General features: G+C 50.6%; 41 protein-coding genes (2 of these 41 only partly in view). 11 read left to right on the forward strand and 30 right to left on the reverse strand.

Translation table 11 applies throughout. The features are described from left to right. The 3 genes from FCN78_RS15140 to FCN78_RS15150 all read left to right on the forward strand — a co-directional run. A protein-coding gene (locus FCN78_RS15140; protein WP_069360835.1) for a 2OG-Fe dioxygenase family protein crosses the window boundary here: on the forward strand, positions 1-71 show its 3' end. 565 nt of this gene lie to the left of the window's left edge; 71 of the gene's 636 nt are visible here — the last part of the coding sequence; the start codon falls outside the window, past its left edge; the stop codon is at positions 69-71. Positions 72-73: 2 nt separating this feature from the next. Continuing rightward, positions 74-1,321 carry a cysteine desulfurase-like protein gene (locus tag FCN78_RS15145; protein WP_077658895.1) on the forward strand — a complete coding sequence of 416 codons (1,248 nt, stop codon included), beginning with the start codon at positions 74-76 and terminating at the stop codon, positions 1,319-1,321. Between the two features lie 225 nt (positions 1,322-1,546). Then, the gene (locus FCN78_RS15150; protein ID WP_069360833.1) at positions 1,547-2,014 is read left to right on the forward strand and encodes an ASCH domain-containing protein; all 468 of its coding nucleotides are present in this window, start codon (positions 1,547-1,549) and stop codon (positions 2,012-2,014) included. Positions 2,015-2,065: 51 nt separating this feature from the next. Here the strand turns inward: FCN78_RS15150 and FCN78_RS15155 are convergent, their stop codons facing one another. Continuing rightward, positions 2,066-2,350: a hypothetical protein gene (locus FCN78_RS15155; RefSeq protein WP_077599713.1), complete on the reverse strand. Its 285-nt coding sequence runs from the start codon at positions 2,348-2,350 to the stop codon at positions 2,066-2,068. A 160-nt stretch (positions 2,351-2,510) separates the two neighbouring features. Between FCN78_RS15155 and FCN78_RS15160 the strand changes: the two genes are divergently transcribed. Next, on the forward strand, positions 2,511-3,896 hold the full coding sequence (locus tag FCN78_RS15160; protein ID WP_100297971.1) for a class II fumarate hydratase: 1,386 nt from the start codon (positions 2,511-2,513) through the stop codon (positions 3,894-3,896). A gap of 6 nt (positions 3,897-3,902) precedes the next feature. Here FCN78_RS15160 and FCN78_RS15165 read toward each other — a convergent pair whose 3' ends face one another. The 5 genes from FCN78_RS15165 to FCN78_RS15185 all read right to left on the reverse strand — a co-directional run bounded on the left by FCN78_RS15165 (position 3,903) and on the right by FCN78_RS15185 (position 8,400). Beyond that, positions 3,903-5,315 (reverse strand): GGDEF domain-containing protein, encoded by a 1,413-nt coding sequence (locus FCN78_RS15165; protein ID WP_077658894.1) that lies wholly within the window; start codon positions 5,313-5,315, stop codon positions 3,903-3,905. 119 nt (positions 5,316-5,434) lie between these two features. Then, entirely contained in the window at positions 5,435-5,878 is a 444-nt protein-coding gene (gene msrB, locus FCN78_RS15170; protein WP_069360829.1) for a peptide-methionine (R)-S-oxide reductase MsrB, read from the reverse strand. A 107-nt stretch (positions 5,879-5,985) separates the two neighbouring features. After that, on the reverse strand, positions 5,986-7,053 hold the full coding sequence (locus tag FCN78_RS15175) for a succinylglutamate desuccinylase/aspartoacylase family protein (protein WP_077520346.1): 1,068 nt from the start codon (positions 7,051-7,053) through the stop codon (positions 5,986-5,988). Beyond that, complete coding sequence (gene rimK / locus FCN78_RS15180; protein WP_069360827.1) at positions 7,040-7,945, reverse strand: 30S ribosomal protein S6--L-glutamate ligase; 906 nt, start codon at positions 7,943-7,945, stop codon at positions 7,040-7,042. Before rimK ends, FCN78_RS15175 begins: the two co-directional genes overlap by 14 nt. A 14-nt stretch (positions 7,946-7,959) precedes the next feature. Beyond that, positions 7,960-8,400 carry an ATP-dependent zinc protease family protein gene (locus FCN78_RS15185; RefSeq protein ID WP_077658893.1) on the reverse strand — a complete coding sequence of 147 codons (441 nt, stop codon included), beginning with the start codon at positions 8,398-8,400 and terminating at the stop codon, positions 7,960-7,962. 214 nt (positions 8,401-8,614) lie between these two features. On the opposite strand from FCN78_RS15185, the gene FCN78_RS15190 reads away from it, so the two are divergent. Then, positions 8,615-9,955 carry a magnesium transporter gene (locus tag FCN78_RS15190; protein WP_077599710.1) on the forward strand — a complete coding sequence of 447 codons (1,341 nt, stop codon included), beginning with the start codon at positions 8,615-8,617 and terminating at the stop codon, positions 9,953-9,955. A gap of 78 nt (positions 9,956-10,033) precedes the next feature. Here the strand turns inward: FCN78_RS15190 and FCN78_RS15195 are convergent, their stop codons facing one another. The 6 genes from FCN78_RS15195 to FCN78_RS15285 all read right to left on the reverse strand — a co-directional run bounded on the left by FCN78_RS15195 (position 10,034) and on the right by FCN78_RS15285 (position 31,555). Beyond that, entirely contained in the window at positions 10,034-10,945 is a 912-nt protein-coding gene (locus FCN78_RS15195) for a mechanosensitive ion channel family protein (RefSeq protein WP_235607550.1), read from the reverse strand. 110 nt (positions 10,946-11,055) lie between these two features. After that, positions 11,056-26,928: a VCBS domain-containing protein gene (locus tag FCN78_RS16070; RefSeq protein ID WP_167483335.1), complete on the reverse strand. Its 15,873-nt coding sequence runs from the start codon at positions 26,926-26,928 to the stop codon at positions 11,056-11,058. A 262-nt stretch (positions 26,929-27,190) separates the two neighbouring features. Beyond that, entirely contained in the window at positions 27,191-29,062 is a 1,872-nt protein-coding gene (locus FCN78_RS15270; RefSeq protein WP_235607609.1) for a PhoX family protein, read from the reverse strand. A 187-nt stretch (positions 29,063-29,249) separates the two neighbouring features. Then, positions 29,250-30,101, reverse strand: coding sequence for a lipase family protein (locus FCN78_RS15275; RefSeq protein WP_077649769.1), 852 nt, complete (start codon positions 30,099-30,101; stop codon positions 29,250-29,252). Positions 30,102-30,222: 121 nt separating this feature from the next. Beyond that, positions 30,223-30,723, reverse strand: a complete 501-nt coding sequence (locus FCN78_RS15280) for a hypothetical protein (protein WP_069362839.1) — start codon at positions 30,721-30,723, stop codon at positions 30,223-30,225. Positions 30,724-30,820: 97 nt separating this feature from the next. After that, complete coding sequence (locus tag FCN78_RS15285; protein ID WP_077459024.1) at positions 30,821-31,555, reverse strand: type 2 periplasmic-binding domain-containing protein; 735 nt, start codon at positions 31,553-31,555, stop codon at positions 30,821-30,823. A gap of 235 nt (positions 31,556-31,790) precedes the next feature. Here FCN78_RS15285 and FCN78_RS15290 point away from each other — a divergent pair, with 235 nt between their 5' ends. After that, positions 31,791-32,381 carry a TetR/AcrR family transcriptional regulator gene (locus FCN78_RS15290; protein WP_069362841.1) on the forward strand — a complete coding sequence of 197 codons (591 nt, stop codon included), beginning with the start codon at positions 31,791-31,793 and terminating at the stop codon, positions 32,379-32,381. Positions 32,382-32,415: 34 nt separating this feature from the next. Here FCN78_RS15290 and FCN78_RS15295 read toward each other — a convergent pair whose 3' ends face one another. The 11 genes from FCN78_RS15295 to cspE all read right to left on the reverse strand — a co-directional run bounded on the left by FCN78_RS15295 (position 32,416) and on the right by cspE (position 44,924). Then, positions 32,416-33,135: a YebC/PmpR family DNA-binding transcriptional regulator gene (locus tag FCN78_RS15295; protein WP_069362842.1), complete on the reverse strand. Its 720-nt coding sequence runs from the start codon at positions 33,133-33,135 to the stop codon at positions 32,416-32,418. 134 nt (positions 33,136-33,269) lie between these two features. Next, on the reverse strand, positions 33,270-35,498 hold the full coding sequence (locus FCN78_RS15300) for a methyl-accepting chemotaxis protein (RefSeq protein ID WP_077659729.1): 2,229 nt from the start codon (positions 35,496-35,498) through the stop codon (positions 33,270-33,272). A 146-nt stretch (positions 35,499-35,644) separates the two neighbouring features. Further along, the gene (locus FCN78_RS15305) at positions 35,645-37,174 is read right to left on the reverse strand and encodes a bifunctional GNAT family N-acetyltransferase/carbon-nitrogen hydrolase family protein (protein ID WP_077521730.1); all 1,530 of its coding nucleotides are present in this window, start codon (positions 37,172-37,174) and stop codon (positions 35,645-35,647) included. A gap of 32 nt (positions 37,175-37,206) precedes the next feature. After that, entirely contained in the window at positions 37,207-38,469 is a 1,263-nt protein-coding gene (locus tag FCN78_RS15310; protein WP_077659730.1) for a GGDEF domain-containing protein, read from the reverse strand. Positions 38,470-38,627: 158 nt separating this feature from the next. Continuing rightward, positions 38,628-39,260, reverse strand: coding sequence for a LysE family translocator (locus FCN78_RS15315; protein ID WP_077459639.1), 633 nt, complete (start codon positions 39,258-39,260; stop codon positions 38,628-38,630). Between the two features lie 183 nt (positions 39,261-39,443). Beyond that, entirely contained in the window at positions 39,444-40,871 is a 1,428-nt protein-coding gene (locus FCN78_RS15320) for an aspartate kinase (RefSeq protein ID WP_077659731.1), read from the reverse strand. A gap of 77 nt (positions 40,872-40,948) precedes the next feature. After that, the gene (locus FCN78_RS15325) at positions 40,949-41,338 is read right to left on the reverse strand and encodes an ectoine synthase (protein ID WP_046075984.1); all 390 of its coding nucleotides are present in this window, start codon (positions 41,336-41,338) and stop codon (positions 40,949-40,951) included. Positions 41,339-41,388: 50 nt separating this feature from the next. Continuing rightward, positions 41,389-42,666 (reverse strand): diaminobutyrate--2-oxoglutarate transaminase, encoded by a 1,278-nt coding sequence (gene ectB, locus FCN78_RS15330; RefSeq protein WP_077659732.1) that lies wholly within the window; start codon positions 42,664-42,666, stop codon positions 41,389-41,391. An 11-nt stretch (positions 42,667-42,677) separates the two neighbouring features. Beyond that, on the reverse strand, positions 42,678-43,235 hold the full coding sequence (gene ectA / locus FCN78_RS15335) for a diaminobutyrate acetyltransferase (RefSeq protein ID WP_077459636.1): 558 nt from the start codon (positions 43,233-43,235) through the stop codon (positions 42,678-42,680). A 302-nt stretch (positions 43,236-43,537) separates the two neighbouring features. Further along, entirely contained in the window at positions 43,538-44,533 is a 996-nt protein-coding gene (locus tag FCN78_RS15340) for a bacteriohemerythrin (protein ID WP_077659733.1), read from the reverse strand. 184 nt (positions 44,534-44,717) lie between these two features. After that, positions 44,718-44,924: a transcription antiterminator/RNA stability regulator CspE gene (gene cspE, locus FCN78_RS15345; protein ID WP_025744354.1), complete on the reverse strand. Its 207-nt coding sequence runs from the start codon at positions 44,922-44,924 to the stop codon at positions 44,718-44,720. 581 nt (positions 44,925-45,505) lie between these two features. Between cspE and FCN78_RS15350 the strand changes: the two genes are divergently transcribed. Then, positions 45,506-46,456 (forward strand): SPFH domain-containing protein, encoded by a 951-nt coding sequence (locus FCN78_RS15350; protein ID WP_046075979.1) that lies wholly within the window; start codon positions 45,506-45,508, stop codon positions 46,454-46,456. Positions 46,457-46,471: 15 nt separating this feature from the next. Then, positions 46,472-46,942: an NfeD family protein gene (locus FCN78_RS15355; RefSeq protein WP_369801971.1), complete on the forward strand. Its 471-nt coding sequence runs from the start codon at positions 46,472-46,474 to the stop codon at positions 46,940-46,942. 306 nt (positions 46,943-47,248) lie between these two features. Here the strand turns inward: FCN78_RS15355 and FCN78_RS15905 are convergent, their stop codons facing one another. Beyond that, a complete protein-coding gene (locus FCN78_RS15905) occupies positions 47,249-47,422 on the reverse strand; it encodes a hypothetical protein (RefSeq protein WP_167483336.1) in 174 nt (57 codons plus the stop codon). 259 nt (positions 47,423-47,681) lie between these two features. Here FCN78_RS15905 and metC point away from each other — a divergent pair, with 259 nt between their 5' ends. Next, positions 47,682-48,875, forward strand: a complete 1,194-nt coding sequence (gene metC / locus FCN78_RS15360; protein ID WP_077659734.1) for a cystathionine beta-lyase — start codon at positions 47,682-47,684, stop codon at positions 48,873-48,875. Positions 48,876-48,941: 66 nt separating this feature from the next. Here the strand turns inward: metC and FCN78_RS15365 are convergent, their stop codons facing one another. The 5 genes from FCN78_RS15365 to FCN78_RS15385 form a co-directional block, all read right to left on the reverse strand. Continuing rightward, entirely contained in the window at positions 48,942-50,540 is a 1,599-nt protein-coding gene (locus FCN78_RS15365; protein WP_069362852.1) for a methyl-accepting chemotaxis protein, read from the reverse strand. A gap of 241 nt (positions 50,541-50,781) precedes the next feature. Then, positions 50,782-52,020, reverse strand: a complete 1,239-nt coding sequence (locus FCN78_RS15370) for a quaternary amine ABC transporter ATP-binding protein (RefSeq protein ID WP_077484922.1) — start codon at positions 52,018-52,020, stop codon at positions 50,782-50,784. Continuing rightward, positions 52,013-52,909 (reverse strand): ABC transporter permease, encoded by an 897-nt coding sequence (locus FCN78_RS15375; protein WP_069362854.1) that lies wholly within the window; start codon positions 52,907-52,909, stop codon positions 52,013-52,015. The genes FCN78_RS15370 and FCN78_RS15375 overlap by 8 nt, the downstream gene beginning before the upstream one ends. A 67-nt stretch (positions 52,910-52,976) precedes the next feature. Continuing rightward, positions 52,977-53,972 (reverse strand): ABC transporter substrate-binding protein, encoded by a 996-nt coding sequence (locus tag FCN78_RS15380; protein ID WP_069362855.1) that lies wholly within the window; start codon positions 53,970-53,972, stop codon positions 52,977-52,979. 166 nt (positions 53,973-54,138) lie between these two features. Next, positions 54,139-54,678 (reverse strand): isochorismatase family protein, encoded by a 540-nt coding sequence (locus tag FCN78_RS15385; protein ID WP_077659735.1) that lies wholly within the window; start codon positions 54,676-54,678, stop codon positions 54,139-54,141. Positions 54,679-54,837: 159 nt separating this feature from the next. On the opposite strand from FCN78_RS15385, the gene FCN78_RS15390 reads away from it, so the two are divergent. Then, the gene (locus FCN78_RS15390; protein WP_077459271.1) at positions 54,838-55,707 is read left to right on the forward strand and encodes a DMT family transporter; all 870 of its coding nucleotides are present in this window, start codon (positions 54,838-54,840) and stop codon (positions 55,705-55,707) included. Positions 55,708-55,730: 23 nt separating this feature from the next. Here the strand turns inward: FCN78_RS15390 and FCN78_RS15395 are convergent, their stop codons facing one another. Next, positions 55,731-56,714, reverse strand: a complete 984-nt coding sequence (locus FCN78_RS15395) for a lipid A deacylase LpxR family protein (RefSeq protein ID WP_077521742.1) — start codon at positions 56,712-56,714, stop codon at positions 55,731-55,733. A gap of 138 nt (positions 56,715-56,852) precedes the next feature. Here FCN78_RS15395 and FCN78_RS15400 point away from each other — a divergent pair, with 138 nt between their 5' ends. Further along, positions 56,853-57,671 carry the 5' portion of a sulfurtransferase gene (locus tag FCN78_RS15400; protein ID WP_077659736.1) on the forward strand. 12 nt of this gene lie beyond the right edge of the window, so only the first 819 of its 831 coding nucleotides appear in the window; its start codon is at positions 56,853-56,855; the stop codon falls past the right edge of the window.

Consider the following 57,671-nt stretch of genomic DNA (forward strand, 5'->3'; position numbering starts at 1 on the left):
CAATTACGCCCGTGGATAACCAGAAACCGGGCACGATGGATGTATTTGTACTCACAGCAACAAGGAAGTAACGATGACACCAGCAGGCTTTTCACCTCATGCTGTTCGGGGACACTTTCCCGCGCTTGCGCAATTGATTAACGGTCAACCCGTTGCATTTTTTGATGGTCCGGGCGGCGCGCAAGTGCCGAGTGCGGTGCTTGATGCCATGGTGGATTATCTAGGGCACTACAACGCCAACCTTGGTGGCCAGTTTTTCTCTGGTCGTTATACCACCGAACTGATGCAGCGGGCACGTGACGTCGCGGCCGCCTTTGTGAATGCCTCATCGTCAGAAAGCATGGTATTCGGGCCTAATATGACCACCTTGACTTTCTCGTTGAGCCGCGCAATCAGTCGCGAATGGCAGGCGGGGGACGAGGTGATTGTCTCCGCGTTAGACCACTATTCAAACGTGTCTAGCTGGCAGCAAGCGGCGCACGATAAGGGTGCGACGGTGAAACAAGTACGTGTTGACGAGTCGACGTATTCTATCGATATGGCACATCTTGCCAGCCTAATGACCGATAAAACCAAGTTGGTTGCGGTGACACTCGCCTCAAACACCACAGGCAGTTTGGTCGATGTGGCAAAAGTGGTCGAGATGGCGAAAAAAGTGGGCGCCAAAGTGTATGTCGATGCGGTGCATTACGCGCCCCATCACTTGGTGGATGTACAAGCGCTCGGATGCGACTTTCTTGCCTGTTCGGCGTATAAGTTTTTTGGGCCCCATGTTGGTTTTGTGTATGTCGCGCCTGAGTGGGTACAGACATTAAAACCGTACAAAGTAGAACCTGCCACTAATCAAGGCCCTGGCCGGTTCGAAACGGGCACGCAAAGCTTTGAAGCCATTGCGGGCTTTATCGCCGCGGTTGAGTATCTTGCACAATGGGGCGATCCAACGTCTTCACTACGAGAAAGACTAGCGGCAAGCTTTGCGCAGTATCAAGCACATGAGCGGGCCCTGTCTGCTCATTTTATTCAGTTGATGCGCGCTTATCCCAAAGTACGTATCTATGGCATTACTGACGATCATCTGCTCGATAAACGTACCCCTACCTTTGCGATACGTATAGAGGGAGTTGAGCCAGCTGAGGTTGCGCAAGCACTCGGCGCGCAAAATTTTTGTGTCTGGAACGGCCACTTTTATGCGCAAGGCTTGTGTGAACAGCTTGATGTTTTAGACAAGGGCGGTGTGATCCGCATCGGTATGATGCATTACAACACGGTTGATGAAATTGATCGGCTACACCAAGCCTTATTGCCATTTATTAGCGATTAAGGTGAATGATTCTCTCAAGCGGCCAAAAGGGCCGCTTTTTTTGGGTTTAAATTGGCTTTGATTGATGTTTAAGTGTAATTTATTCACAAAGCAACTTAGAAACGTTAGCCAGCGCATAGGCGAATGCGCGTCTGCACGTTATGATCACCGTTGTTAGTGTTGTCCAAGAAACTGTTCATAAAGAAATCATTTAAAAAGAAACCAATAAGAATCAAGGCGAGACCCATGACTGAAGAACAAAACGCCTTTTGGCATCAATATCTTGCGACCCTTCCCTCGGACCAACGGCCAGCCGATGAGTACGTGGTGGTGGACACCTTAAGCCATCATACGGTGAGAGCGAATGAAGTCGCGACCTTGGTGAGCTTGAATAAAAAGAAAGCGCACTGCCGGTTGCGCAGCTCTTTGGAAGAGAAAAATGCGGTGGCCCCGCAGAAAGGTCAATACAAAATCGTGCTAAATGGTCACCAACGGCCCGTTTGTATTGTGAAAACCACTAAAGTGAGTTATTGCCCATTTAACCAAGTCAGCGCCGAATTTGCGGCACGAGAAGGGGAGGGCGATGGTTCTTACCAGTGTTGGCACGAAGCGCATTGGGGATACTTCTCCCAATACGCCAAAACACACGGCCTGCATTTTGATGAGCACTCGGATGTGGTGCTTGAAGAGTTTGAGAAAGTCTATCCACTCTAAAAATTAAAGCCGCGCTGAGCGGCTTTTAGGGTAATTGCTTAACTGAAGGCGTTACTCACCGATATCCAAATTAATTTCATCGGCCCATGGCATGTCTGGCAGGGTATCCAAGTTGGCTTCATAGCGGGACAGGGTAAATTGTCCGTTGTGATTGCTGACGTCGTAGATCTCAACCATTAATGCACAGGCAATGTACTCGATAGCTTCATCGCGTGAATAGCCGGTCATACGTAGGCGCATCAAGGTTTCTGCTACCTTTTTAGGCTCTTGGTCGGCAATCTGGTTCTCAACCACTTCTATCAAGTTAGCGATACTGGTACTGGTTTCGTCTTGCATGATGTTGCTCGTTATGGGTGACAATGACGCCATACTAGGAGATGCACGACGAAGAGGCACGGATTTTTTATCAACAGATGCAGTGACTGACTTCATTTAGCTACTTTAATGTGTTAATGATAACCATTATCGAAATGGCATGGCGACATAAAAGGATATGATCATGGCGAAAACACGTATTGAAACAGACAGTATGGGTGACGTTGAAGTGCCTGAGCAGGCTTTGTATCAGGCACAAACGCAACGTGCGGTGAATAACTTTGCGGTCAGTGATCAGACCATGCCCGAAGACTTTATTCGCGCACTGGCGATGGTGAAATACGGTGCGGCACAAGCAAATGAGTCACTGGGGTTGTTAGAGCGTAAGATTGCCGACGCCATTTGTGAGAGCGCACAAGAAATCATGGCGGGTAATCACTTGGATCAGTTTCCTGTTGATGTGTTTCAAACCGGGTCGGGCACCAGTTCGAATATGAATATGAACGAGGTACTTGCTACCTTAGCCTCAGAAAAATCCGGTGAGATGGTTAGCCCCAACGATCATGTCAACATGAGCCAAAGCAGCAATGACGCCGTGCCAACGGCCATTCAGATCAGTACCACGTTAGGCTGCGAGCAAAAACTGCTGCCTGCTCTGGCTCATTTGCGTGATGCCTTGCATGAAAAGAAACAGTCCGTTGGCGATATTGTCAAAACCGGGCGTACCCATTTAATGGACGCCATGCCAGTTACCATGGCGCAAGAACTGGATGCCTGGTCGCAGCAAATTGAACATGCCATGGTACAAATTACCCAAAGTTTGTCGCCGGTACGCGCGTTGGCGCAGGGAGGGACAGCGGTCGGCACAGGGATCAATGCTCACCCATTGTTTGCTGAGCGTTTTGCCGAAGCGGTAGCCGCGCTGAGCAAGACGGGTTTTACGGCCAGTGAGAACCCATTCTTTGCCATTGGCAGCCAAGATGCGCTGGTGGCCCTTCATGGTCAATTAAAAACCACCGCGGTGGCAACCATGAAACTAAGCAATGATTTGCGCTGGATGAACTCGGGGCCACTTGCGGGACTCGGTGAGATCGAGCTGGAAGGGTTGCAACCAGGATCGTCAATTATGCCAGGCAAGGTCAACCCCGTTATTCCCGAGTCGGCGGCGATGGTGTCTGCGCAGGTGATGGGCAATGACACCACGGTGACGGTGGCGGGTCAGTCGGGGAATTTTGAGCTGAACGTGATGCTGCCAGTGATTGCCGCGAATGTGTTGCAAAGTATCAACTTGCTCGCTGGCGCAAGCCGACTGCTTGCCGATAAAGCGATTCGCAGCTTTAAAGTGAGAGAAGATAACCTGCAAGCTGCGTTGTCTCGTAACCCTATCTTGGTCACCGCCCTCAACCCTGTTGTTGGGTACTTGAAAGCGGCTGAAATCGCTAAAAAAGCGTATCAACAAGGACGCCCGATTCTCGACGTTGCCGAAGAAGAGACCGATCTGGGTCGAGAGAAGCTTTCGCAGCTGCTTGATCCAACCAAGCTCACTAAAGGCGGCATCGCCGAGTAATGCGCTTCACGGGTCCTCCTTGGGCGCAACCACCACACGATTGCGCCCAAGGCTTTTGGCGGTATATAGGTGATCATCAGCGCGATCAAATACCTGCTCAGGATGGCTATCGTTTGGGCAGCTTTCGGATAAGCCACAGCTGACTGTATAGGTGAGCGATTGGTTATCAAACTGTGAGGTATTCGTCGCAATACGTTGGCGAATACGCTCGGCCACGTAGTACGCATCGTGGCTGTCAGTATTGCGAAAGATAATCACAAATTCTTCCCCTCCATATCGAGCCACCAAGTCGGTTTGGCGAACGGCGCGTGTTATCTCAGCAGCAACATCTTGCAAGACGCGATCGCCGGCGGAGTGACCGTATGTATCGTTAAATTGCTTAAAGTTATCGACATCGATGACGGCGACCGTATAGGTGTATCGCGCTCGCCGAGATCGTTCGTACTCAATCGCTAATTCAGGCAATAGGCCGTAGCGATTAACGGTGCCAGTCAGTGGATCCAGGCTGGCTTTTCGTTGCCAGCTGTCTCTTGCCGCAACGGCATTTTTATATTCCATCACTTGGATAGAAATACTGATGCTGGCCAGTACGGTGGTGAAGATAAAAATAAGCAGTGCTAACACGCCGTCATAGAGGTCAGGGATCGCGAATGCCCCCATATCGAATGGTACCCTTAAGATAGACACGATGATTAAGCCGCAAAGGCCAACCAGTAGCGTACGCCAATGGCCGGAGAACGCGATATAAATCAGCAAAGCAAGCTCAATATAAATAGCGCCTGGAAACACGGAAAAGCTGATGAGTGTCAGTGCCATAATGGCAGCGACGTAGGCTACGTTTTGCCAACGGAGTGTTGGCCAGTCACACCCCTGCCTTTGCCAAGCCGTGTACAAGCTTACCCAGAGTAGCGTTGATGTGGTGTAAGTCATGGTAAATTCAATGGTTAAGAATTGTAGGCGCCCATGAACTAACTGCTCATCGATATAAAGAGGAATGGCGACAATGGCCATCATTGCTATCGCGGGTAACAGGCATCCGACGAGCACAAATCGAAAAAGAGCCCGCACGGTATCCAGGCAATGTGGATAGTATTTCTGCCATAGCCAAGCGGATAATGCGGAGGTGAGGGTCAGAAATATACCAAAAAACAGACCAGTAGCGAGATGCAGCGATTCGATCCGCGTAACCGCCGCCAGGCCATGACCCAACGAACCGGCCAAGATAAGAGGGAGCAGTAAACCCAGCCCTAGATGCCGGAACAATACCACGGCTAGGCCACTGGAAATATTGAGTAAGGTGACCGTATTGATATCGAGTATCGCGGATAAATAACGCATATCCAGCCAGACGATCGCCCCGTAAATGAGGCTCCACAACAATATGTGGCGAGCGGCAGGTAAAGAACTCCCCAGTAGCATGTCACCTCTGCGTCGTGCGATGCAATAGGATGGAAAAGTGGTTGATAGTGGCAGTTCGCTTATGGCTAAGTGTAGCAGAGCCGCGGTTAGACTCTGCTTTTTTAGTGGGGAAGGTACGGTTAATCGAGCTTTTTCAACGCGACGGCGTTCATACAAAAGCGTAAGCCAGATGGCTCGGGGCCATCTGGGAATACATGGCCAAGGTGAGCGTCACAGGTGGCACAGGTGGTTTCAATTCGCGTCATTCCGTGGCTGCCATCTTTATGATAGGCGATGGCATCATCTTGCGCAGGTTGCGTAAACGACGGCCAGCCTGTCCCCGAATCAAACTTTTCATGCGCATCAAACAGCAAGGTGCCGCAGCATGTACATCCATAACGCCCTGGTTCAAAGAGCGTGCACATCCCTGAGCTAAACGCGCGCTCTGTGCCTTTTTGGCGGGTAACACGAAAGGTCTCTTCACTGAGCTGTGCTTGCCACTCTTGGTCTGTTTTCTCAACCCGCGACGGCGGCGTGAGATTACCGTTTTCACTGCGAGCGACGATGTCTTGCCATGTCAGCATGATGTCGTTCCTCTTATTGAACGGGCGGCTGCCCGTGCTACAAAACGCGTAGTGTTATGAATCTTATGGCTCGATGCAAGTAGTACGGTTTGTTTCTCGTGACGCGATCATGTTGATAGGGTGCCAATTCCCCATTTTAGCTCATCATCTTGGTCGTCTTTGACTTGATCTCGATAACCTTCCAAGTGTTGTTCAATCAAATCATCAGACTGTGAGAAAAAAGCAATATGGAAGATAGCGTCACCTTCATTGACCACGGGCAGTGTTTGCTGCCCAATGAGGATGCCGCTCTGGGGAGCGATGACCTCGACCTCTTGACTGCCTGCTGGATCAGAAATGATACCGATGACTTGTTGCTTGGAGACCATCTCACCCAGGGCAATATGGCTGCGGAATATGCCATCTGCATCGGCACGTACCCAACGGCTTGTTCTGGCTGTGACAGGTTTGTACGGTAATTTCCGCCGCGATTGACGCAGCATGCCTAAGTGGCGCATCACGCGTATGATCCCCCTAACACCTGCGTTAATGGCGTAAGGCTCAAAGCGTAGTGCTTCGCCGGCCTCATAGGTGATCACCGGAATGCCAATCGCTTCTGCCTCTGCGCGTAAGGATCCGTCTCTTAATGCGGCGTCGACAACCACAGGGGCGGAAAATGCAGTCGCCATCGCCGCCGCCTCTTGATTCTCCAGGTTGACTCTGATCTGCGGTAGATTGGTGCGGTGGATGGCGGCGGTATGGAGATCGATCACGTGGGTGCATTGACTGATCACTTCATTAAAAAGCTGATACGCCATGCGCCCGGCAATAGAGCCACGTTCTGAACCTGGAAAAGAGCGATTCAAGTCTCGCCTATCTGGTAGATAGCGAGATTTATGAATAAACCCAAACACGTTCACAACGGGAATCGCAATTATGGTTCCGCGCAATTTTTTTGTATCGGTTCTGGCCATGATTTGGCGAACAATTTCGATACCATTGAGCTCATCGCCGTGAATCGCCGCACATATTAACAGTGTGGGGCCCGATAATTTGCCGTTAAGGACCTCGATACTCACGTTGAGCGGTGCGTGGGTATAAAGCTTGGCGATTTCCAGCTCTAGGCTGAGACGATCACCTGGGTTAACGGTCTCGCCACCGATTTCGATGGCCTTGTTTTTTTTAGCCCTTCCCACGAGTGCGTGTCCTTTTTGAGTAAGCGTTCTTTTCGATATATTCCACGACCATGCCAGCAACATCTTTTCCGGTCGCGTTTTCAATGCCTTCTAGCCCTGGAGAGGAGTTAACTTCCATGACAAGCGGGCCACGTTCTGAGCGCAGCAGATCAACCCCGGCGACATTGAGACCCATAGCTTTGGCCGCTGCGATGGCTGTGCGTCGCTCTGCGGGTGTGATCCGAACCAAGGATGCTGAGCCTCCGCGGTGTAAATTAGAGCGAAACTCGCCTGGCTGGGCTTGACGTTTCATTGCCGCAATCACCTTGTCACCAATCACAAAGCAGCGAATATCAGCACCGCTGGATTCTTTAATGTACTCCTGCACCAAAATATCGGCTTTTAAGCCCATAAAGGCTTCAATCACACTTTCAGCTGCTTTTTTGGTTTCGGCGAGGACGACACCAATGCCTTGGGTGCCTTCCAGCAGCTTGACGACCACAGGGACACCGCCCACCATTTCCAGCAAATCACCCACATCACCCGGCTTGCTGGCAAACCCAGTATGCGGCATACCTATGCCTTTGCGCGACAGCAATTGCATTGACCTTAGCTTGTCTCTAGAGCGGGTGATGGCCACGGACTCATTAACAGGAAAAACCCCCATCATTTCAAACTGGCGCAATACGGCACAGCCATAAAAGGTGACTGAGGAGCCGATACGCGGAATGATGGCGTCAAACCCCTCTAACTCCTCGCCAGCGAGATGAATCGACGGTTGTGTCGAGTTAATGCTCATATAACAGCGTAGTGCGTCAATAATTTTATACTCATGGCCACGTTGTTCGCACGCTTCAATCAGGCGCCGAGTGGAATAGAGGTTTTTATTCCGGGAAAGGATACCGATTTTCATTGTGGTTAGGGCTCTTATTTGCCAAGCAGAAATGAATGCATAGGATCGACAATGACGTTTCCCGTCATTGCGGTACGACCTAACAGCATACGAAAGCGCATGTTATCGCGTGCGGTGAGTGTCATCTCTATGGGATAACACAGTTCACCGGCTTTAAGTGTGGTCTGAATCACATAGCGAAGTTGCTCATGCCCGCCAGAGTCGCGCACGACACGACGCGCAAGCACGGGCGCTTCTGCTTGAATCACATGCTTGTCATCGCCTTGGTGAGGATGGATCCAAAAACGAACCCAGGTGACGTCTCCTTTCTCAAACTCTTCGATTTTGAAGGTATGTAAGCATGAAGTCCGCGCGCCCGTATCAATTTTGGCTTTTATACGCGCAATATTGAGGTCGGGGAGGCTAATCCACTCACGCCAACCTACACACACTTTTTCCGTTGATTGAACCGGCATTGTTATCATTACTCGTTAGTGCTCTGCCTTGCTTTCACCATAGAAGTGATAGCGGTTATTCGTGGTAAGAATCTGAAAAATCGGCGATGATATGTGATAACCATCGCACACTGGAAACGGCACTATCATCGCATATAGGAGACAGCTGAGGGCCCCTGCCGGGGGCGGTTCGCTGGACTGCTGTGCACATGATGACCGTTGAGAAGGAAATACCATGCAAACGAGTGATAGACAAGAAGTGATTGACGATTTGCTATCAAAAGTCGATCAAGATGCGCCCGAGACGATACAAGAGATAGAGCAAGCACACGGTGTGGATAGCCTCGCTCTGTTGTTGGAAGCCTTGCCCGTCAACGATCGTGTGGGCTTTTGGGAACAACTCTCTCCCTCGTTACAACTGCCAGTGTTGGCGGAAATGCGTGATGACGCCGGTGAGGCGGTGATCCGTGCCGTTGATGAGGCACAACTCCATACGCTTTTTGCTGATCTCGACGCGGACACCTTGTTGGAGTTGCAAGATGTGTTGACCGAACCGCTGCTAGAAGAAGCGCTCGGTCGTATGGACTCGGAGCAAAAGCAACGCTATGCCTCGGCACAACAGTATGCGGATAACCAAGTGGGGCATTGGTGTGATCATCAACCCTTAGTGGTGCCCGCCAAAACAAAAGTCAATGTGGTACTGCGTTTACTGCGCCGTGTGATGCCCAAATATTGTGATCATGTCTTCGTTGTCGACAGTCGAGGCATCTGGGTCGGGGCTGTCCCTATTCATAAGCTGTTCGGCGCGGACGGGGTGCTAAAAATCAGTGAGCTGGTCCGTGAACAGTTCCCCAGCTTGAACGCACGTGATGATATTTATACCAGCGCTGACACAGTCGCGAGCAGTGAAGAAATCGCACTGCCCGTGCTGGATGACGGTAATATGTTGATTGGACGACTTGATTTGGGCACGGCTTATGAGATGCAAGCGGAACGGGCAGAAGCGCAAATTATGGCCACAGCGGGCTTGGATGAAGATGAAGATTTATTCTCCCCGGTAATGAAAAGTGCGCGCAACCGTGCGTTATGGCTTGGGGTGAACCTGATGACAGCCTTTCTCGCGTCATGGTTTATCGGTCTATTTGAAGCAACGTTGCAGCAGGTTGTCGCGCTGGCGGTACTCATGCCCGTGGTCGCATCCATGGGGGGGATCGCCGGTAGTCAAACCTTGACGCTGATCGTGCGAGGCCTCGCGCTCGGGCAAATCTCTAAAGCTAACCTAAAGCCTCTTTTGAGCAAGGAATTTAAAGTGGGGCTGCTTAATGGTGTGCTTTGGGCGCTTGTGATTGGTGCCATTGCGGGTTACTGGTTTGAAAGCTGGGGACTTGGTGCGGTTATCGGTGCTGCGATTGTCGCCAATATCATCAGTGCGGCATTGGCGGGGATTTTTGTGCCAGTGTTATTAGAGAAGCTGAAGATTGATCCGGCACTGTCAGGCTCAGTGATTTTAACCACAGTGACGGACATCGTCGGCTTTGTCGCTTTCTTGGGCTTAGGGACGTTGTTTTTACTGTGAGTTTTACTTGGACGTGATGCGTTGTCACTCAGTTGATCGCTTGATAGCGCGCGTGATCCTCACGAGCGCTTTATTCTCTCAAGCGGGTGTTGAAGGCGCGGTCGTTTCGGCCGCTGTGAACTCGGTTTGTTCGCTCAGTTTGCCGTCTGCTGCGGGGAGCAGCTTTTCGCAATACAGCGTCATAATGTCTTCCCGTATTAATTGTTCGAGTTCGGCGGCGCGTTCGGTCGGACAGAACAGGCGGACGTGGACATGTTGCTCGCCAGTATCGGTATGAGACAAATAGACATGAGGCTCAGGCCCAGGCAAATCCACCCCCGCATGACGTTCAATCACATGGTTATAACGTCGAGCGATATCGAGAAAATCCTCGCTATGATCGTCGATGCGTGCCAGCAGCGCCGGAATATGGGGATATAAATTTATATCGCCCCGGATCACCAAGTGAAAATGGTGATAGACATAGCGCTTCATAAAGTTCAGGTTTTTCACTGTGGTAGAGAAAAACAGACTATTCGGTAAGGTCGCTGTTTTACCGGTATAGCAATAGTGACCATGGTGGGTATCAATCTCTTGAATTTTGGTGGCCATTAAGTTGTGCTCGATCACTTCGCCACGAGAGTTACCGACCTCAATCCAATCACCGATACGAAATGACCGTGAGCTGGCGCGTTGAATTGAGCCGGTAAAGCATAGGATGATCTCTTTGGAGGCCACCACCACCGCGACTGCAATGGCGGTGAGCGACAGGGCAAACTCGCTAATTTCTGTGTTCCAAAATAAGAACAAAAACAGTAAAAGCAGGCTAAATGCCCCGTTTTTTGTACGTGAGATCCACTTGCGTTGATCTTCACTGAGGAAGTTACTGTCGCCGCGAATATGACGTAAAATCATTCGGCGGATCACGCTAACAAAAACGATAACACCAATGGTGGTCAATAGTTTGTTTTCGACCAACAGTTGGGCGATATTTTTCAACTCAGATAACAAAATCACTCCCATCATGCTTCTGGCAAGTTTTGGCGCTATTCTGCCCCTTTGTTAAGCAAAATAGAACATAAACTTACTCCCACGCATCAGATATACGCGTCAGGTGTCGATTAGTCTGTCATCAGTTTGTTTTGTTGGATCATGGCATCTATCACGGAAGCGCTTAGCTCTTGGCTGCTGAGGCCACTCATATCAATTTCGTATGCGCTAGCCATGTCTGCCACACTGAGGTTTTCAAACACCACGTGCTGGTCGATTTGATTATCGCCCGCAGAGGCGATGTATAAAGTGGCTTCACCCTGGTCGTTGTCCTCAAGCGTCAAATAGTCTTCAAGGCTCTCTCCGGCTTGGTCTTCATCAATCAGCAGCTCGGAGAGAGCCAGTGTATCTTTTTGCACATCAAATTCAGTAATGCGATCAACTGCTTCTGCGCCGACCGACCCTTGATCGCCGCTTAAAAACGCGAAGGTATCAGAGCCAAGCCCTCCGGTCAGTGTATCGTCACCTTTCCCGCCAATTAGCAGATCATCGCCAAGGCCGCCATCAAGCGTGTCGTCGCCGTGGTTCCCGAGTAAACTATCATCGCCCGCGTTGCCAATCAGGGTATCGTCACCTGCACCGGCCGCGAGAACTTCACTTTGATAAGTACCTTCCAGCGTTTGCTCATCAATCGCAATAATATCGACCAGTGCACTATCTATATAACTGCCATTAGAGGAGGTGTATTCAAATTGATGTTCAGGCTCTGGCAACACCGCATTAGCGCTATCCAGGGTGAGATAAATATCGTAGCTTTCGGTCGTATTTAATATATTATTGGACACGACCTCAAAATAGTAAGTGCCTTGCTGACCGGCCGTAAAGCTATTACTGCCCGTATCTGGGTTGAGAGTGTCCAATAGCTGTTGGTTTTCGTCATACACTCTTACGCTCAGATTATTCGTCCAATTGTCATCATCAAAGAGTAAGCTTTCGTTTTGGTAGAGATCCATTTTTGTCATGTCACTGTCGGTACCGTTTTGTACCGTCCCCGTCAGGGCGGCATTGGCACCGAAGTTACCAACATCAATGTGTGGCCACACCTCCTGGGTCATGGTCCCGAATTTACCGCGGTCTAGGCTCTGTGCCTGAGCAAATGAACCAGCGTAATCACCGAGTTCGGATTCTGCGATAAATTTAGAGTCGTTACCGATGGGGTCAAGGAAAGCTTGCGTATTCATCGCACTATCGGGTGTGAAGGTGACGTCATCCGTGCCCGTTACTGACCCTTGTACCCCGTTGCTGGTCGCCGTGATCGTACTGTCCATTGACGGAATATCGTTATGGGTTAATGCCAAACCGGGGATCACGATTGGGCTACCGTCATGAACATTGGTGATCACTATATCGTGATTAGCATCGAGCCGTGCCTCGTAGTAGAGGTCAATGGCAACATTCACATCACTGGTATCGCCATCGTTATCGGTAAGCGTCAGCGCGATTTGTTCTTGTTCGTTGAGAATATCTCTGTCGACCGCCACGCGGTAGTCGTACTCGCCGGTATTAAAATTGATGGTGAGGATCCCGCCCTTGGCGGTTTCAAAGGTCTGCTGCGCGCTGTCCGTGGCGGGATCATAGTTGTACGTTTGTCCATCCAAGGTGAGTGCAGAAATATAGCCATCGTCGGCGCCGAATAAGGAGACAGTATTACCCTCATCATCCATCAGAACCATGCCACCCGAAACTTGTCCGCTCTTGATGGTTTGTAGCAGTGAGTAAGCGAGTTCATTTTCATCGGTCACCAGCAACACATTGTCACTGGTATTGCCTGAGCTACTTGCTGCTATAGGAGTCAGTGGCGATGTCGTAATGCCATCCCCGACCCCGACACTGAAGGACTCATCAATGCCTTGCGCGCTGATATAATTTTGCCATGCACTTTGCAGGCTGGTGTTATTTTCAAAGTCATCATTGGGTATCCCATCCGAGATAAAATAGGAGATGGTTTTATCTGCGGAGGTCCCAGAGGTATCGACAGTATTGATGATCTCGTTTAGCGCGTTATCGTAGCGGGTGGCACCGCCGGCATATAGGCCCTCGATTGCGTCTAATGCGCTGTTGACATCGTTAAGTATCCAACCTGAAGACTGGGCTTCACTCGAAAATGACACAACTTGGATGTTGAGATCGCCAAGCTTATCGTATTCCTCTACCATGGATTTTAGTGCGGCTTTGGTGACTTCCATCCGAGTGGGTGAATCCGGGTCACTCGGATCAACCGGATCGGCCATACTACCCGAAAGGTCAACGGTAAGAATCAGATTAAAGGTCGAGCTACTCTCTGCCGTCGCATATAAGGCACTTTCGATGTTGTCAGAGGTCGGCGTATCATCTTGCACATTGACAGTAAAAGCCGATGAGCGATAAGCGGTGGCCGCTGTTGGATCATAAGTCGTGTAGGTGAAGGCTTCACTCACGTTATCGCCGCTGGTGGCGCTGTTGAGTGTATAAGTATAGTCACCCGCGCGATAACCTTGGCTGTTGTCTTGGTTATAAACAGTCAAGGTGCCACTGGCGGTCGTGAGGGTTAAGACACCGTCACTGCCAAAACTTTGTCCATTCACTTGATCGAGAGCGACATTGGTACCAATCCCGGTGTCATTATCCAAGAGGTTGCCTTGGGTGGAATGACTATTATCGTTGCTCACTAACCCTTGCTCGCTGACTGAAGCGATATCGGCGTTTAACTGGGTATTATTGTCATGGCCGACTGTGAGCTGTGCCTGACTGATATCCCCATCGCTGTCGGTGAGGGTATAAGTGAATACCTCATCATCCAGGGTGCTGGCATCCGTCGCCGACGCGACTAATGATTGGTAAACATAGCTACCGTCAGACTGGATCGTTAATTGCCCTTGCGATGTGGCAATCACAGTACTGCCGTTAACCGCATAGGTGGTACCGTTGAAGCTAACCGCGGTCACCGTGGTGGTATCCGCCCCAAGGGTATCGGCGCCAGCGCCGGCAGTGATCACGTTTCCCCCTGTCGAGGCGGCAGAGGCCACGCTGTCGCTATCATCATGGGCGACAGGCGCGGAGTCGCTCACATCAAAGGTCACGGTTGTCCACTCGCCATTCTCGCTGCTTTGGTACGAGAAGCTGTCATAGACTTGACCGCCGCCTGCATGATTCACTGCTGGTGCGGTGTAGGTGAAGCTGCCATCGGCACTGACCGTAATGCTGCCGCCCAGTGCGGTGGCGATGGTGGCAGGGCCGATCACAACTTCACTGTTGCCACTTTCTCCTTGGCTGGTATTGGTGGCAACGCGGGTGACCGTGGCCTGTGTGTCTGCATCGTTGCTAATCAGCCCATTGGCACTGGTAATGCTGGTGGTTTGTCCTTCGGTCAGCGCAAAGCTATCATTTTCTAGATTTAGCATGGCCGTGGTCGATGCCTGATCCGTGCCGTCGGTACTGATAGCCGTAATGGATAGGGTGACGCCAGTCATATCCGCGGGAGAGGCGAGATTAAGACCACTCAATTGCGCGTCCGTGAGCAGCCAATCGCCGGTGCTTGCCTCTTTTGTCCCCGCTGATAATACCGCATCGTCGGGTAAGCCGCTGATTCGGTAAGTGAGTGTTTCGCCCGCTTCATTGGCGGTGCCGGAGATTGTTAAGGGCGAAAGAATGGCACGTGATCCGCCCGCTCCAGGGTCAGTGGCGGAGATTTGTCCTGTGTTATCAATATAAGTCAGTGATTGATCGCCACGACTGACCGTGAGTGTGGGGGCGGTAGCAACTCCTTCGACGTTGAAGGTGACATCGTGCGTGAGACTCGCATTTTGGGTATCGGTGGCGCGGAAGCTCACTGTCTCTGTCCCACTCCAATCGGCGACCGAAGAAATGGTTGCGATGCCACTCGCATCGACAGAGACGGAGACACCACTAGGTACATTCGCCACATCAAAGCTTAACGTATCGTTGCTATCGATATCCGAAAATACCGTATTAAGATCAATGGTGTAGCTAACAAAATCCTCTTGCAGATTTTGCGTCGAAACAGCCTGAGCCAACGTGGGCGCGTCATTGCTACCGGTAATGGTAATGGCAATGTCCTGTGGTACACCGTTAGTAGCGGTTAGTGTGATAGTGTCGGTAACTTGATCGCCGGCGTCCAAGTTCTGCACGCTGGTCTGATCGAGGGTATAGGTCCAATCACCGTTGACCAGCTCTAGCGAGCCATAGTTGCCTGCTTGTGTGACATCGGCAAAGCTCGGTGCATCGCCGTCATCGACATCACTGATCGCAAGGGTACCGGTGGCAGTGACCGCGGCATCGCCCACATCACCCTCGGTGACGGAACCAACAAACTCACCGCTGACGTCTGGCGCATCCTCGCTACCGGTAATGGTGATCACGATATCCTGTTGGGTGTTATCGCTCGCGGTCAGGGTAATGGTATCGGTGACTTGATCGCCGGCATCTAAATCCTGCACGGCAGACTGATCAAGGGTGTAGGTCCAGGTACCATCCACTAACTCGAGCGAACCATAGGTGCCCGCTTCGGTGGTATCCGCAAAAGTCGGCGCATCGTCGCCATCAACATCACTAATCGTAATCGACCCAGTGGCAGTCACAGGTGCATCACCTTCATTGCCTTCGGTCACTGAACCGACAAACTCACCGCTGACGTCGGGGTCGTCATCCGTCCCCGTAATGGTGATAACAATATCTTGTTGGGTGTTATCGCTTGCCGTCAGGGTGATGGTGTCGGTAACTTGATCGCCGGCATCTAAATTCTGCACGCTGGTCTGATCGAGGGTATAGGTCCAATCGCCATCGACCAGATCGAGCGAGCCATAAGTCCCCGCTTCGGTGGTATTGGCAAAGGTGGGATTATCGTCGCCATCAACATCACTGATTGAAAGTGTGCCACTTGCAGTGACGGCGGCATCACCCACGTCACCTTCGGTCACTGAGCCAACGAACTCACCGGTGACTTCAGGGGCATCCTCGCTGCCAGTAATGGTGATCACGATATCTTGCGGAGTGCCGTCAGAGGCATTGAGAGTAATGGTATCGGTGACCTGGTCGCCGGCGTCCAAGTTTTGTACAGAAGATTGATCAAGGGTGTAAGTCCAATTGCCATTGACTAGTTCCAGCGAACCATAGGTGCCGGACGCAGTGGTATCCGCAAAGCTCGGTGCATCGTCACCGTCGATATCACTGATCGCAATAGTGCCCGTGGCGGTGACAGGCGCATCGCCTACATCACCCTCGGTGACCGAGCCAACAAAGCTACCGGTGACCTCAGGGGCATCCTCGCTGCCAGTAATGGTGATCACGATATCTTGCGGAGTGCCGTCAGAGGCATTGAGAGTAATGGTATCGGTGACCTGGTCGCCGGCATCTAAATCCTGCACGCTGGCTTGATCAAGGGTGTAAGTCCAGTTGCCATCGACCAGCTCTAGCGAGCCATAGGTACCAGTCTCTGTAGTATCGGCAAAGCTCGGTGCATCGTCACCGTCGATATCACTGATCGTAATCGACCCAGTGGCAGTCACAGGCGCATCGCCCACATCACCCTCGGTCATTGAACCAACAAATTCACCGGTGACTTCAGGGGCATCCTCGCTACCGGTAATGGTGATCTCGATATCTTGTTGGGTGTTATCGCTCGCGGTCAGGGTAATGGTATCGGTGACTTGATCACCGGTATCTAGGTTTTGTACAGCAGATTGATCAAGGGTGTAAGTCCAGTTGCCATTGACCAGCTCCAGCGAGCCATAGGTACCAGTCTCTGTAGTATCGGCAAAGCTCGGTGCATCGTCACCGTCGATATCATTGATCGCAATGGTGCCCGTGGCGGTGACCGCTGCATCACCTTCATTGCCTTCGGTCACTGAACCAACAAACTCACCGCTGACTTCAGGGGCATCCTCGCTGCCAGTAATGGTGATCTCGATATCTTGTTGCGTGTTATCGCTTGCGGTGAGCGTGATGGTATCCGTGACTTGATCGCCGGCATCCAAGTTCTGCACGGCAGACTGATCGAGGGTGTAAGTCCAGCTGCCATTGACCAGTTCCAGCGAGCCGTAAGTCCCTGCCTCTGTGGTATCGGCAAAGGTTGGGGTATCGTCGCCGTCGATATCACTGATCGTAATGGTGCCGGTGGCAGTCACAGGGGCATCACCGACATCACCTTCGGTCACTGAACCGACGAACTCACCGGTGACGTCAGGGTCGTCATCCGTCCCCGTAATAGTGATAACAATATCTTGTTGGGTGTTATCGCTTGCGGTGAGGGTAATGGTATCGGTGATCTGGTCGCCGGCATCTAAATCCTGCACGCTGGCTTGATCAAGGATGTAAGTCCAGTCGCCATTGACCAGCTCTAGTGAACCATAAGTGCCCGCTTCGGTAGTATCCGCAAAGCTCGGTGCATCGCCGTCATCAACATCAGTGATTGCAATCGTGCCCGTGGCAGTGACGGATGCATCACCTTCATTGCCTTCGGTCACTGAGCCGGTAAAGCTACCGCTGACTTCGGGGGCGTCATCCGTCCCGGTAATGGTGATGACGATATCTTGCTGCGTGTTATCGCTGGCGGTGAGGGTGATGGTATCCGTTACTTGATCGCCGGCATCTAAATTCTGCACGCTGGCTTGATTTAGGGTGTAAGTCCAATCACCGTTCACCAGCTCTAGCGACCCATAGGTACCAGTCTCTGTAGTATTGGCAAAGGTTGGGCTATTGTCACCATCCACATCACTAATCGTAATCGTACCCGTCGCGGTGACAGGTGCATCGCCGATGTTACCTTCGGTGACCGAGCCAACAAACTCCCCGCTGACGTCTGGCGCATCCTCGCTACCGGTAATAGTGATAACAATATCTTGTTGGGTGTTATCGCTCGCGGTCAGGGTGATAGTATCCGTGACTTGATCGCCGGCATCTAAATCCTGCACGGCAGACTGATCGAGGGTATAGGTCCAGGTACCATCCACTAACTCGATCGAACCATAGGTACCGGTCTCAGTGGTATCGGCAAAGCTCGGTGCATCGTCACCGTCGATATCACTGATCGCAATGGTGCCGGTGGCGGTGACAGGCGGATCACCTTCGTTACCTTCGGTCACTGAGCCAACAAACTCTCCGCTGACGTCGGGGTCGTCATCCGTCCCGGTAATGGTGATAACAATATCTTGTTGGGTGTTATCGCTTGCGGTCAGGGTAATGGTATCCGTCACTTGATCGCCAGCGTCCAAGTTTTGTACAGCAGATTGATCGAGGGTGTAAGTCCAGCTGCCATTGACGAGTTCCAGCGAGCCGTAAGTCCCTGCCTCTGTGGTATCGGCAAAGGTTGGGGTATCGTCGCCGTCGATATCACTGATCGTAATGGTGCCGGTGGCAGTCACAGGGGCATCACCGACATCACCTTCGGTCACTGAACCGACGAACTCACCGGTGACGTCGGGGTCGTCATCCGTCCCCGTAATAGTGATAACAATATCTTGTTGGGTGTTATCGCTCGCGGTGAGGGTGATAGTGTCCGTCACCTGATCACCGGCATCTAAATCCTGCACGGCAGACTGATCAAGGGTGTAAGTCCAGTTGCCATCGACCAGTTCCAGCGAGCCATAAGTCCCTGCTTCAGTGGTATCGGCAAAAGTCGGCGCATCGTCGCCATCAACATCACTAATCGTAATCGAACCCGTCGCAGTGACCGCTGCATCGCCTTCATTACCTTCGGTCACTGAACCGAGGAACTCACCGGTGACCTCAGGGGCATCCTCACTGCCAGTAATGGTGATTACGATATCTTGCGGAGTGCCGTCAGAGGCATTGAGAGTAATGGTGTCGGTAACTTGATCGCCGGCATCTAAATCCTGCACGGCAGACTGATCGAGCGTATAGGTCCAGTTGCCATTGACCAGCTCCAGCGAACCATAGGTGCCGGACGCAGTGGTATCCGCAAAGCTCGGTGCATCGTCGCCATCAACATCACTGATTGAAAGTGTGCCACTTGCAGTGACGGCGGCATCGCCCACATCACCTTCGGTCACTGAGCCAACGAACTCACCGGTGACTTCAGGGGCATCCTCGCTGCCAGTAATGGTGATGACGATATCTTGCGGAGTGCCGTCAGAGGCATTGAGAGTAATGGTATCGGTGACCTGGTCGCCGGCGTCCAAGTTTTGTACAGAAGATTGATCAAGGGTGTAAGTCCAGTTGCCATTGACCAGTTCCAGCGAGCCATAAGTCCCTGCTTCAGTGGTATCGGCAAAAGTCGGCGCATCGTCGCCATCAACATCACTAATCGTAATCGAACCCGTCGCAGTGACCGCGGCATCACCTTCATTACCTTCGGTCACTGAACCGAGGAACTCACCGGTGACCTCAGGGGCATCCTCGCTGCCAGTAATGGTGATTACGATATCTTGCGGAGTGCCGTCAGAGGCATTGAGAGTAATGGTATCGGTGACCTGGTCGCCGGCATCTAAATCCTGCACGCTGGCTTGATCAAGGGTGTAAGTCCAGTCGCCATCGACCAGCTCTAGCGAGCCATAGGTGCCCGCTTCGGTGGTATCCGCAAAGCTCGGTGCATCGTCACCGTCGATATCACTGATCGCAATAGTGCCCGTGGCGGTGACAGGCGCATCGCCTACATCACCCTCGGTGACCGAGCCAACAAAGCTACCGGTGACTTCAGGGGCATCCTCGCTACCCGTAATGGTGATGACGATATCTTGCGGAGTGCCGTCAGAGGCATTGAGAGTAATGGTATCGGTGACCTGGTCGCCGGCGTCCAAGTTTTGTACAGCAGATTGATCAAGGGTGTAAGTCCAGTTGCCATTGACCAGCTCTAGCGAACCATAGGTGCCCGCTTCGGTGGTATCCGCAAAGCTCGGTGCATCGTCGCTATCGACATCACTGATTGCAATCGTACCACTTGCAGTGACGGCGGCATCGCCCACGTCACCTTCGGTCATTGAACCAACAAATTCACCGGTCACTTCAGGCGCGTCATCCGTCCCGGTAATGGTGATGACGATATCTTGCGGAGTGCCGTCAGAGGCATTGAGAGTAATGGTATCGGTGACCTGGTCGCCGGCGTCCAAGTTTTGTACAGCAGATTGATCAAGGGTGTAAGTCCAGTTGCCATTGACTAGCTCTAGCGAACCATAGGTGCCCGCTTCGGTGGTATCCGCAAAGCTCGGTGCATCGTCGCTATCGACATCACTGATTGCAATCGTACCACTTGCAGTGACGGCGGCATCGCCCACGTCACCTTCGGTCACTGAGCCAACGAACTCCCCGCTGACTTCAGGGGCATCATCCGTCCCCGTAATAGTGATGACGATATCTTGTTGCGTGTTATCGCTCGCGGTGAGGGTGATGGTATCCGTGACTTGATCGCCAGCGTCCAAGTTTTGTACGGCAGACTGATCAAGGGTGTAAGTCCAGTTGCCATTGACCAGCTCGAGTGAGCCATAGGTGCCCGCTTCGGTGGTATCCGCAAAGCTCGGCGCATCGTCGTCATCGACATCACTGATCGCAAGGGTACCGGTGGCAGTGACCGCGGCATCGCCCACATCACCCTCGGTGACCGAGCCAACAAAGCTACCGGTGACCTCAGGGGCATCCTCGCTGCCAGTAATGGTGATGACGATATCTTGCGGAGTGCCGTCAGAGGCATTGAGAGTAATGGTATCGGTGACCTGGTCGCCGGCATTTAAATTCTGCACGGCAGACTGATCGAGGGTGTAAGTCCAGCTGCCATTGACCAGTTCTAGCGAGCCATAGGCGCCCGCTTCGGTGGTATCCGCAAAGCTCGGTGCATCGTCACCGTCGATATCACTGATCGCTATGGTGCCGGTGGCAGTCACCGCGGCATCGCCCACGTCACCTTCGGTCACTGAACCGACGAACTCACCGGTGACGTCGGGGTCGTCATCCGTCCCGGTAATGGTGATCTCGATATCTTGTTGGGTGTTATCGCTGGCGGTGAGGGTGATGGTATCGGTGACTTGATCGCCGGCATCTAAATCCTGCACGCTGGCTTGATCAAGGGTGTAAGTCCAGTTGCCATCTACCAGCTCCAGCGAGCCGTAATTGCCCGCCTCTTTGGTATTGGTAAAGGTGGGATTATCGTCGCCATCGATATCACTGATCGCAATGGTGCCGGTGGCAGTCACCGCCGCGTCACCTATATTATCCTCGGTCACTGAGCCAACAAATTCACCAGTGACTTCAGGGGCGTCATCCGTCCCGGTAATGGTGATCACGATATCTTGTTGCGTGTTATCGCTGGCGGTTAGCGTGATGGTATCCTTCACCTGATCGCCAGCATCTAGGTTCTGCACCGCAGACTGATCGAGGGTATAGGTCCAATCACCGTTGACCAGCTCTAGCGAGCCATAGGTACCGGTCTCTGTAGTATTGGCAAAGGTGGGATTATCGTCGCCATCAACGTCACTGATTGAAAGTGTGCCACTTGCAGTCACAGGCGCATCCCCCACATCACCTTCGGTCACTGAACCGACGAACTCACCGGTGACTTCAGGGGCATCCTCGCTACCGGTAATGGTGATCACGATATCTTGTTGCGTGTTATCGCTGGCGGTGAGGGTGATGGTATCCGTGACCTGATCGCCGGCATCCAAGTTCTGCACAGCAGATTGATCAAGGGTGTAAGTCCAGCTGCCATTGACCAGCTCTAGCGAGCCGTAAGTGCCCGCTTCAGTGGTATCCGCAAAGCTCGGTGCATCGTCACCGTCGATATCACTGATCGCAATAGTGCCCGTGGTGGTGACAGGCGCATCGCCTACATCACCCTCGGTGACCGAGCCAACAAAGCTACCGGTGACGTCTGGCGCATCCTCGCTACCGGTAATGGTGATCACGATATCTTGTTGGGTGTTATCGCTGGCGGTGAGGGTGATGGTATCCGTGACTTGATCGCCGGCGTCTAAATCCTGCACGGCAGACTGATCGAGCGTATAGGTCCAGTTGCCATCGACCAGCTCCAGCGAGCCGTAAGTGCCCGCTTCAGTGGTGTCGGCAAAAGTCGGTGCATCGCCGTCATCGACATCACTGATTGAAAGTGTGCCACTTGCAGTCACAGGCGCATCACCTTCATTGCCTTCGGTCACTGAACCAACGAACTCACCGGTGACTTCAGGGGCATCCTCGCTGCCAGTAATGGTGATCTCGATATCTTGTTGGGTGTTATCGCTTGCGGTGAGGGTGATGGTGTCGGTAACTTGATCGCCAGCGTCCAAGTTCTGCACGCTGGTCTGATCGAGGGTATAGGTCCAATCGCCGTTGACCAGCTCTAGTGAACCATAGGCGCCAGATTTTGATACATCCGCAAAAGTCGGCGCATCGCCGCCATCCACATCATTGATCGCAATGGTGCCGGTAGTGGTGACAGGCGCATCACCTTCGTTACCTTCGGTCACTGAGCCGATAAAGCTACCGGTCACTTCAGGGGCATCCTCGCTGCCAGTAATGGTGATCTCGATATCTTGTTGCGTGTTATCGCTGGCGGTGAGGGTGATAGTGTCGGTAATTTGATCGCCAGCGTCCAAGTTTTGTACGGAAGACTGATCGAGGGTATAGGTCCAATCGCCGTTGACCAGCCCTAGCGAGCCGTAAGTCCCCGCCTCTGTGGTATCGGCAAAGCTCGGCGCATCGCCGTCATCCACATCACTGATCGCAAGGGTGCCGGTGGCAGTGACCGCGGCATCGCCCACATCACCTTCGGTCACTGAACCAACAAACTCCCCGCTGACGTCGGGGGCGTCATCCGTCCCAGTAATGGTGATAACAATATCTTGTTGGGTGTTATCGCTCGCGGTGAGGGTGATAGTGTCCGTCACCTGATCGCCGGCATCTAAATTCTGCACGCTGGCTTGATCAAGGGTGTAAGTCCAATCGCCGTTGACCAGCTCTAGCGAGCCATAGGTACCGGTCTCTGTAGTATTGGCAAAGGTGGGATTATCGTCGCCATCAACGTCACTGATTGAAAGTGTGCCACTTGCAGTCACAGGCGCATCGCCCACATCACCTTCGGTCACTGAACCGACGAACTCACCGGTGACTTCAGGGGCATCCTCGCTACCGGTAATGGTGATCTCGATATCTTGTTGGGTGTTATCGCTGGCGGTGAGGGTGATGGTATCCGTGACTTGATCGTCGGCATCCAAGTTCTGCACAGCAGATTGATCAAGGGTGTAAGTCCAGCTGCCATTGACCAGCTCTAGCGAGCCGTAAGTGCCCGCTTCAGTGGTATCCGCAAAGGTGGGTGCATCGTCGCCATCTACATCACTGATCGCAATGGTTCCCGTAGCAGTGACGGGCGCATCGCCCACGTCACCTTCGGTCACTGAACCGACGAACTCACCGGTGACTTCAGGGTCATCCTCGCTACCGGTAATGGTGATCTCGATATCTTTTTGGGTGTTATCGCTTGCGGTGAGGGTGATAGTGTCCGTCACCTGATCACCGGCATCTAAATTCTGCACGGCAGACTGATCGAGGGTGTAAGTCCAGCTGCCATTGACCAGTTCTAGCGAGCCATAGGCGCCCGCTTCGGTGGTATCCGCAAAGCTCGGTGCATCGTCACCGTCGATATCACTGATCGCTATGGTGCCGGTGGCAGTCACCGCGGCATCGCCCACGTCACCTTCGGTCACTGAACCGACGAACTCACCGCTGATGTCTGGCGCATCCTCGCTACCGGAAATGGTGATCACGATATCTTGTTGGGTGTTATCGCTCGCCGTCAGGGTAATGGTATCCGTGACCTGATCGCCAGCGTCCAAGTTTTGTACGGAAGACTGATCGAGGGTATAGGTCCAATCGCCGTTCACCAGCTCTAGCGAGCCATAGGTGCCCGCTTCGGTGGTATCCGCAAAGCTCGGCGCATCGTCGCCATCAACATCACTGATTGAAAGTGTGCCACTTGCAGTGACGGCGGCATCGCCCACGTCACCTTCGGTCACTGAGCCGGTAAAGCTACCGGTGACTTCAGGGGCATCCTCGCTGCCAGTAATGGTGATAACAATATCTTGTTGGGTGTTATCGCTCGCGGTGAGGGTGATGGTATCCGTGACCTGGTCGCCGGCGTCCAAGTTTTGTACGGCAGATTGGTCGAGCGTATAGGTCCAATCGCCGTTCACCAGCTCTAGCGAGCCGTAAGTGCCCGCTTCAGTGGCATCGGCAAAAGTCGGCGCATCGCCGTCATCGACATCACTGATCGCAATGGTGCCGGTGGCGGTGACAGGCGCATCACCTTCGTTACCTTCGGTCACTGAGCCAACAAACTCCCCGCTGACTTCAGGGGCATCCTCGCTACCCGTAATGGTGATGACGATATCTTGCGGAGTGCCGTCAGAGGCATTGAGAGTAATGGTATCGGTGACCTGGTCGCCGGCGTCCAAGTTTTGTACAGCAGATTGATCAAGGGTGTAAGTCCAGTTGCCATTGACCAGCTCTAGCGAACCATAGGTGCCCGCTTCGGTGGTATCCGCAAAGCTCGGTGCATCGTCGCTATCGACATCACTGATTGCAATCGTACCACTTGCAGTGACGGCGGCATCGCCCACGTCACCTTCGGTCACTGAGCCAACGAACTCCCCGCTGACTTCAGGGGCATCCTCGCTGCCAGTAATGGTGATCTCGATATCTTGTTGCGTGTTATCGCTTGCGGTGAGCGTGATGGTATCCGTGACTTGATCGCCGGCATCCAAGTTCTGCACGGCAGACTGATCGAGGGTGTAAGTCCAGCTGCCATTGACCAGCTCTAGCGAGCCGTAAGTGCCCGCTTCAGTGGTATCGGCAAAAGTCGGCGCATCGCCGTCATCGACATCACCGATTGAAAGTCTGCCACTTGCAGTGACGGCGGCATCGCCCACGTCACCTTCGGTGACCGAGCCAACAAACTCACCAGTTACTTCAGGACCATCCTCGCTACCCGTAATGGTGATAACAATATCTTGTTGGGTGTTATCGCTGGCGGTGAGGGTGATGGTATCCGTTACTTGATCGCCGGCATCTAAATTCTGCACGCTGGCTTGATTTAGGGTGTAAGTCCAATCACCGTTCACCAGCTCTAGCGACCCATAGGTACCAGTCTCTGTAGTATTGGCAAAGGTTGGGCTATTGTCACCGTCGACATCACTAATCGTAATCGACCCAGTGGCAGTCACAGGTGCATCACCTTCATTGCCTTCGGTCACTGAACCGACAAACTCACCGCTGACGTCGGGGTCGTCATCCGTCCCCGTAATAGTGATGACAATATTTTGTTGCGTGTTATCGCTCGCGGTCAGGGTAATGGTGTCGGTGACCTGATCGCCGACGTCTAAGCCTTGGATAACGCTACTGTTATTGTCGAGCGTATAAGTCCAGGTACCATTCACCAATGATAACTCACCATACTGACCCGACACATTGCCATCGGAAAAGCTCGGTGCATTGTTGTCATCTGCATCCGAAATACTGAGGGAGCCCGTTGTTGCTAATGTGGTGTCTTCGATGACATTGCCGCGAGTTTGGCCACTAATCACAGGATCATCATTGGTGCCTGTGATCGTTATCGCGATGACCTGGGTGCTGCCGTCTGATGCGGTCACAGTGAAGTTTTCCGAAACGATATCGCCTTCACTAAGAGACTGCACAGCATCGCTATCCGCGGAGTAAGTCCAGTTGCCATTGGTGAAGATGAACTCACCATACTGGCCGGATTGCGTGCTATCGATCCACGTGGGATTATCGTCGGGGTCGGAAATTGACAAGGCCCCGGAAATGGCATCTCTGGCTATCAAACTTCCGTCAGAGCCATCGATTTCACCCTCTGAGAGCGTGCCTGATGTGTCACCTGTGATGGATGCGGGATCGTCAATACGTTCCACGGCTGAGGTGAAGGTTTGAGAGGTGCTTGTTTCGCCGTCTGAGGCGGTGATCGTGAATGTCAGCGAGGCGATATCCAGTGCATCGTTATTGATTGCATCTACGCCTGCCTGAGTGAGAACGACATTATTGCCCTGCAATTCGACATAGTTTTGGCCGCCATCGGTCAACGACAGAGTGAGGACATCGCCTTCTATGTCATTGGCAGACACGGTGCCGACGGTATCGCCAGCCGCAACTGCTTCCTCGGTGACCGTGGTGGCAGAAAATTGCAGCGTAGGCGCATCGTTGACTGGATTCACGGTAACCGTGATATCAGACGGCGTTTCCGCTTGACCATCAGAAACGATAACCGTGAGGTCAAGGTCGCCATTGAAATTAGGCGGCGGTGTGATGACGATATTACCAGACTCATCTTCATCGATATCGACATCTGGATTGCCACTGGTGATGGAAGCAATGGTGAGGGTGTCACCATCGGGGTCGTTGATTTGCTGTAGTATTTGATTCGGTGTCAGCACTAATGGCTGATCCTCATCGGTACTGAAAGTGAGTGATTCGGCACTCGGTGTTTCATTGGTGGCTGCGGTAGGAAATACAGCGTCAGCACTTGCCAATCTAAGTGCGGTTAGAGCAAAAAGCTGTTCGTCGCTAATGCCAAATCCTGAGCTGGCAAGCCCCTCGGTTTGAAAGCCTGCAACGATCTCGCCAATACGGCCGTTCGCTTCAATAATCGCCATGGCGGTGATCGCAGACCCAGAGGCTGCCGCACCAGCGGCGGTAGCAGCATCTTCAATAGCACTGGGATCGTCACCTTGTTGGATGGTTTCAATGATTTCAAGCACATCCTCAGGTAAATCTTGTGCCAGCGTATCGTCTTCGCCTTCGCCGACAAGCAAGGCGGACAACGCGAGGTTCGCATTGGCACCATTTTCAAGGCGCACTGAAGCTGGCTCGTTGCCGACCGCGGCGAGTAGCTCTCCTGTCGAAACCGTTTGATTAGCCTCTATTTGACGTACTTGGCCATCAGGCTGAACGGCAGCAACCGTTCCTTGTGTCTCGGTGACTTGTGTCTCTGTCGCCATGCTGTCGGCTCCTTCGGTAACTGCATTGTGCCAACGCGTTGTTTTTGAATGATTTACATTCTTTTGTCAACTTGTTAGGTGCAGCTTGGCGCATTATCGATACATATACCCTCTGTAAATATAGTTGATAGTTTGCAGAGAAGAGCAAAATTTGCGGGTTTGGTCATACTCGAGTAGTGCTTAAAAAGCCCTTGTCGAGACAAGGGCTGAGTGGTGTTGGTTAAATAGCGCGCGAACGGGAGTGTATCGCCGCGGAGGGCTGTTAGGTCCCGATTACGCCACCGTCGTCTTTGGTGATCATGATAACCGAAGAGCGAGGAATGCCGTCACCGCCTGCAGGGAAGTGCGCGCCTGGATGTTGCACGCCCACAAACATAGTGCGTGAGTCGGGCGTAAAGGTCAGTCCTGTGATCTCGCATGATGTAGGCCCGGTGAGGAAGCGACGAATTTCCCCCGTTTGCGTGTCGGCACAGAGCATTTGGTTATTGCCCATGCCAGCAAAGTCGCCCTCGTTGGAGTAATCGCCGTCGGTTTGGATCCAAAGACGTCCTGCGCGATCAAAGCCGATACCATCTGGGCTGTTAAACATATTGTCTTTGTTGATGTTATCGGTACCTGCCATTAATCCAGATTGCTTCTCGGGGTGGCCGGCCATCACGAAGATGTCCCACTCAAAGGTCGCCTGAGTATGGTCGCCTTGGGTCGGTGCCCAGCGAATAATATGACCATACGGGTTTTTGGTGCGTGGGTTGGCCGCATTTAATGGCTGGCTGTCTTTCACGCCGCGGTGTTTGTTATTGGTGAGGGTGCAGAAAACATGTTTGTTGTCGGCGTGCACGGCGACCCACTCTGGGCGGTCCATGGTGGTCGCCCCCACTTGCGTCGCGGCTTCGCGGGCAAAAATGAGCACGCTAGCTTGATCAGGAAAGCCGTTCTCTGGCGTTAGGCCATTTTTACCAAAGGTGAGCTCTAACCACTCTCCTTGGCCTTTTAGCTCGTCGTCGCTGCCAGTAAATTTGGCGACATATAAGGTGCCATTTTCGAGCAAATCGCGATTAGCACGACCTTTACTCGGATCGTATTTTCCTTCAGAGACAAATTTATACAGGTGCTCGCCACGTTCATCATCGCCCATATACACAACGACATGACCATCATCATTGACCGTTAGCGCGGCATTTTCGTGCTTAAATCGACCCAGTGCACTGCGCTTTTTCGGGGTTGAGTTGGGATCCATAGGATCAATTTCGACCACCCAGCCAAAGCGGTGAGGTTCATTAGGATGCTTGGCGACATCAAAGCGCTCGTCGTGTTTATACCAGTCGTATCCCCAATCACTATCGCTGATACCGTAGCGCTGATAGGTTTTGCCTAAGGTAACGGTTTTTTCGCTGGCAAAATAGCCGTTGAAGTTCTCTTCGCAGGTGAGATAGGTGCCCCAAGGCGTTTCGCCGTTGGCACAATTGTTAAAGGTGCCGAGGATCTTCTGACCCGAGGGGTCAGCCGCGGTTTTAAGCAATGAGTGGCTGGCAGCAGGACCTGTCATTGCCATTTCTGTATACGCGGTAATACGGCGGTTTAAGCGGCCTTGTGGATTCACTACCCAACGACCATCGACTTTTTTGAGCTCAACCAAGGAGACACCGTGCGCTGCTTGTGATTTACGCGCATCATCGGCTGAGATGTTTTCTCCACTGTGCGTAAACAAATACTCATCGTTGATGTACTCGTTATTGACCGCGAGCAAGGCGCGATCATTGGCGAGCGGGAAAAATGTCATGCCATCATTATTGTCGCCAAACTGCTGCGCTTGCGCATCGGCGTTGTTTTGTTGAGAAAACGCAGGGGCATTGGCAAAAATAGGATCTCCCCAAGACACAAGTACATCTGCCTTATAACCCGCAGGGACGCTGACTGTATCAGCGGTTGAGGTGGGGATGGCTTCAAACCCAAGCAGTTCACTTTTGCTCATGCTGCCAGCCACGGCCTTTGCGACAGGGTTAGCGGCAAAAAAAGCGACTGTACTGGCTGCGCCCGCGCCTTGTAAAAAGCGGCGACGACTGACGGCGGCATCAATAAAGCGATTGAATTCGGGTTCTGCGTCCAGCGGACGTTGGTCAATATGCTTGCTCACGACAATTCTTCCTTTCTGTTCGTTATCGTATTTATGATTTAGGTGATAGCGATGCGCTAGAAAGTACATCGCAAAGTCGGTCGAAAGTGTGGCGAGGCAATATGAAAACGCGGTGACTACTGGGTGACAGTCTTGGGACAGTGAAGGAAGCTGGTATCAAGATCACGTATTGGTTGGTACAGACAAATTAGTGTTGGTCAAAGTAATCTTTGCGTCGGATGTATTTATCCATGTAGTGATAAGCGATGGGGCGTGCGAGCCAGCTAAATAAAACCCGCAGCACGCGAATCAGTGACGACGTGTCGGTATAGATTTTGTTTTCATGTAGCCATAGAAGCCGACCGACATGCCAATACAGCAAAGGAATACCGGGTAAGAAGGTAATAATGTCGACATCACAACAGATACGGTAGGTTTTGGTGTGAAAAGGATAGTGCTGCTTAAAGCGCCACATACCGGCAGCGGGTTGACCAAAGGTGACGATGCGTTTAATAGCACTGCCCATCTGTGGTTGAAGCATCGCCGCGGCAAGGACCGCCATCGCGCCGCCTGACGAGTGGCCAATAAAAGAGACTTTTTTGTTGGCCTGGACCAAAGGGGAAAGGGCGGAGCAGAGTTTATCGAGCACCGTATTGCCGTCTAAGGAAGCCATATCCGCGGCATGTGCGACATCAGCAAACTGGCTGGTGGTCATTGCTTGGTAACGACGTTTGTGCTGTTGCCATGGCAAACTTTTTTGTGTCAGTAAGTAGTGAAACCCCCAGTGTACGCAACAATAAGCGTTAGCCATGCGAATACGCTTAGGACCACAGGCACAATTTACCAGCCAGTCCCACAAGGTTTGCGAGCCGCGAAATACCACCACCACATCGTCATCATCTCGCCATAGCACGCGAATAATACAACGCCCCCAGCGATCGTAAATATCGCGTCGCCCACTCGGACTGAAGCCGTACTGCGTGTGATTAAAATAGGCAGGATAAGAGGCGCGGCATAAAATGGCATACCGCTCGTATTGATACCGCTTTAGTCGCTTCATGGTGAACCTTGTGTCATCGTCATGGGCCTAGGCTAGCGAATAAACGTGACGAAATAGCGAAAGCAGTGTGTGATTATCAATCAGTCGATAGCTGAGATCTCTGGGCGTGGCCAAGGCATGACTAATAATTAGTAAGAAAAGGCTCGAGATGTGTATCGTAAGTCAGGGCCTGGATTGGCCCTCGGTGCGTGATCAAAAATTCCGCATTGGTGCAATTCCCGACACCGATAATGACTTGTACCAGCAAACGTAAGTCCCTTAACCAACGTTGCGACTGCTCTTGGCTCCAATCGTCACGATACAGGCTCATGTGATAGTCCACCCACCAGTAGGCACCACGAATAAAGGCCTTCATCACTGATTCAGCCGCCAAAATTTGCTCGGCAGTCCCAGAGAAATCAAAATCAGGCGAAATGGGCTTGCCTTGTGTAAAGGCCACATAATTGCGGCAATGACGGAATAATGCGAGCTGAAGCCCTGCAGCGGAGTCGTAGTGGGTAAGCGCCAATGTGGTCACGGGGAGGTGTTTAATTGACCGACGGAATAACGCGGCAGTGCGCTTCCCGGGCATAAGGTGCTCAATCGCATAAAACAAATCTAGACTGATAAGCTGATTACTCAAAGCAACTCTTCTCTAACTGATTCAACCGACTCATCCTGCCTGAAATGGCGCGTAGAGTATACAGTACTACGGACTGAAAGGAAGCAATAAACCTTCATTACTCAAGCCCATAACGCGCTTTCAGCTCAGTGACCTTGGCATGATTATCGGCTAAAAATTGGTTAAATTCTTTAATCAGTTTTGGATAGTGAATCGTCGAAAGGTGGTGTGTTCCTTTCACATGTGGGAGGGCATCATCAAATTTGACGGAGCCTTTTTTTAGCCCCATTTGGTCAAGATAAAACTGTGCGACGTCAATATTGGTATAGCCTCCATCAACGCGACCACTAATGACTTTCATTAACAGCGAATCATATTGATAGCTTTCATCAACACGTATTTTCCCTGCGTTGATGCGAGATTGATAAGGATGAGGTGTGAAGCCAGTAACGGTACCGAGTAAACGGAATTCATCCAAAGGCCGGCCATAATATTGGTCAATGACCATGACGCCATTCGTATAGCTCACCACAGAATCACTGTATGTGACACTGGCTTTCTTTTTAATTTTTTGCCCCCAATCTGGACTGTCGGGATATTTTAGATCAAAGGCGCCTTCAACAAATCGACGATCGAGCCGTCTTAACGGTAGCGCTTTATAAACGAAACGGTAGTGATATTCATTGGCAAACATATCCAAAAGCTCTCGGTTAAAGCCAGAATAGTTGCGATTAGAATAGGCTGAATACGGGTAATACTGTGAAAAACTCTGTACGCCAACCACATACGTGGTCTTAGCGCTCACCGGCCATGTAACCGCTAATGTTAACAGTAACGCCCATAGTCCTTTCATCACTGACTTCACCCCTTACCATTTCTACCTCTCTTCATTGTAGCCATTGCGTTTAAACCTGTCTTTGAACCTTATTCTGTTATTTTACAACACCCACTTTCATGCCTTTTTTCTTCCGACGCCTTGGTGTTGAGGAATCATTCGGTTATCGGTCACATTTTACCCAAAAAAAATTGAATGAACATTCGGTATGTTTTATTTTTTCATCTGAACTTTCACTTTTGATCAAAAAACGATGAACAAAAACGAAATTGCGTCGCGTGCTATGCGCCAACATATTCTTTCGACTACGCTAGAAATCGTTGGAAATGAGGGGCTTGCTGCGTTAACGGCAACAAAATTAGGGAAGAAAGCCGGGATCAGTAAAGGGGCGTTGTATCATCATTTTGACAACCTTGATGCCGTCAAATATGCAGCGGTTGATGAACTAATCTCTATGTTTCTCGCCGTGGCCGAGCCTGCCAATTTTGATGATTTTGAGAGTTATCTCGAAGTGACAGGGGATACCTTGTATCTCACCATGCAATGTGAGCCCTATGCGATGAAAGCGATGTATAGCTTTACCACCCAAGCCTTATTTGATGAACAGTTTAGGGTCGCTATTCAGCGTTTTTCTCAACATGGGTTAACGGAATATACACGCGCAATTGAGTACTTCTATCAGGGAAAAATCCCGCAGCATCAAATTGATACGGCGATTCGTGTCGTGGATGCGTTTTTCCTTGGAGCGGGGTTGCAAAGTTATGTCTTGCAGGGGGACGATCAGTTTCGTCAAAATTGGGCGTTATTTTCGCAAATGTTACTCACGCAACTGGGTGAGCGATAAGGCGCCATGATGACATGGCGCGTAGTCATTGTGCTTAGATTAGCTCTGCGTTGTGGTAGACATTTTGCACGTCGTCGCAGTCGTTAAGCATATCGAGGAACTTTTCAAAACGTTCAACATCGTCGCCGCTGACCTGAGTGTCGATTTGAGGCACAAAGGTGATCTCTTCAAGATCAATCGGCGTGTCGCCAAGAAAGTCACTTAGCGCATTTTTCACTTTGAAAAACTCTGTATGAGGGGCAAAAACGGTAATCACTCCTTCGTCTGCTTCGATGTCTGACACATCCACATCAGCCATCACCAAGGCCTCAAGCGTGCCTTCTTCATCCTCGCCTTTAAACTGGAAAACAGCTTGGTGCTCAAACATATGAGACACCGCACCGGGCGTGCCAATTTTCGCATCGTTTTTCACAAAGCACTGGCGTACGTCCATATAAGTACGGCTGTTATTATCCGTTAAGCAATCCACTATCACCGCGCAGCTACCTGGCCCAAAGCCTTCGTAACGCGCCACTTCATAGTTTTCGCCACCTGTGCCATTGGCTTTATCGAGCGCTTTGTCGATCACGTGGCCAGGCACCTGGTCTTTTTTGGCTTTCTCAATCAAACGACGCAGTGATAGATTGCTCTCAGGATCCGAGCCACCATTTTTAGCACAGACGTAAATCTCTTTACCGTACTTTGAATACACCTTAATTTTCGCGCCCTGGGTTTTCGCCATTGACGCTTTACGAACTTCAAAACTTCGTCCCATTCGGAATCTCTCTTAATAACGCTTACGCAGAAACGGGTTGATTCTATCAAGAGAGTGATCCTTTGTACCAGTCAATGCACTGACCTTGAACAAAGTCAGTGCGATGGGTACTCAGAGAACATGATGCCGCTCGATTAGGCTTGTTTGCACTGAAATTTTTGCGTGTGGCCTTTTAGTGTATGAGAGAGTTCGCTGAGATTGTGTGTCGCTTGAGTGATTTGATCCATTGCTTGACGGTTTTCACCTGTCATGGTGTTGATCTCTTCCAAGTTTTGGTTAATCTCCGTCGCCACGAGAGATTGCTCCTCTGAGGCACTGGCCATTTGCATCGCCATGTCTGCAATTTCATCCACCGCATTCACCGCTTGCTTGAGCGACGATAAGCTTGTTTCTGCGCGTTCTGAGACATAGTTGGCGGTTGTCGCACTCTCTGAGATAGCTTGTGTTGTGGTGCTGGAGTTATGCTGAAGATTATCAATCATCTGCGTGATCTCACTGGTCGCTTGTTGTGTGCTTTGCGACAGTGTGCGCACTTCGTCGGCGACGACCGCAAAGCCGCGACCTTGTTCGCCCGCGCGTGCCGCTTCAATGGCTGCATTCAATGCTAACAGGTTGGTTTGATCCGCAATTTGGCCAATCGTTTGCAATATGCTGGAGATATCTTCAGCGCTTTGCCCGAGCGCATCCGTTTGCTCTTTGGCGTGATTGAGACGCGTGACAAGATCTTGCATCGCATCGACAGACTCGGTCACTTGTTGATCACCGTTATGGATAAGTGAACGCGCCTTTTCGGTAGCATCCGCTGTCGAGGCGGAACTGGAGGAAATTTGATTGGCAGTCGCTGTCATTTCTTCCATCGCTGCCGCCACTTGCTCTGTCCGGGCGTTTTGGGCTTCAAAGTTAGTGAGTGTTTGCACGCTCGAGGAGGATAACTGCTCAGCCGCAGCCGCTTGTTGGTTAGTGGCGCCGATAATATCGCACACCATGGTCGTGAGGTTGGTTGCCATCGCACGCATGGAGCGATAAATCCCCGTTGCTTTAGGGCTTGCGTCAAAGCGCACTCTCAGATCACCGTCGGCAATTGTTTGTACCATCTTGGCCATCTCAGCCGGTTCGCCACCTATTGGGCGGGTAATCGAACGCGTCAATAGAATAGCAGTGACTACGATCGCAGTCACCGCAATCACCAACACGGTGATAATGAGTCCTTGCAGTTCGTTGAGTGCTGCGAACGCCTCTTTAACGTCCATTTCCGCAATGATTGCCCAGCTGAGTCCACTGACCGTCAGCGGGGCGTAGGCAGAGAGAACGGGATTACCGTTGTAATCATTAATGACATCGATCCCGGTTTCGCCTTGCATCGCACGCTCAACGGCCAGTGTTTCAACGCTGCCTTGCGCAGGTTGCATAAAGGAGGCGAAAACCGACCGATGCTCGGCATCTAAGAAGGAGTCTGAGCGCATCAAGTTATCTGGTCCGACGAGATAGGTTTCGCCTGTGTTTCCCAGTCCATCTCGCTCTGCCATAATCGCACTGAGCTTATCTATCGGGAATTGATAGGCGAGCACACCAATGACGCTACCGTCGTGATAAATCGGCGATGCCATAAACCCTGCTGGTGCGTTGTTTGAGGCGGTGTAGGGTGAGAAATCAATAATCACGGTATCGCCATCTGCTAACGTTTTCGCTTGACGGAAAGCGTCAGCTAGGCCGGACGTACTAAACAGACCCGTTGTTAGCGACGTGCCGAAATCAAGCTCTTTAGCGGCCGAGTAAAGGATGTGGCCTTGGTTTGCTTCGATCATAAAGATGTCGTAGTAACCAAACTTTTCTTGAACATCGCGTAAGTAGGGATGGATGGTTTGATGCGCTTGATCGTACTGAGACAATTGGCCACTGGTTTGATATGCGCCTTTTTCTCCCACGGGGTTAGGGTTGTCGATTAAGTAGGCTTTTTGTAGCGCCACCGTTTGTGGCGTTAGATTGCTCACCAGATCCTGTGCGCTGGGTAGTGTCTCTGTGCTGATCTCATCAAGTGGATCAATGAGGTGACGCTGATAATAGCGGGTCAGTTGTGAGCTTGCCTGGGCGGTATGAGAAGGGAGTGTCTCCATGGCATCAATCATGCTGGCCATGGTGTTGGACACGGAAGGGGTTTCAGCGGTGGTAATTATCTGTCCTTCAGCCGTTTGAAAGTAGCGTGTGACCGCTGATTGTTTTACCTCTCTCAACGCTTCTAGCTGACTAAACGTTTGATGCTCGAGTGACGACGAGGCGGTATGAAGAGAAAGCAAACTAATGATTAACGCGGGGATGCAACCCACACCCAATAAGCTAACTAACATTTTATATTTGAGCTTCATGATCTCACCTCAATATCGCACTGGATAAAAAATAAGCAGTTTGTTGAGTAAGGATAGAAGCTTTTGGTAAATGTGTATGGGAATCTAGTCTTTTTTGTCTCCTGTTTACAAATTAAAGCCCCGCACTCGGCGAGGCTGGATTAAGGCTACTCTTGGCTTAAATGGCTAGCATAGAGCTTGGGCCTACGGTGTTTCAAGTTCGTCACCGAGCCTCGTTCATGCAGCATTTTGAGCTTGTCCAAATCGACGTCAGCGAAAATCATCATCTCGGTATTAGCATTCGCTTCCGCAAGTGTCGCATCGTGCGGGAAATAGACATCCGAGGGTGAAAATACCGCAGACTCAGCGTACTGGATGTCGACATTATCTACCCGAGGAAGGTTGCCCACGCTACCGCCAATCGCGACATAGCACTCGTTTTCAATCGCTCGCGCTTGGGCACAAAGGCGCACGCGCAAATAACCGTTTTTGGTATCGGTCCAAAAGGGCACGAATAGGATCTGTACACCTTGCTCGGCAAGAATACGCCCTAACTCAGGAAACTCGGCGTCATAGCAGGTGAGAATACCCACTCGGCCCGCATCGGTTTCAATGACTTTGACCGTATCCCCGCCATCGATGACCCAGTCACGTTGTTCGTGCGGCGTAATATGGATTTTGTATTGCTCATCAATGCTACCGTCGCGATGCATTAAGTAGGAGACGTTATACAGTTTGCCATTTTCCAACACGGGCATACTGCCAGCGATAATATTGATGTTGTAGGTGACGGCCAATTGCGAAAAACGTTGCTTAATTGCTTGGGTAAATTCACTGAGAAAGCGGATCGCCTCGACGGAGCGCTTATCAGGTGCAAGCCCCATTAATGGCGCGCAGAAGAACTCGGGAAATAGCGCGAAATCTGACTGATAGTTGGCTAAGGATGAGACGAAGAATTCGGCCTGATTCAAAAGATCATCCACTGAGAGCACATGACGCATCTGCCATTGCACGACCCCGAGGCGGACGATGGTTTTTTCAATATCATGCACAGAGGATGCATCTTCTTCATAGAAGAAGTTATCCCACTCCAACAGTGTGGCATAACCCGCAGACTTATCGTCTTCGGGTAAATAGCGATTCATCAAACGCTTAACATCAAAGTCATTAGATAGCTGAAACGAGAGAATGGGGTCGTGAACCTCTTTTCTTCTGACTTTATTAATATAATCCGTCACTGAAACATCATTGTGTTTGTGATAACCCGGTATACGACCGCCAGCAAGGATCGCTTTTAAATTAAGCGCCTGACACAGATCCTTTCTCGCTTCGTAAAGTCGGCGGCCAAGACGATGGCCACGATAATCAGGGTGTACAAACACGTCGAGGCCATACAGTGCATCCCCTTTTGCGTTGTGGAACACCACACCATCATCCGTAATGATGTCGGCATAGGTATGCGGCAGCGAAAAGCGGTTGTAGGATACTTTAAGCGTTAACGCGGCGGCGACGATTTTTCCATTATCTTCAATGCATATCTGGCCATCCGGGAAAGCGGTGACCAGTTGCATGATCGTGCTCTTAGGCCAAGCACCGCCGACATCCGGGAAGACGAGATCCATCAACTCTGCTAAGGGCTGATAGTCGCTGACTTCAATGACACGTAGATTCAGTAGCGTGGCGGTGTTCTCATCCATTACACGTTCTCCTAGTACGGGCTGAACGCCTATTATGACAAAGATTGACGCTCGAGATAACGTTTAGGTAGAGAAGGGCTATCAGTTTCCTGGCTGATGGGCGATTGATTGGATGTTGGTGATATGCTTGACGGCGCATCACCATGTTCAGTTAATGCGAATTCAATGCGGTTTCGCCCACGGGCTTTTGCTTCGTATAAGGCGGTATCCGCGCACTCAAATAACTGATTCATGGCGACATATTGCTTCTGACGCTTGATGCCGACGCCGATACTCACCGTAAACTGGATGTGATGGCCGTATTCGGTCGTCACCTGGCATGCCTCGATTTGGCGTTTCAGTTGTAGCGCAATGTCTTGTACGCGACGCACAGACTGACCACTGAGTAGCAAAATAAATTCTTCACCTCCCGTTCGGGCGCAAAATGCGCCTTCTTGTTGGGTGATCCTCTCTAAGTGTTGACTGAAAGCGACCAATACTTGGTCGCCAGCAAGATGCCCATAGACGTCATTAATACTTTTGAAGTTATCCAAATCAGCCAGGATAAGGGCATTTGGTTGATTAGAAAGAAGGCGCTGTGCGGATTGCGTCACAAAGGCGCGTCGATTCGGAAGCTGCGTCAAGGTATCACGGAGCGCAAGCTGACAAAGCGTGTGCTCTAGTCGCTCAAAACAAAGGTAAATGAAGGTCATAAACTTGACGAATTCGGCCATTAAGATCAAGTAATACACGGCAATATAGCGTTGAGATAGGCCGGTGTTCTTCATCGGAGTGTCAAAGGCGAAGTAGGCGCGAAGCCCATAAAGTATCAGTAAGAGGAGGAGCACGGACGCATAGAGTTTAAAGCCTATCCGCTTTCTCTCTGGGCTCTCTACAATGAGGATTAAAACCGCAAGGTGCATTGCCACGTAGAACGCACAATACCAAGTAATACGGAGAGCAAGCGGAATATGATTGGCAAGAATCAGTGTATAAACCCCTACACCTAAGAGTGCGGCCAGCGAAGCCGTCCGCCATGACAAGGATGTGCCCACGAAGGATTTCGTACCTAACCACACCAGAATATGCGAGCAAATCGCGGCTGTGGTGCCTATCCAAACGAGCCCCGACGTTTCAGTGACATTGCCAATGTTATACACCGACGTGCCCGTCGAGATCAGCAGACAAGCCAGCCCCCACAGCTTGATGTCTTTGTGTTGATTAAATTGCCACCCAATCAACAACACGCCAATGGTGAGTAGCCAGAACACACTGATGTAAGCCAGGGTAAGTGTGGGAAGGTGAAGATTAAACACGTGACCGAATCCATTCGATAAAGGTGAAGGCGTAAAACGCCTTCAACGAGCCAATGTCAGTTATACGACTGACAGAGGCATAATATATCAGACAACTGCCTGAATTTTTATCACTCAACGTCTGGTTCGTTGGTTTTTCACTCAGGTCGTCGGATGGATTACAAGGATTGTTGAGCAAAAAGCCAGGCAGCGAGTGCCGCAAAAACGAGCGCCATTATTTTATGCTGATACATTTGGACGCGGGTATTGGTGAGCATTGCATTGCCAAGCTTGCCGACTATCGCCACTAAAAGCAGATTAAAAACGAGCCCTAATATGTTGAGGAGCAGCCCAAGCGTTAGCAGTTGCGTGCTGGACGAGGCTTGAATTTGCTGCGAAATAAACTGCGGTAAAAACAACACAAAAAACAGTAGTGCCTTTGGGTTCAATAGGTTGGTCATCACCGCGCGTTTATAGAGATATTTGCCCATGCCTTGATGATGCGCGAGCTCGGCGCTGTCTGTTGGAGAGGCACGCCACATATCTATACTCATTTTTAGCAAATACGCGGCTCCTACGTACTGCAGAATGGTGAGGGCCGTTGGCGACATCGCAATCATGGCTGATACGCCGGTTGCGGCTAACCCGGTCAGGATCAATCCTGATGTTGCATTACCCAAGCTTGCGGCCATACCAACCCGTTTGCCATAGCTAAGACTGGCGCTCACGATTAGCAACATATCCGGCCCGGGCACCAGCAGAAGCGCGACAACGGCGGTTAAGTAAACGGGGAGCATATTGGGATCGATCATAAAGGCACTACCGCTTTCCAGATAAAGTGCGGAATTTTACCTTTTAACTAGACTTTATCAACAAAGATAGGCGATTAGGTTGGTTTTTAATCGTAAATAGGGGTTCTAGGGTAGCCTATAAAACTAAAAAACCCCCTTAGGTAAGGGGGTAGGGTTTCTTGCTTGTCATGTGCACCGAGAGTACTAAGCGGCCCGAATGGTTGGCTTAGGCGTAGGCTCTTCAATAAAACAAGCATGTAGTGCACAAATCGACGCATGGTAGAACTTATCGAGTACTACATATTGCACATCCACATCGCGCATTGATGAGTGCGCCGCCTTAGGGTTTATCTCTGCGTCAAGCAGCGCCAGCATACCCTTGCTCATGGTTTGGTTTGAGTCGATGCGGCTACCAATGACAGAAATCAGTGCGACCATTTCACCCGTAATCTTCGCTTTCAGGTAGAGCTTCTCAACACGACTAATCACCTTGTCTTGACTGGCTGTTTTGCCGTCTAAGTAGTAGGTAATTGAGTTGGCATTCATCTCTTTACTGATGAGCTGCACGTTCTCTTCGCGAATGATTTCCATCACGTCATAGCTGACCTGATCAACATGCCCAACCATTGATTGGTCAAAGATATGGAGAGCTAGCACCTTATCTCGGCCCGCAATGATCTCGATCTCTTTGTCTTTTGGACGATATTTGTGTGAGATCACCGTGCCCGCATGTTCAGGCTCGAAGGTGTTTTTCACGACCAATTCGATACCCACGGCGCGCATCCCTGAGGCTGCATTAGGGTGGATGGCTTCCATCCCTAAGTTGGCCAGCTGGTCAGCCACATCGTAGTTACTAAGACCCATAGGCTGGACACGTTCTGGACCCACAATGCGAGGGTCGGCACTGCTTAGGTGATATTCTTTGTGGATTACCGCGCTGCTTGCTTTGGTCAACACCGCAATCCGGCTGAATGTCATTTCACTGTAACCGCGGTCATAGGTCTTCATCAGACCTTCATCACAATAGACGTAGCCGGTAACGATGGGCAGCTCAGTACTGAAATCAATGTCTTCCATGGCATTGGCAATCACCGTATTGAGGTCGCCTTTGCCTTCATCGGGATTATCCCAGCCAGAGAGGTCAACAAATCGTGAGTTTATCCCCACACTCTCAAGCAGTAGCGTTGAGTTGTGCGCACTGTGTGCCTCACCGATAGAGGAGAGAAACTCGCGAACTTGTGGGAGATAGCTTTCCAGAGAAAACTGCCCATAGTTACAGGTTTCGAGTATACCTTCGATACAGCTATGTGCTTTTTCCATGCGTTGACGGATAAAGTTGTCAGCACGTTCACGGTATACAGGATCGGGGAACATATTGCTATTAATAAGCAGCATACGTTGCTCTAGCTCGTCCATCGCATCACGCCACTTTGGATTATTGGCGGCGAGAAGGCGATAAATGCCGGGCTTGCCCGAACGCTTACATTCTAGCAATGCATCCGTGATGCCAGCGTAAGCAGAAACAACAAAAATGCGGTTGTACGGGTTTGACGGGTACAAAAAGATATTATCCATGACAGCGTCGTAGGCTGACATCGACGTACCGCCGATCTTTTCAACGGTATGATTCATGTGAGCTCCTTGTGGGCTTTTATGAATTAGGGAGTCGATTGGGTTTACAGGGGCAGCATCCGGCTGCCCCGTGACGGTTAATCGACTAATGGATAAACACCGTTTTCATCGTGTGTTTCCTGCCCAGTAATCGGTGGGTTGAACACACAGGCCATGACCATATCAACACCTTTGTTTGCGCGAAGCTGGTGCTCGTCATGTTTGTCTAGGATATACAGTGTGCCAGGTTTAATAGGATAAACCTTACCGTCATCCGTGGTTTCAATTTCACCTTCACCCGACATGCAATACACAGACTCTAAGTGGTTCTGGTAGTGAATGTGCGTGTCAGTATTGGCATAGATGGTGGTAATATGGAAAGAAAATCCCATATTATCATCGCGTAGCAACATGCGTACGCTTTCCCAGTTTTCTGCCACCACGCGGCGCTCGGTTTTCTGGCACTCTTCTAATGTGCGGACAATCATGTTTATTCCTTCAACGTCTCTTCGTTAAACAAGGCTTATTATCTTAGCGATTACGATGCTTTTTTAAGCTTCTCTTTCTTGTACTGCTCGACCGATTTAACGAAGATCTGCAAGCCTTTTTCCATCTCTGCTTCACTGACTGTCAGTGGCGAGAAGAATTTGATCACTTCATCATCTGGGCCCGCGGTCTCGATAATCATGCCATTGTCGAAACATAGGCTAGTGATGTCGTCAGAAATGTCACCGTTTTGACAAGCGATACCCTGCATCAAGCCGCGTCCTTTGATGGTGTCAAACAGATCACTATTCTCGTGCAACATCTCTTGCAAGACCTTGTTTAGCTGATCCGCACGCGCTTGAATATGCGTTTGGAACTGATCATCACGCCAGTATGTGTCAATCGCTTCCGCTGCAGTTACAAACGCGTGGTTGTTACCACGGAATGTACCGTTGTGTTCACCCGGTGCCCATTGATCCAGCTCAGGTTTTAGTAGCACCACGGCCATTGGTAGACCATAACCACCAATTGATTTGGACAGGGTCACAATATCGGGCTTAATGCCTGATGGCTCAAAGCTGAAGAACGTCCCCGTACGGCCACAACCAGCCTGGATGTCATCGACAATCATCAAGATGTCGTGTGCCTTACAAATATCTTGCAGGCGCTGCAACCACTCATTAGAGGCTGCGTTTAGGCCACCTTCGCCTTGGACGACTTCAAGCAGCACTGCAGCAGGTTTATCACCGCCTGTTAGGCCACTTGATGCGTCATTAAGCATGGTTTCAAACAGCGTTAAACCATCAACGTCTGCATAGCCATCGTACGGAAGACGTGTCACCGCGTTATTGACAGGGATGCCGCCACCACCACGGTGATGATGATTACCCGTCACTGCCAATGCACCATATGTACAGCCGTGGAAGCCGTTGGTGAAAGATACAATATTTGCACGGCCTGTCACTTTACGAGCAAGCTTCATTGCCGCTTCAACAGCGTTAGTGCCTGTTGGGCCAGTAAATTGGAACTTATAGTCCAAATCACGCGGTGCCAAGATGTGTTCTTTAAATACTTCGAGAAAGCGTGCTTTTGCACCTGTGTACATATCCAGGCCGTGTGTAATGCCATCTTTCTCGATGTACTCGATCAGAGCTTTTTTCAACGTTGGGTTGTTATGCCCATAGTTGAGTGAGCCGGCGCCAGCAAGAAAATCGAGGTAGCGCTTGCCGTCGACGCCTGTGATCCAGCAACCCTTAGCGCTTTCAAACACCACCGGGAAGTTGTTGGCGTAACATTGAACATTTGACTCCTGCGATTTAAAGATATCCATAACTCATCCTGTTATTTTTTGAGTGGAATTCGGAAAAGGTATTCGGTGTCGTGTTCACCGTTGAAGTGCTCTTGTTCGTCAAGGAACACAGAGCGCTGACCACCTGTACCGTAGAGGCGGTCTACCTTTTTAAACAGCGCCCAAGATCCGGCGTTGTCTTCAGTGATAGTGGTTTCGATGAAGCGAATATTGCTTGAGACTTTGCGTGCCATCAGCGCTTCGATCATCGACAGGGCAAGCCCTTCTCCACGTGCTTTGGGTGACACGGCAACCTGCCAGACAAAAAAGGTGTCTGGCTGCTCAGGGCGAATGTAGCCCGAGATAAAGCCTTGTACATCACCCTCACGCTCTGCAACGACACAGGTCTCTTTAAAGTGCGTCGCCTGTAAGAAGTTGCAATAAGCGGAATTCACATCCAACGGTGGGCACTGTGTGATTAATCGATAGATATTGCCGCCATCCTTGATAGCTGGCTTACGAAACACAAACTGCGTGTTGGTCTGGGTCTGTTTACGGTCACGTACTTCAGATTCAAGTACTGCCGTGTCTGTCGTTTTTGATCGCCACATAATTGTTTTGTGCTCTAACGAATTCGTTTTACATAATAGGCGATGAATTTGGTTTATCAACCCCAGATTTTAGTGTTGGGTTTATCATCTGTAATTAAATTTATGAAATATATGAATTTATTTATTGTTAAATTTTTTGTGAAAGTAAGTGTTTTGAGAAGTAACATTTACTGGCCTAAAGGTGTGGGCAGGTTCCCACATCCCATATATGTGGCGGAATAGGGGCGATAGGTTAGGAACAGATAGCTTGGATGTATGTCTCGGTGCCAACAGGCAAAGAGCACTGTGGGCACCGAGGTGGGCTAGGGTCCCTGTAGTAAGAAATCACGATATTGGGTATCTTCACGCACCACATGGTGAATCCACCAATAACGTAGAAACTTAAAAAACTCTGAGCGGTATAGCTCTGGGTCGGCTTGGCACTGTAGCAGCACATATTGCGCTTGCCGGGCGAGGCGTTGGTGAATCGCAGCATGCGCTTTGTATTTGGGGTAGGCGCGCGCTTCGAGAATATCTTCCTCGAGCTGAAAGTGCGAGTCAATGTAGTCACGAAAGCGTTGCGCGAGGGTCTCAAAATCCGTCTTAGTCTCGTCCTCATGGTGGTAGGCAATGGCCTCATACGTATCGTTGATGATAGAGAGCAGCTGCTTGTTACTCTCATCCAATGATTGATGTCCCACTGTATACTTTTCTTGCCACCGAATAAATTTCCGATCTTTCGACTCTTCCTTGGGTGGGGCTATAGATGGCTCTTTTGGCGTCAGGTGCGGTTGCGCTTCGTTTTGTGGCTCGGTAATGCCCTTTATTTTTTGTTGTTCTTCTTCGGTAAAGACGATGACTCCATTGTGCTCAAACTCCGTTGATTTGGCAGGATCTGACTGGTACATCTCAAAGTAGAATGTGGGGGGCTTTTTAGCTTTGGTCTGCTTAGATAGCTGCTTGACACGGTTTTCTAGATCTTGTTTTTTCACCGGCTTAACCATAAAAGCATCGACATCATAGCGGATGCACTCGCTGATCACTGCCTGAGACGCGTTAGCGGTTAAAATGATGATGGGTGTGTCATGACGCAAATGATAGCGACCGCTCCGCATCAGTCGTAACATTTCCAACCCGTCAATGGGATCCATTTGTAAGTCGGTAATGATCAGATTGGGAGCTTCATGGTATGCCTTTGATATCGCTTCGGCGCCATCTTCTGCCGTGATCACCGACTTAATACCCAGTGCTTGGGCCATCAATCCAATGGTGTCACGAATCATTTCATGATCGTCAACAATTAAACACGGAGATAGCATACGTCCTCCTGACAATGTCTATGTTTTCAGCCTAGTGGATGGTGGCAAGAGCGTCTATAGCGCGTGTGAAAGGAATGCGACTTGGATGAGGCTTTGCTTAAAAATGATGGGTAAGAGCAAACAACAAATGATAGCGACAAAAAAGGCGCCCAGTTGGGCGCCTTTCTCTTAAATTTGGTTTGGCTTACAGGCGAACGACGTTCGCAGCCTGTGGGCCTTTCTGACCTTGCTCGATATCGAACTCAACCTGTTGGCCTTCTGCTAGTGTGCGGAAGCCTTCACCAACGATAGCACGGAAGTGAACGAATACGTCTGGACCGTTCTCTTGCTGGATAAAACCGAAACCTTTCTCTTCGTTAAACCACTTAACGGAACCATTAGCTTTGGACATGGTGTCTCCTGAATATATTAACTAGGTGTTGCAGTGACGCGAGTGCCGTTAATCGACTCTATGGGCAAATGTAGCGAATATCTTCAGGACAACTAACTTTCCAGCCTAGCGGTGGGGTGTTTCGATGTATCTATATTCAATTGCTGCATAAATTTCCGATTATCGAAGCTGCTAGGCAGCCTCAACAGGACCACGCGTTATTTGCGCGTCAGTTTACTATTGGTTGCGACTCGGTATGTCTACGACCAACAGACCGTCAACCAACACGGTTGAACATTATCGAGAATACACCCAAAAGAATGTGAGGTAAATCTATTTTGCGGATGAAAGCGGCAACTTTGTGCGAGCGTATTGTGAAAATGAGAGCAAGGCCAGATAACTGTGATATATCGGCGTATAGTACATCGTAGAAAAGCGATCTAGATTGCGAGGAGTGTCAAATCACTCGTTGGATGATGTCTTTTTATGCTGACAATAACGTATCATGAAAGACGACGAGTAACGCCGCAGACACGTTTGTGCGCGCGTTTGGGTTTGTTTATGCCAGTCATAATTGTGACTCGCAGTGATAGGGTTTCTCCATGGATACGATTTTTTTAGAAACGTCGAGTTTTATTGGCGTCTGGGTCGTGCTGGCGGTCTTAGTGATCGTGGTGCTACGCGGTGCGATTAAGTTTGTGCCACAAAATACGGCGTATGTCGTCGAGCGGTTTGGTAAGTATTACAAGACCATGGAAGCGGGTCTCAATTTCATCGTGCCATTTATCGATCGTATTGGTTATACCAGGACGTTAAAAGAACAAGCGTATGATGTACCCAGTCAATCCGCGATCACGCGCGATAATATTTCGCTGGTTGTTGACGGTGTCTTATACATCAAGGTATTGGATCCGTATAAAGCGTGTTATGGCGTCGACGATTATGTGTACTCCGTGACTCAGCTTGCGCAAACCACCATGCGTAGTGAGGTGGGTAAAATGGAGCTGGATAAAACCTTCGAAGAGCGTGAAAGCCTAAACACCGCGATTGTCTCTGCCATCAATGAGGCCGCTCAGCCATGGGGCGTTCAGGTGCTGCGTTACGAAATCAAGGATATCGATCCACCTCGCTCTGTTCTCGATGCCATGGAGCGTCAAATGAAGGCTGAGCGAGAAAAGCGTGCGGTGATTCTTGAATCAGAAGGGGCGCGTCAATCGGATATAAACGTTGCTGAAGGTCAAAAGCAGGCCCGAGTCTTAGCGGCGGAAGCGGAAAAGTCAGAGCAAATCTTGCAAGCGGAAGGGGAAGCGCAAGCCATTATTGCGGTTGCCGAAGCGCAAGCCGAAGCACTTGAAATCGTCGGGACACGAGCGATTACAGAGGAAGGCCAAAAAGCCATCCAGTTGGAGCTGGCAGAAAAAGCGATCAAGGCGAAACAGGCGATTGCCAAAGAGTCCTCAGTGGTACTGCTGCCTGACTCTGGGACAGGCGCAGCGAATGTGGTTGCAGAAGCGATGACAATTATTGATACACTCAATAAGAGCAAAGCGTAAAACAGGATGTTTAGTGTGAGTATCTACCTTGCAGAATTAACCGTGATTGTGGGCTTGTTACTGTTAGCCGTTGAAGTCTGGCTACTGGGTTTATCGACCATTGTGTTATTGGCAACCGGTGTTGCTGCTATTTTGGTGGGACTCTTGGCGATGGTCGGCGTTGTGCCAGAAACGGTGACGGCGTTATTTAGCAGCACCGGGATAGGTGCAGGCTTGTTAACTGCCATGCTGTGGCGGCCACTTAAACAGTTACAACGGGGCGGACGACGCCCGGATAATCGCCATAGTGATTTTATCGGATTGACCTTGACGCTCAGTGAGCCGTTGAGCCGAGAGCAAACATCGACGGTAAAATACTCAGGTGTCACTTGGCAACTGCAACTAAGTTCGGCCGCCAGTGATTGCACATTGCTGGCTGGCGATCAGGTCAAAGTGGTGGGCGTTGATGTGGGACGATTTACGGTGGAGCCTGCATTGCCGGAGTGAGAGACACGTTCAGTGCCCGAACACGACAAATCGCTGTTGATGACATGAAAAAGCTCGGTCACAGTACCGAGCTTTTTATTGCGTATCAGCCTGTGATTTAGGCTTTTTTTAGTTGCTTTTTAAGCTTCTTCAGCTTGTTTTCCTGCTTCGCAACTTTCGCTTTTGTTTTCTTAATTGATTTTTTCAGATCTTTTTTCGACGCTTTCGTCATGATTTCTCTCCTTAATGATGATTTGCCGAAGCGTTTGCCACTGCAGTACAGCTTCAATGCTGTGGACGGGGCCGGCATGTCCACCCCAGGTGTGATCACGATGATTTATTCGTTTCGTGGTCTTTTAAAAACTGTTTAATAAATCGGCGTATTTCACGTGCTGCGGATGTGTCCAGTTCGTCGCAGGCCTCTAAGAAGGCATCGCGTTGCTCGCTATTGATTCTTACTAGTAACTGGCTGTCTTTCTTTGCTTTTTCTTTTTTTGCCATGCCAATACGCCTATCTTTTAGATATACAATGTATATACGTTTCTTTAGTGGTGCCAGGAGAGAATTGCGAAACTGTGATCTACTTAGTACTGTAATCAATATGGATCGCGAATATCAATAGGCTGAATGAGTTAGTGCTGAGCGCTATGACATATAGCCAAATCGATGTCATAAAATCTATTTTTAGCCATCTAAATGTCTTTACTGCCTTTGTGTGAACCCGTAGGCTATAAGTCAGTCAACCTAGGATGAGTGAACGATGGAAAAGAAATACAGTCGTACACAGCTAATACATGCTGGACGCCGTAAGGCCTATACCCTTGGTGGGGTCAACCCAGTCGTACAACGTGCCTCTTCAATTGTTTTCGATACGTTAGCTGAGAAGAAGCACGCGATTGTCAATCGTCACCAACAAACCTTGTTCTATGGTCGACGAGGAACCACCACCCATTTTGCGCTGCAAGATGCCATGACCGAGCTTGAGCAAGGCGCGGGATGTGCACTCTTTCCCTGTGGTGCAGCGGCCATCGCAAACAGTATCCTCGCGTTTGTGAAAACCGGTGACCATATTTTGGTCTCAGGATCGGCGTATGAGCCAACCCAAGATTTTTGCCAGAAAATTCTCGCCGATATGCAGGTGAAGACTGAGTATTTTGATCCTCTCGAGGGCGCGGAGATTGGTCAACGTATCACGCCAAATACACGGGTTGTGTTTCTGGAGTCACCCGGCTCTTACACCATGGAAGTGCACGATACGCCAGCAATCGTTCAAGCGGTAAGAGAAAGAGCGCCAGATGCGATCATCATGATGGATAACACCTGGGCAGCAGGTCGCTTGTATCAACCGTTAGTGCAAGGCGTAGATATTTCGATTCAGTCCGGGACCAAGTATATTATTGGTCATTCGGATAATATGCTAGGTACCGCGGTTGCCAATGCCCGCTGCTGGCCAACCTTGCGTGAGCGTGCCTATTTAATGGGGCAAACGGTCGATCCTGATACTGCTTACCAAGCCGCTCGTGGATTAAGAACGCTCGATGTGCGACTTGCCCAGCATCAGGAAAATGCCTTACAGGTGGCTAATTGGTTGAATGAGCAAACGGAAGTGGCAAGCGTGCTCCATCCTGCATTTGGCGACTGTCCCGGGCACCGCTATTTCGCGCGAGATTTTATAGGCAGTAATGGCCTCTTTTCGTTTGTGTTTGCGCAGCGTTTGTCTGATGCGCAATTAGACGCTTTTTGTGATCATTTGCAGCATTTCAGTATGGCTTATTCATGGGGCGGCTTTGAGTCGTTATTGTTGGCTAATCAGCCAGAGCAACTCAATCGCATCCGCCCTGTGGGTAAGGTGGATTTTTCCGGCACACTTGTCAGGCTACATATCGGCTTAGAGGACGTTGACGATCTGATTGCCGATCTGGCGGCCGGTTTCGCACGCATTAATAATGCCTGAGCCAAATCGCCCCTGTGAAAAAGGGGCGTTCTCTATACACTGCGAAGCGGTTATCAAACAAGGCCGTTAGGTTTGAAATTGGTCAGTTAATTGTGTCAACGCGCTGGATTGATGGCTTAACTGGCCACTGACATCACTGGTGGTATCGATTGCATCGGTGAGTGACTGGCTACCTTGTTTGAGCGCGCGACGCTGCTGGGTGAGGTGAGCAATTTCTTTATGCTGAGAGTCCAGAGCGGCTTCCACTTCCGCACTGAGCTGTTCAAGCCCCTGGAAGGTGGTGTGCATCTCGCCTAAATAGCTCTGCAGTCGGACACTGGCTTGCTGATTGTCAGCACTGGCTGACTGTGTTTCCGTTAGCAGGGTATTGGCGGTATCGACTTGGCCGAGTAAATCATTGATCCAACCTCGAATGTCGCCAGTTGATTGAGCTGTGCGTTGAGACAAACTTCTCACTTCATCAGCGACGACGGCAAAGCCTCTCCCATGCTCACCGGCGCGCGCGGCTTCAATCGCAGCATTGAGGGCGAGCAAGTTGGTTTGTTCTGCAATGCCCTCAATCACATCCATGACGCCGGCGATTTGGTTACTGGTTTGTTTCAGCGTTGCCATGGTACTCGAGACGTTTTCAACCACTTTGACGCTATGGGCAATTGAGGCTTCTGTCGCACTCATTTGTGTTTGAATTTCATCGTTGTCTTGAGAGACTTTGCCGATGTATTCACGGGTATCATGAATGGCGTTGGCAATTTCCGTGGTTGCGCTTTCCATAACGGTCAGCGATTGCGCGACATCGTTAACGTTTTGCCGTGTTTGCTGGTTAATCGTCGCCACTTGCGTACTTTGTTGGTCTAACGTATCCGACTGTTGATCAAGCGCTGATGTTCGCGATTGTATATCGGTAACAAAATGACTGAACTTATCGAGCAAGTTATTTGATGCGCGAGCGACGGCACTGACTTCATCCTGATACTTATCGAATAAACGCACGGAGAGATCGGAGCGCTTATCGATATCCGTCAGGGACGTAGCAATATGATCCAGACGCACCACCACGGTTTTTCGCAGCCACGTCATCAGTCCCAAGGCCAGCAACAGTGTGATCCCACAACCGATATAGACGATGTTCGATTGCTGATGCAAAAAAGTAATAAGCGCACTGGCAGAGTTTTTCGCGTTATCTTGACGCTCGGTCAGCTTTTCGTTGATGGCTGCTAACATGGGGTCAACGGCAGGATAGAGATCAAAGTCCACAAGACGCCCTGCATCGTAAAAGCTTTTACTGTCGACCGTTTTAGCAAGCTTGGTGAGGTATTGGTCAAACTTCTTTTTACCTTCTTGCTGTTCGGCACGCCAGTCCGACAAAGACGGATACTGTGATAGCGCTTGCCAGCTCTGTTGATAACGCTGCTGAAGTTTTTCAAACTCAGGGGTGATCTCGTTCCAAAACAAGACTTGTGCTTTGATTTTTTGCGACAGATTGACGAGGTCGCGGTGATCCCGCTCAAGAGCTAAAAGCGCCCATACTTCGGGAAGTTGATGATTTACATATTCGGCTGAGGCATCTGCGGAGCGAGCCGATATCCAAAGTGCGAGACTACCAAGTCCGATGGTCGAGGCGATAAAGAGGGTGAAGGCGATCAATAACCGCTGTCTTACGCTCATGGTACTTCCTGTCAACTGCCTAATCTAATGATGCGCCGCAGATTAAGGAGCCACTGTTTCATTAGAATGACAGGTGTCTCAATAATGTGATTTGGGAGTGAGATCACCGTTCATTTATTTGAACGTGGCGCAGGTGCAGCCCCAGAGGAGGGCTAAAAAAGTGTGCAAAGCAGACGTAACGACAAGAAAAAAGCGCCCGACTGGAGGGGCGCTTTCACAGCGAATGATGGTGTATTGGTTGCTAGCTGGCCTTTTTCGGTGAGTTTTGATCCTCAGATAACGCAGACCCTTTCTGAGCGCTTTCACTGAGAATGTTTGCGACCGTCTGTCTGGATAGATGGCCTATAAGCTCGCCTTGATTATCAAACACGGGGAGCGGCCATTTGGACTCCAATGTATCTGGGATGACGGTTTCCAATAACGAGTCTTGCTCAATGGCCGGTACGTCTTCAAGGAGGCTTGCCTCAATATCACCGCTTGGATCTTTATCACTGAGGGTTTTTTGGCTTAATGTGCCTTGATAGCCGTCTTCTGTGATGTAATAGCCATAATTGGCTTTTTGTTGACGCATCTGCTGAATCGCATCGCCAATCGTATTGGCACTGATGCGGCAGATTTGTGGCTGCATCACGGTTTCGACCGTTAATGCGCGAGCACGGTTAACGTCTTTTACGAAGGCTTCGACATAGTCATCGGCCGGTTGGAGCAAGATATCGACCGGCTCACCCACTTGCACGAGCTTACCATCACGTAAAATGGCAATACGGTCGCCCAGCCGCAAGGCTTCATCAAGATCATGAGTAATAAAAATAATGGTCTTGTGCAATTTTTCCTGCAGTTCTATCAGCTGGTCTTGCATCTCACTGCGAATGAGCGGATCAAGCGCGGAAAATGCTTCATCCATCAGCAAAATTTCTGCATCGGTGCAGAGAGCGCGCGCGAGGCCGACACGTTGTTGTTGCCCGCCAGATAATTGTGCCGGATATTGATCGGCGTAGCCGTCAAGACCCACAGTCGACAACCATTGATCCGCTTTTTGATCGCGTTGCGTTTTTCCTTCCCCTTGGATTCGCAAACCAAACCCAACATTTTCTCTTACTGTGCGGTGCGGGAGTAGGCCAAAACGTTGAAACACCATGGACATCTTATGGCGTCGAAACGCCTGCAACTCTTTTTGCGAGTGCTTCATGATATCGGTGCCTTCCACGCGGATTTCACCTTCGGTGGGATCTATCAAGCGATTGAAATGACGAATCAAGGTCGATTTGCCGGAGCCCGATAGGCCCATGATCACAAAGACCTCCCCGCGGCGAATAGATAGGTTGATATCACTGAGGCCAATGGTGTGCCCTGTTTCTTGCAATAAGGCATCTTTACTTTTTCCTGCTTTGACCGCAGGCATGACCTTTTGCGGGTGGTCGCCAAACACTTTATATAGGCCCTGGATCTCAATTAAGGTGTCCTGCACTGGCTTAGTCATGATCGCCTCCTTTGAGATGCTGCTGGGAACGTTTGGCGTAGCTTTGAGACACACGATCGAAAATAATCGCAATCACCACAATCGCGAGACCGTTGAGAAGGCCCAAGGTAAAGTATTGATTGGTAATCGATTTAAGCACAGGTTGTCCAAGGCCTGAAACGCCAATCATGGAGGCAATGACCACCATCGCCAAGGCCATCATAATGGTTTGGTTAATGCCCGCCATGATGGTTGGCATTGCCAAGGGGAGCTGGATCTGGAATAAACGTTGAAAACCATTAGCGCCATAGGCGGTCGCTGCTTCTAGCACATCTTTGTCGACTAACCGAATACCCAGATTGGTCAAACGAATGACTGGCGGGATGGCATAGATAACCACCGCGATAACCCCGGGGATTTTGCCAATACCTAATAGCATTACCACTGGGATTAAGTACACAAACGCGGGCATAGTTTGCATAATATCCAGTAACGGCGTGACCATGGCCTGAGTACGATTGGACTTGGACATCGCAATGCCTATCGGCACACCGACGCCAATCGCGACCAGTGTACACACCAAAATGATACTCATGGTGCTCATGGTGTCCTCCCACATCCCTAAGTAGGCAATCAGGGTGAAAGAAACAACCACAGCTGTCGGGAGCTTCCAAGAGCGACTGGCGAGGTACGCGATACCGGCCAGTACGGCAATCACCAGCCACCAAGGTGTGGCGAGGAGCAAATCTTCGAACCAAACAAGAAAGTGGAGGAGAGGGTCAAAGAAGGCTTCAATACCTTCACCATATTCGCGAGAGAAGTTGCGATATGCGCCGTCGAGTGTTTGTCGAATAGCGAGCAGATCGCGCCTGCTCATTTCTGGCACTTCCGTTAGCCATGAATCAGCCATTGTTATTGTTCCTATACTGCTAAAGGAGAGTCAGCGCAGCGGCAGTACCACGCTGACTGTTGCAAGGTTACAGAGCGTCTTTTACTTTTTCAGCGACGTCACTGGGCACCCATTGTGTCCAAATGTCTTCATGATTAATGAGGAAGTTGGTCATCGCATATTCCCCATCGGCCTGGTTGTCCTCCATCCAGGCGAGTAAACCATTCATTTGGTCATTGGTAAAACCACGTTGTTTTAAATATGTCAGCGCCTCGGGGGCGCGAGTAGCAAAGCGTTCTGTTACTACGGTATCGACGTCAGCCGCCGGATACATGGTCGCTTTCGGATCCATACAATCATTGGCGGTAATACAGTCTTTGTAATGCTGTACGTCTGTACCTGTTTCAAAGTCCACCTTGACCATATCATATTTACCCAATACCGCTGTCGGTGCCCAGTAATAACCGAACCACGCTTCTTCGCGTTCGTAAGCTTTGGCGATTGAGCCGGCAAGGCCTGCACCAGAGCCCGGATCGACAATTTCAAAGCCGCTGTCAGCCAGATCTAAAGCCTCAAATTGGTTTTCTGAGGTAATTTGGCAGCTCCAGCCCGCGGGGCAGCCATAAAAAGCAGACTTTGAGGCATCTTCTGGGTGGGGAAATAAATCAGCGTTCGCTTTGATCCCTGAAATAGTCTTCAGTTCAGGATGCTTTTCGACCATATAACGCGGGATCCAAAAGCCTTCTTCGCCGCCTTCAACAAATGCACTACCTGCGTAGCGAACTCGCCCTTCATCGATACCGCGTTGTAGGCCTTCGCGCATCGAGTTACTCCAAAACTCGGGCGCAATGTCGGGTTCACCTTTTTCAATCATCGAGGTGCCCGTTGGCATGGTATCACCAGGCACAAGCTCAGCATCGCAGCCGTAGCCATGCTCTAAAATAAACTGATCAATGTTGGCAATCAGGCTGGCAGAGTTCCAATTCATGTCAGCGATGGTGACTTTGCCACAGGCGTGATCATCTGCGCTGGCCGGTAATGCCGAGAGCGAGAGAATAGCGGCTGAGAGTAATCGTTTGTACATATGCTTCCTTTCCTTTTCAAACATGCGTTCCAAATAATATTAGACCACTAATTAAATTGTTAGGAGGATAATGCGGCACAAGTCTCATTTTTCGTTTTCTTAAATCGATATTTGCGCCTAACGCCCTCCACTACGTGATACAAATCATTAGAGATCTACTGAGTGATCACTTGATGAGTGACAAAAACGCTTTAAAGTCTGGCCCCCCTGCGTGTTGTTGCCATTCAAACAACAAGGCTTCGACCACGGTGACCCAGGCGCCATGCTGTTGCATCATCGTGATGCCACTTTGGTAGTGAGCAGGCTGACAGGATGACGTCGCATCGGTGACAAGGTGCACATGATAGTGATGGCGAAGTAGATCACAGGCGGTTTGATACACACAAACATGTGTCTCAATGCCACATAAAATCACTTGTTTGCGGTTAAGTGAATTCAGTACCTGCTCAACTTGCGGCTCGGCAAAAGCACTAAATGTATGCTTAGCTATCGGCGTGTTGTCTGGCATGAGGTCAGCGAGTGCTGGCGTTGTTGCGCCAAGCTTTTCAGGCAATTGTTCTACCCAAACGACAGGTATATCGAAGTGTTGGCACCCACGTAATAGTTGAGCCACGTTTTGGTGTAATTCCTCGCTTCCCACTACTTTTTGCGCCAACTTGCCTTGCATATCAATCAACAAAACGACGGCATTTTCGGTGTTAATCATTCTAGTATCCCCCTGTTTTACCGATAAATAAGCATAGCAGCTCTACATGATTACGCTGGCGTTCTTCGCCCACAACCATTTATCTTTTTGTAAAGATACTTGATGCTGATCAATTTGTCGGCTAATCTATCTTCACATAAAGATAAATGGAGACAGGTGATGCATTATTTTATTGCGATTCTCGCCCCCATTTTTTGGGGAAGTACTTATTCGGCAGTTGCATTGTACTTGGGGGATCTTTCCCCTTACTGGATGGCGGTCTGGCGGGCGCTGCCTGCCGGGATCTTAATGCTGTTGATCAGTCGCCGTGGTTTACCCTTGAGTTTGCCGAGAATGCTCGCAGTGAGCTTTTTCAATATTGCTGCTTTCTTTTTACTGTTATTTATCGCGGCATATCGACTACCGGGCGCAGTGGCGGGCACGTTAGGGGCCACCTTACCGCTCGTTCTGATGCTCTTGCAGTGGTTAACGGAGGGAAAACGGCCAGAGCCTAAGCTGCTTAGCTTGGCATTACTTGGGCTTGTCGGGGTGGGATTGTTGCTTAACCCGTCCACAAACATAGACTGGGTAGGGGCGGGCGCCATGCTGTTAGCAACCTTCTTTGTCGCACAGTCAACATTGTGGATGAAGCGATGGGAAGCCAAAGATATCTTTGGTTTGACCGCGTGGCAGTTGGTACTGGGTGGTGCGATGTTAATCCCCTTTGCCTGGAGCCTAGCAGGGCCACCACAAGCGCCAACTCTGCACGCGGTGCCAGGTTTAATATGGGTGATTGTGCTCAATACGGCTGTCGGTTATTGGGCCTATATCCGCTCTATTACCGTGCTAGGGCCTAATCGCCAATCGATTATCATGTTCCTTAATCCGCTCACGGCCGTGACCCTAGGGGTACTCTGGATTGACGAGACGCTACAACCGCTTCAGTGGTTGGGTATTGCGATGATTCTCGCGTCTCTATTGTGGATGAAATTCTCCGATAAGTTAACGCTATCGCGCAGTGCGAAAACGGCGGCGGCTCCCTCACGATAGTGGGAGAGGGAATCGCACTATTACTAATAGCGATAGTGCACGGTCCAGGACACGTAACTATAAGTGTTATCGATCGCTTGCTCATAATCCTTGGTATGCAGTACGACGCTGATATCCGTGCCCCAGCGGGGTTGATAAAACGCCACGCCCGCTGCGGCACTGGCTTGCCAGTGGGTCATGTCGATATCTGCATTTTCTGGCGGTTTATCGCCATTGATGGTGATGTCATTGGCACGATAGCGTCCTTGGATAGCGGTATACAAGAAGGCGCCTTTTTCACTGGCTTCAAACAAGCGGCTATCGAGGTGCCGGCCAGGCTCGAAGCTAATGCCACCGTAGGTGTTAGCAAGATCCAGCCCCACTCGGTAGCTAAGGCCTGCTGACAACTCACTACGGAAGTTGCCGATATCCGCTCGGCCTGTCACCCCCCATTCTTGATGCTCGCTACGGTGTAAAAGCTGGTGGCGTTCATAGGCAAGCTGCGCCACTGGGGTATTTTCCACTTGATAGTCCCAGCCTTTTGGGTCGGGCGAGTCGATGAGGTCATGAACGTAAGACTGTCCTTCTTCGGTTTGTGAGGCGGGGCCAACCATACCAAGCATCAGTGACCACTTATCGACCCGTTCTGGCGTCTGCTGGTAGAGACCGGGCTCGATAAATATCAACCCTGCATAAGGACGTTCCTCGGGTTGAGGTGTGGTATAGGTAATATCATTGGGCGTCCACATCATTTGCCCAATATCCACACTCCAGCCTTGCCTTGCTGCTTCATTGAGCGGAAGTTGCTCGGCAAACCAACGAATCGGCTTAACCGATGTGGCGCGCAAATCATCAGACCAATCCGCATGCCAGTGAGCATAAACGCCGCTGGTGTATTGGTTGTCGACCCCCAATGGGCTGTCGTTTTCAATCGTTAATCCAAAGCCAGCCGCCAAGGCTGCACTTGGCGCAAGTAGCAAAGTGGGAAACAGTAAAATAGTGCCACTGATCACGCGAGACGGTGTCATTCACATCCTCATTGAGTTGCATCTTCAATGCGAGGCTCTCAGTATGAGTAAAAACGCAGGCTGACACCAGATGAGAAAGGTCAATATCTTGTGAAAGGGTGGTAAGCCGTCAATCAACGATGAAAAGGAACTGTCAACATGTCAGTGTTTGTAACTGCCGAGTGGCTGGCCCAACGCCTTGATACCGTGATCCCTGTCGATGCCAGTTGGTTTATGCCAGATGTATCGAGAGACGGCTTTCAAGAGTGGCAACAACGGCGGATTCCGGGCGCCGTGTATTTCGACTTCGACGGTCGTATTAAGGATTCTGCCTCGAGCTTGCCCCATATGCTGCCTGATGAGGACAGCTTCGCCCAGCAGATGGGCGCACTAGGCATTGCGTCGCAAGACACCTTGGTGGTGTATGATACCCAAGGATTGTTTTCAGCGGCGCGGGCATGGTGGATGTGCAAGGTGATGGGTCATCAAGATGTGTTTATCCTGAATGGTGGCCTACCTGCATGGATGGCCTCAGAGGGGCTGATTGATAACACCCCGCCGCAGCCACGTGTCGAAGCGACCTATCAGACGCAGTTTAAACCCTACCGCTATATGGATGGTGCCACCTTGGCAGACAAACTCGCCGTGATGAATGTGATTGATGTGCGTCCTGAAACGCGCTTTTATGGCGATGTCCCTGAACCGAGAGAGGGTGTGCGTAGCGGCCATATGCCAGGCGCAACCAACCTCCCTTTTGCCAACTTGACTGACCCACGTGGCTTTGTGATCAGTGAGGGTGAAGCACGAACGATTTTGTTACCTCACTTAAGCGATACGCGGGTCAACGTGGCGAGCTGTGGCTCGGGGGTTACCGCGTGCATCTTGGCCGCTGTCGCTGAGCACTATTTTGCCTACCCTGTGGCGGTTTACGATGGTTCATGGACCGAATGGGGCGGGCACTCACACTGGCCCGTTGTC

It is taken from the genome of Salinivibrio kushneri, from assembly GCF_005280275.1.
Taxonomy (GTDB): domain Bacteria; phylum Pseudomonadota; class Gammaproteobacteria; order Enterobacterales; family Vibrionaceae; genus Salinivibrio; species Salinivibrio kushneri.

What these genes read in the sequence shown, in the direction of transcription:
- FCN78_RS15145 (WP_077658895.1), top strand. Translation starts at nt 74, where the DNA reads ATGACACCAGCAGGCTTTTCACCTCATGCTGTTCGGGGACACTTTCCC.
- FCN78_RS15150 (WP_069360833.1), top strand. Translation starts at nt 1,547, where the DNA reads ATGACTGAAGAACAAAACGCCTTTTGGCATCAATATCTTGCGACCCTT.
- FCN78_RS15155 (WP_077599713.1), bottom strand. Translation starts at nt 2,350, where the DNA reads ATGCAAGACGAAACCAGTACCAGTATCGCTAACTTGATAGAAGTGGTT.
- FCN78_RS15165 (WP_077658894.1), bottom strand. Translation starts at nt 5,315, where the DNA reads ATGCTACTGGGGAGTTCTTTACCTGCCGCTCGCCACATATTGTTGTGG.
- msrB (WP_069360829.1), bottom strand. Translation starts at nt 5,878, where the DNA reads ATGCTGACATGGCAAGACATCGTCGCTCGCAGTGAAAACGGTAATCTC.
- rimK (WP_069360827.1), bottom strand. Translation starts at nt 7,945, where the DNA reads ATGAAAATCGGTATCCTTTCCCGGAATAAAAACCTCTATTCCACTCGG.
- FCN78_RS15185 (WP_077658893.1), bottom strand. Translation starts at nt 8,400, where the DNA reads ATGCCGGTTCAATCAACGGAAAAAGTGTGTGTAGGTTGGCGTGAGTGG.
- FCN78_RS15190 (WP_077599710.1), top strand. Translation starts at nt 8,615, where the DNA reads ATGCAAACGAGTGATAGACAAGAAGTGATTGACGATTTGCTATCAAAA.
- FCN78_RS16070 (WP_167483335.1), bottom strand. Translation starts at nt 26,928, where the DNA reads ATGGCGACAGAGACACAAGTCACCGAGACACAAGGAACGGTTGCTGCC.
- FCN78_RS15275 (WP_077649769.1), bottom strand. Translation starts at nt 30,101, where the DNA reads ATGAAGCGACTAAAGCGGTATCAATACGAGCGGTATGCCATTTTATGC.
- FCN78_RS15285 (WP_077459024.1), bottom strand. Translation starts at nt 31,555, where the DNA reads ATGAAAGGACTATGGGCGTTACTGTTAACATTAGCGGTTACATGGCCG.
- FCN78_RS15290 (WP_069362841.1), top strand. Translation starts at nt 31,791, where the DNA reads ATGAACAAAAACGAAATTGCGTCGCGTGCTATGCGCCAACATATTCTT.
- FCN78_RS15295 (WP_069362842.1), bottom strand. Translation starts at nt 33,135, where the DNA reads ATGGGACGAAGTTTTGAAGTTCGTAAAGCGTCAATGGCGAAAACCCAG.
- FCN78_RS15300 (WP_077659729.1), bottom strand. Translation starts at nt 35,498, where the DNA reads ATGAAGCTCAAATATAAAATGTTAGTTAGCTTATTGGGTGTGGGTTGC.
- FCN78_RS15305 (WP_077521730.1), bottom strand. Translation starts at nt 37,174, where the DNA reads ATGGATGAGAACACCGCCACGCTACTGAATCTACGTGTCATTGAAGTC.
- FCN78_RS15315 (WP_077459639.1), bottom strand. Translation starts at nt 39,260, where the DNA reads ATGATCGATCCCAATATGCTCCCCGTTTACTTAACCGCCGTTGTCGCG.
- FCN78_RS15320 (WP_077659731.1), bottom strand. Translation starts at nt 40,871, where the DNA reads ATGAATCATACCGTTGAAAAGATCGGCGGTACGTCGATGTCAGCCTAC.
- FCN78_RS15325 (WP_046075984.1), bottom strand. Translation starts at nt 41,338, where the DNA reads ATGATTGTCCGCACATTAGAAGAGTGCCAGAAAACCGAGCGCCGCGTG.
- ectB (WP_077659732.1), bottom strand. Translation starts at nt 42,666, where the DNA reads ATGGATATCTTTAAATCGCAGGAGTCAAATGTTCAATGTTACGCCAAC.
- ectA (WP_077459636.1), bottom strand. Translation starts at nt 43,235, where the DNA reads ATGTGGCGATCAAAAACGACAGACACGGCAGTACTTGAATCTGAAGTA.
- FCN78_RS15340 (WP_077659733.1), bottom strand. Translation starts at nt 44,533, where the DNA reads ATGCTATCTCCGTGTTTAATTGTTGACGATCATGAAATGATTCGTGAC.
- cspE (WP_025744354.1), bottom strand. Translation starts at nt 44,924, where the DNA reads ATGTCCAAAGCTAATGGTTCCGTTAAGTGGTTTAACGAAGAGAAAGGT.
- FCN78_RS15350 (WP_046075979.1), top strand. Translation starts at nt 45,506, where the DNA reads ATGGATACGATTTTTTTAGAAACGTCGAGTTTTATTGGCGTCTGGGTC.
- FCN78_RS15905 (WP_167483336.1), bottom strand. Translation starts at nt 47,422, where the DNA reads ATGGCAAAAAAAGAAAAAGCAAAGAAAGACAGCCAGTTACTAGTAAGA.
- metC (WP_077659734.1), top strand. Translation starts at nt 47,682, where the DNA reads ATGGAAAAGAAATACAGTCGTACACAGCTAATACATGCTGGACGCCGT.
- FCN78_RS15365 (WP_069362852.1), bottom strand. Translation starts at nt 50,540, where the DNA reads ATGAGCGTAAGACAGCGGTTATTGATCGCCTTCACCCTCTTTATCGCC.
- FCN78_RS15370 (WP_077484922.1), bottom strand. Translation starts at nt 52,020, where the DNA reads ATGACTAAGCCAGTGCAGGACACCTTAATTGAGATCCAGGGCCTATAT.
- FCN78_RS15375 (WP_069362854.1), bottom strand. Translation starts at nt 52,909, where the DNA reads ATGGCTGATTCATGGCTAACGGAAGTGCCAGAAATGAGCAGGCGCGAT.
- FCN78_RS15380 (WP_069362855.1), bottom strand. Translation starts at nt 53,972, where the DNA reads ATGTACAAACGATTACTCTCAGCCGCTATTCTCTCGCTCTCGGCATTA.
- FCN78_RS15385 (WP_077659735.1), bottom strand. Translation starts at nt 54,678, where the DNA reads ATGATTAACACCGAAAATGCCGTCGTTTTGTTGATTGATATGCAAGGC.
- FCN78_RS15390 (WP_077459271.1), top strand. Translation starts at nt 54,838, where the DNA reads ATGCATTATTTTATTGCGATTCTCGCCCCCATTTTTTGGGGAAGTACT.
- FCN78_RS15395 (WP_077521742.1), bottom strand. Translation starts at nt 56,714, where the DNA reads ATGACACCGTCTCGCGTGATCAGTGGCACTATTTTACTGTTTCCCACT.